Source organism: Williamsia sp. (assembly GCF_036566845.1).
In the GTDB taxonomy this organism is placed as follows: Bacteria; Actinomycetota; Actinomycetes; order Mycobacteriales; family Mycobacteriaceae; genus Williamsia.
Genome location: NZ_DATCVM010000282.1, coordinates 1 through 56,789, shown reverse-complemented (window position 1 = coordinate 56,789; position 56,789 = coordinate 1). Strand labels below are relative to the sequence as shown.

The window sequence follows — 56,789 nt, the reverse complement described above, 5'->3', positions numbered from 1 at the left end:
CGTCACACTCGGTGAACTCGCCGACGAGGATTGGATCAGCGTCCGCGACGGTTTCCCGATCGACGACGTGCTGTTGTCGCTGGCCGCGGTCACCGGAGTGCAACCCCGGGTGACGCACCGGATCAACGACTTTCGGACGATCGAGGCACTGGTGGCACGCGGCCACGGGATTGCCTTGATACCGCGCTATTCCGTCTGCGACCCCGACGTGGTCCGGCTGGTGCTCACCGGAGTCCGGGCGGCCCGGGTGTACGAGGCGCTCAGCCGTCCCGGGGCGCAAGACCGCGGAGCTGTGCGTCAACTGATGAATGCGCTGGTCGCCGAGGCCGGCGCCATCGAAAGCTGAGTCTTCCCAGGGTTATTCAGCGCAGGCTCTGCGCGGTCTCCGCCGGAATCGGCTGGGGTGCACCGGAATCGTCGATCGAGACGTAGGTGGTGTCGACTACGCAGCACGTCCTGTCGGCGACCTTCACCTCGAAACTCATCGTCATGCTCGTCGTCCCGATTCGAGAGCACGACGCGTACACATCGACGGTGTCGCCGTGGCGCACCGGGGAATCCCAGGTCAGGGTGGAACTCTTCAGCCGCACCCGCTCGGCAAAGGAACTGAGCCCGCGGGAGGCGCAGAACGCGCCCATGGCCTCGTCGCAGTACACCAGGTAGTGCGCGTTGAACACGATGCCTTGCTGGTCGGCCTCGGCAAAACGCACCGGGGCCGACCAGATCGGTTGGGTCACTTCGAGTATCGATCTGCCATCAGGGGGCCCAGGTCCGAGGTGCCTGTTCGCCCTCGGGGGCGTCGGCACCACCGGCGGCCTTCGCCGCGCGGTTCACCGCAGATACCACTGCCCGCAGTGACGCGGTGGTGATCGACGGCGCGATGCCGCAGCCCCACACGGTCTCCCCGTTGATCTCGGCCTCGACATATGCGGCGGCGTTCGAATCGTCACCCGAGGTGAGCGCGTGCTCCGAGTAGTCCAGGACCTGGATCGGGAATCCGACGGTCGACAGGGCGTCGACGAAGGCTGCCAGCGGACCGTTACCGGTGCCGGAGATCTCCTTCTCCTTGCCGTCGATCTTGACCGTTGCGGTGATCTGGTCTTCCCCGCCGTCTACCTCGGCTGCATCGACGCGCTGCTTGATGCGCTCGAGCGGACGGATCGGCTGCAGGTATTCCTCGGCGAAGACATCCCACATCTCCTTGGGCGACACCTCGCCACCCTCGCCGTCGGTGATCTTCTGGATCTCGCGGCTGAACTCGATCTGCAGGCGCCGGGGCAGCTGCAGGCCGTGGTCGGCCTTCATGATGTAGGTGACGCCGCCCTTGCCGGACTGGCTGTTGACGCGGATGACGGCCTCGTAGTTGCGGCCCACGTCTTTCGGGTCGATGGGCAGGTACGGAACCGCCCAGAGGATGTCGTCGACGTCGGAATCCGATGCGTCCGCGTCGATCTTCATCTGATCCAGGCCCTTGTTGATGGCGTCCTGGTGGCTTCCGGAGAATGCCGTGTAGACCAGGTCGCCGCCGTAGGGGTGACGCTCGTGCACGCCGAGCTGGTTGCAGTACTCGACGGTGCGGCGGATCTCGTCGATGTCGGAGAAGTTGATCTGCGGATCGATGCCCCGGCTGAAGAGGTTCATGCCCAGCGTCACCAGGCAGACGTTGCCGGTGCGCTCGCCGTTGCCGAACAGGCAGCCCTCGATCCGGTCGGCACCGGCCTGGTAGCCCAGTTCTGCTGCGGCGACGCCGGTTCCGCGATCGTTGTGCGGATGGAGACTCAGGATGACGGAATCGCGGCGGGCCAGGTTGCGGTGCATCCACTCGATCGAGTCGGCGTACACGTTGGGTGTTGCCATCTCGACGGTGGCCGGCAGGTTGAGGATGATCGGCTTCTGCGGTGTGGGATCGATGACTTCGGTGACCGCGTCGCAGACCTCCTTGGCGAACGACAGCTCGGTGCCGGTGTACGACTCCGGTGAGTACTCGTAGCGCCAGTTGGTGTCCGGGTACTTCAGCTCTTCGTCGCGGGCCTTGAGGGCGGCGTCCGTCGCGATCTTCTTGATCGCTTCCTTGTCGGCACGGAAGACCACTCGACGCTGCAGGACAGACGTCGAATTGTAGAAGTGCACAATCACATTCGTGGCACCGCGGCAGGATTCGAAGGTGCGCTCGATGAGCTCGGCCCGGCACTGCGTCAGGACCTGGATCGTGACGTCATCGGGGATGGCACCGTCTTCGATGATCTCGCGGACGAAGTCGTAGTCGGTCTGGCTCGCCGAGGGGAAGCCGACCTCGATCTCCTTGTAGCCCATCCGGACCAGCAGGTCGAACATGCGGCGCTTGCGCGCCGGGCTCATCGGGTCGATCAGGGCCTGGTTGCCGTCACGGAGATCCACGGCGCACCACATCGGAGCGCGGTCGATGACCTTGTCGGGCCACGTGCGGTCGGGGAGCGAAACCTTCTCGACCTCGTCGGCGAACGAGCGATAGCGGTGGGCCGGCATCGCTGAGTTGCGCTGGGGATTCCAGGCGGGCTGATCAGTGGGAATGGGTCCGGCCGGCTCTACGATTCGGCTGGCATTGGAAGTGAAAGCATCTGCGGCAGGCATTGGGTCAATCTCCGGGTTGGTGGGGCAAGACCGGCGCGTCACAAATCCCGCGACGGGAAGCCGGTCTGGATCAGACCCCGCCGCGGCAGAGGAGAAGGAGCACGCGCTGCATGTTTGCGACTCTACTCTCGTCGTTCTCGAACTCCAAAGAGGGGCCCATCACGGCTCTGACGTGTACGAACTGCCCCACGAGTCCCTGAAAGCGACGTCGTGCAGCGGCAACCGCGTGCGGTCACGGCTGTCACGCTCTGCGATCTCGGGTGTCAGCGACGTCGGGTCGGCGAGCTTGCCGACGGCCAGGACGAGCAGTGGCCGACGGTCGGGGGGTATCGAGAATCTCTCTGTCATGGCTTCGGTGCGAAAGCCACCCATCGGGTGCGCATTCCAGCCATCGGCCTGCGCTTGCGTGATCATCTGCGAAGCGGCGAGGCCGACGTCCATCGTCGCGTAGTCCTGCATCTTCGGCTCGTCGGGAACGTCGGCCGTACACAGCAGGATCAATGCGGCCGCGGCCGGCGCCCAGGACTGGTTGCCGCGCTTGAGGCCCTCGGCAAGGCCCTCGAAGGTGTTGTCGCCGCGGACCCCGACCACGAACCGCACCGGTTGATTGCCGCCGCCGGTCGGCGCCCATCGGCCCGCCTCGAGGATGTTGCCGAGATGTTCTTCGGAGATCGTGACGGTGGCATCGTAGCCGCGGGCGCTCCACCGCCCGGCCAGGATCGGGTGTAACGGCACGGTGGCGGCTCCTTCTGGCTAACTCGTTGTGGTGGAGCTCTTTTGGCTCTGGTCGGCGGACTGCGTGGCCGGCGTCCGGGTGCGCAGCAAGATCGCGATGACGACGGCCATCGCACCCAACAGTGCCACGCTGACAGTGGCCGTGACGTGTAGACCGTCGACGAACGCCACCCGCGCGGTGTCGGCCAATGTGCTCTGCGCGGCCGGGTCGAGGCCCTTGGCGTGATCGAGCGTCTCCGACAACGTGTCCTGAGCCCCGGTTCCTTCGGTGTTCCTGCGGAACACCATGGTTGCCACCGAACCGAGGATGGCGAGGCCGAACGCGGTCCCCAACTCGAAACTGGTCTCGGAGATACCCACAGCGGCGCCGCTGCGTTCGGTCGGAACCGACGACACCGCGACGTTCGAGACCAGCGAGAAGATCATGCCGTAACCGATACCGGCGACCGCCGAACTCACCAGGTACACACCGATGCCCTCGGATACGCCGAGAAAGATCATGCCCGCGTTGCCGAGGGCGGCGAACACCATGCCGAGGACAAACGCCCAGCGAACCGAGATGTGCGACGCGATCCGGGAGGCGCTCATCGAGAAGGCGGCCACGGCGATGGCCATCGGGAGGCCGAGGAGCGCGGCCGTCATCACGTCACGCCCGAGCACCGATTGCAGGTAGATGCCGGTGAGGTAACTCAGGGCGCCGAGCGTCATCATGCCGGTCAGTGCACTGCCGATCGCAGCCGAGAACCGCGGGTTCCGGAACAGTTTCAGCTCCAGCAGCGGGTACGGGGTGCGGCGTTCGTGGCGGATGAACAGCCACATCCCGACGATCCCGATCGCGGCAAAGGTCAACGTGGTGGTATCGAGGCCTTCTGCCGCACCGTGTTTGATCGCGTAGACCAGTGGCAAGATGCCGATCATCGACAGCGCGATACCGGGAACATCAAAAGGATCGGTACTGCCGGAACGATATTCGGGGACCAGGCGCGGCGCGAGGATCAGGAGGACCAGCAAAACCGGCACGTTGATGAGGAACACTGATCCCCACCAGAAGTGGTGTAGGAGAACGCCGCCGATGACAGGTCCGAGCGCCGAACCGCCGGCAAACGCCGCCGTCCAGACGCCGATCGCCTTGGCCCGCGTCATGGCGTCGGGGAACATGTTGCCGACCAGCGACAGGCTCGACGGGAGCAGTGTGGCGCCGCCGATGCCCATGATGGCGCGAGCGGCGATCAATGACGAGGCGTCGGGTGCAAAGGCGGCGACCGCGGACGCGACGCCGAAGAGGGTCGCACCGATGAGGAGGAGGCGGCGCCGACCGAAACGATCGCCGAGGTTGCCCATCGTGATGAGCAGACCCGCGATCAGGAAGCCATAGATGTCGACGATCCAGAGTTGCTGGGTCGCCGACGGGGCCAATTCGGCACTGAGGGTCGGGATGGCGAGATACAGGACCGAGAAGTCCATCGAGACCAGGAACACCGGAAGCGTGAGAACGGCCAGTCCGAACCATGCCCGGCGGTCGGTTCGATGGGTTTTCGCCCCGGCTCCGTTGTTGGCTGGACGGTCGATGATGCTCACTGTTCTTCTACTCCTGGTCGATCGCCGCTGTTGGGTACAACGTACGCATACGAGTACGTTGTACGCAAAGCCTTTATTCCAGTGCCCGGGTCGGCCCGGGGAGAATGAGTGAGCAAGGGAGGTCTGCCCGATGACCGATGCCGAACCCGAACGAGGGTCCGAGCCAAATAAGCTGACCCGTTCCGCAGTGGTCGGTGCCGCCATCGAACTCGCCGATGTCGACGGCTTCGGAGCGGTCACGATGCGCAAGATCGCGGACCGGCTCGGTGTCGGGACGATGTCGCTCTACCGGCACGTATCGGACAAGGATGCGCTGCTCATGGCCATGTCGGATGAGATCGGCCTGCGTTTCCCGTACCCGCCGGCCGGCGATGCCACCTGGCGGGAACGAGCCCGGATCGCCGCCGAGGTCGACTGGACGCTGTATCAGCGCCACCCCTGGGTGTTGTTGGCATTCGCCTCTCCGCGCAGCAGCATGGGGCCGCAGAGTCTGAACTGTCTCGACTGGCTCGTGGACGGCTTCATGGAGTTGAAGGTCACCACCGCCGAGGCGACCGAAATGGCGTTGTCGCTGTGGAATCACATCGCCGGCACCGTGCTCGGAGTGGTCGCCGAGCGGCTGTTGCACGACCGCGCCGACGACGACACGGAAGGCCAGAGCGGATTGACACGGCTGCTGGCCGGCAACCCCGACGGTGTGCCCCCGCCGCACTTGGCCGAGCTCGTCGGGACCAGCAATCCGCAGCTGAACGATCCGCGGTACCTACTCGATCAGGGTGTCGAGGCACTCTGCGACGGCTTCGAGGCACGGGCCCACCGCCTCCGCTGATCCCTCGAGCGTGCCCTACCAGCCGTCGAGCGTGCCCTACCAGCCGTCGAGCGTGCCGTTGTAGCCGTCGACCGGGCCCTACCAGCCGTCGACCGGGCCTTACTGGCGGATCGAGCGGGCTGGCGACGTGCATCGGCTCGGGTGCTGACGACGGCTCCGGCACGGTCGATGGCTTTAAGAGCCCGCTCGGCGGAATGTTAGGCACGGTCGATGGCTTTGAGAGCCCGGTCGGCGGGTGGGTTACATGGCGTGCGGATAGACCGTCAGCATGTGAGCGCCGAACCAGGAACTGAAGGTGGCCACGATGACGACGACGATCACCTGGGTCGATGTCCGCCGTTTCGCGAGTCCGATGGCCACCGGAACGAGCAGGACGAATGCGGGCAGAAGAAGGCGGGGCCGACTCATCATCAACCCACTGGATGCCACGATCGAGACCACCACCAGTGCCCCGTACACCGACACCGGCCAGGGCACCCGCTCGATGAAGCTGTAGATCGCCAAGGCGATCGTGATGACGATGATCCATGCGGTCAGCACCGGGGCCACCTCGGGTGAGTTCACCAGCGCGAAATTGACGAAGTCGAAGGCGGCTTTGCCGTAGTCGATGCTGGTATTCCATCCCTCCGTCTGGATGCGGAACCATCCCAGCGGTTCGCCGGTCTTGTGCCAGACGACCGCCAGATACGCCAGATATCCGAGGGGGCTGATCACGATCGCGACCCAGGCCCGCCACCCGTCGCGATAGCGCAGTGCGGCCGCCAGGATGACAACAGCGATCAGGACAACAGCCGTCGGGCGACTGAGCCCAGCGAGCATCGCGGTGGTTCCGGCCAGTAGCCAACGTTCCTGGAGGACTCCGACCAGGGCCCACGCGGCGAGCGCGCAGAACAGGGCTTCGGTGTATGCCATCGACAACACGATGCCCATCGGGGCCGCGGCGAAGAACACGGAGAGCAGCAGCCCGGCCCGGGCCGGATCGGCCTTCGAGTGGCGGGTCGCGCCGGAGTCGTCGCTCTCGTCGGAGAACCAGTTGGTGATGCGGGCCGGAATCCAGCGTGGGGGATTCGGCCGGCTCTGCATCTGCTCGCAACAGATCGCGCCGATCCGCGCGACGCCGACGGCGGCAAACGCACCGAGGAACACATTGACGGTGAGTGCGGCGCCGAGCGGACTGAAGCCGGGAATTTTGTCCACCGCGCCGGCGAGCAACGGGTACCCGGGGAAGAACGCGTAGGGCGTATCGGAGTTGCGCGTTCCCTGGGCGTCGGTCTGTGTGAGAGGAACGCCACCGTAGCCGTGTTCTGCGATGGCCAGCATCCATTTGCCGTCCCAGGCCGACAGCACCGACCCGAGTCCGAAGCCGCCGCGGAGATCATCGAACCGCTGCAATGTGAGCAGTCCGATAAGGCGGATAACCAGGAACGCCGCGATCGGTTCGATCCAGCTTCGGTGCTTGTACAACCGGTCGCTGACGGTTTCGACTGTCGATCGGCTCGGCACTTCACGGATCCTAGTGCCGAGGGTGCGAATCCATCGACAATGAGGTCTGCTCCGATGCGTCGGCACGGGAGAAGTTGCAGGTGGCTATCCTTGCACGAGGCGGTCGACGGTCCGCGGCTCTCGCTGAGCGATTTCTCGGCGGAGGCGCAGCGGAGCGGAGTTCGACCCATTTCAGCAGGTCGATGCAAGCGAGAGAAAGGAAACTGCGTGGCTCTGGTCGTGCAGAAGTACGGTGGCTCGTCAGTGGGCGACGCCGAACGGATTCGCCGGGTAGCGGAGCGCATCGTTGCGACTCGCAAAGCCGGCAATGATGTCGTGGTTGTCGTCTCCGCGATGGGTGACACCACCGATGAACTCCTCGATCTGGCGGAGCAGGTATGCCCCTCACCGCCCCCGCGGGAAATGGACATGCTGCTCACCTCCGGGGAGCGGATCTCCAATGCCCTGGTGGCGATGGCGATCAGCTCCCTGGGCGCCGAGGCGCAGTCGTTCACCGGGTCTCAGGCCGGTGTGATCACCACCAGTAGTCACGGCAAGGCGAAGATCATCGACGTCACGCCCGGGCGCGTTCGCTCGGCGCTCGACGACGGCAAGATCGTGCTGGTCGCCGGTTTCCAGGGTGTCTCGCAGGACACAAAGGACATCACCACCCTCGGTCGCGGCGGTTCTGACACCACCGCGGTCGCCTTGGCCGCGGCCCTCAACGCCGACGTCTGCGAGATCTACACCGACGTCGACGGCATCTACACCGCGGACCCCCGGATCGTTCCGAACGCCAAGCACCTCTCGACCGTCTCCTTCGAGGAGATGCTCGAAATGGCTGCCTGTGGCGCGAAGGTCCTGATGCTGCGGTGCGTCGAATACGCCCGCCGCTACAACGTTCCAGTTCATGTGCGCTCGTCGTACTCAACCAAACCCGGCACCATGGTGTCCGGATCGATGGAGGACATTCCCGTGGAAGAAGCCATCCTCACCGGTGTCGCCCACGACCGCAGCGAAGCGAAGGTCACTGTTGTCGGCCTCGATGACAAGCCCGGTTACGCCGCAAAGGTGTTCCGCGCGGTTGCCGATGCCGAGATCAACATCGACATGGTGCTGCAGAACGTCTCCAAGGTCGAGACCGGCAAGACCGACATCACCTTCACGTGCCCGAAGGAAGTCGGCCCGCTCGCGGTCGAGAAGCTGACGGCACTCAAGGACGAAATCGGTTTCAGCTCCATTCTTTACGACGACCTCATCGGCAAGGTTTCGCTCGTCGGTGCGGGGATGAAGTCGCATCCGGGTGTCACGGCGACGTTCTGTGAGGCGCTGTCGAAGGCCGGGATCAACATCGAACTGATCTCCACGTCGGAGATCCGCATCTCGGTGCTGTGCCGCGACACCGAACTCGACGAGGCCGTCCGCGTGCTGCACGCGGCATTCGATCTCGGTGGCGAAGAAGAGGCCACCGTCTACGCCGGAACGGGGCGATAGCCGTGGGTGTGCGTGTAGGTGTTGTCGGCGCGACCGGTCAGGTCGGCGCCGTCATGCGGAAGCTGTTGGAAGAGCGCAACTTCCCGGCCGATGAGATCCGGTTCTTCGCCTCGTCGCGGTCGGCGGGCAAGAAGCTGCCGTGGCGCGGTGGAGAGATCGTCGTCGAGGATGCCTCGACCGCAGATCCCACCGGCCTCGACATCGCGCTGTTCTCTGCCGGTGCCACCATGTCCCGCGAGCAGGCGCCCCGCTTCGCCGCCGCCGGTGTCACGGTGATCGACAACTCGTCGGCATGGCGCAAGGATCCCGATGTGCCGCTGGTTGTTTCGGAGGTCAACGGTGAAGAGGCGAAGAACCCCAAGAAGGGCATCATCGCCAACCCGAACTGCACCACGATGGCCGCGATGCCGGTTCTCAAGCCGCTCCATGACGCGGCCGGGCTCCAGCGTCTGATCGTCTCGTCGTATCAGGCCGTGTCGGGTAGTGGGCTGGCCGGTGTCGAGGAACTGGTGACGCAGTTGCGCGCCGGAATCGACGACGCCGAGAAACTGGTCCACGACGGTTCGGCGGTCACGCTGCCGGAGCCGGTCAAATACGTTGCACCCATTGCCTTCAACGTGCTCCCGCTGGCCGGGTCACTGGTCGACGACGGGTCGGGCGAGACCGACGAGGATCAGAAGCTGCGCAACGAATCACGCAAGATCCTCGGACTTCCCGAATTGCTCGTCAGCGGAACCTGTGTGCGCGTCCCCGTGTTCACGGGTCACTCGTTGTCGATCAACGCGGAGTTCGAACGGCCGCTGTCCGTCGAGGAGGCCACCAAGCTCCTCGAAGACGCACCGGGTGTCACCGTGACCGAGGTCCCGACCCCGCTCGAGGCCGCCGGCAAGGACAACTCACTGGTCGGACGTATCCGGCAGGATCCGGGTGCTCCGGAAGGCCGGGGTCTGGCCCTGTTCGTCTCCGGCGACAACCTCCGTAAAGGCGCGGCGCTCAACACCATTCAGATCGCTGAGCTGCTCGTCTAGTCACCTGGCCTGATTCGCAGATCCACACGGTTCAGTCATTTCCACCTGTTGTTACAGGTGGAAATGACTGCACCGTGTGGATTTGTGCTCAGTTGATCGAAACGATTTTCGTGTGGGCCGGTTCGTGCTTGTATATCCGGGTGATGCGATCTGGCAGTGCGACGGTGTTGGTGTCAGCGGTACTCCTCTTGTTCGTGACAACGGCTCCGATTGCGCAGGCCGATGTGGGTGTGCCCGATGTCGGCCCGGCCGGGACGTCACTCATCCACGGAGATCTCGCATCCACCGATTCGACACCCCATGCAGGCCCCGGAACCGATGGGGCTCTGGTCGCCTCGTCGCTGCCGGGTGGAGCCTGCGCGGCGACGTTCATCGGCAGTGATTCACTGCCGGTCGCGCTCTGCACGGGTTACGTCGGAATCGATCCGCCGGACTTCGCGGTGCCGACGGTGCAGCTGTTCGACCCCGCGACCGCTCGGCCGATCGCGTCCCTGCAACTCACGAAGGGCGGGCTGCTGGGCGGGGTGTACGGCTATCTCGACAACGAAGACCGGGTGGTGATGGCCGACGGCTCGGGCTCGATCCTCAAGGTCGCTCACCGCAAGAATCCGGACGGACGCTGGCAGCTGTACGTCGATGAGCGGTTGGACGTCGGTGAACAGATCCCTTCCGGTGACAAGATCACCGGTCTCGCGCCGGACTTCGATGGGCGCATCTGGTTCGCGACCACGGGCGGAGTCATCGGTACCGTCGACGCAGGTGGTGGTCATGTCGGTTCCACGCAACTGCCGGCCGGTGAGAAGCTCACCAACGGTCTCACCATCCGTCCCGGTGGTGCCTCGATCCTGACCAGCCGGGCGCTCTATGAGATGAGAGCTGATGAGCAAGGGGTGCCGCAGACCGTCTGGCGGGCCACCTACGACACCTCAGATGTCCGGAAGCCAGGTCAGTTGGCACCTGGATCGGGTTCTACACCAACCTATTTCGGGCCGAACGGCGACGACTGGGTTGCGATTGTCGACGACGCACCCCGGCCCAAACTGCTGGTCTATCGCGCCGACGACGGTTCGCCGGTCTGCAGCACCGAGGCGTTCGGAACGTCGGGGCAGGGCACCGAGAACTCGCCGATGGCGTGGGGCAATTCCATCGTCATCCCGAGCACATACGGATTCGGGTATCCGCCGTTCGCCACCTCCGGACCGAGCGATCCGCCGTCGGCGCCGTTCATCGGAGGCATGACGCGAATCGATGTGTCCGAGAACGGATGCGAGCGGGTGTGGGAAAGCGATGATCGGATGGCCACCCTGCCCAAGCTGTCTCGTGGCGACGGGCTGATCTACGCGCTGACCTACGGCCCACCGGCACCCGGCGGGGGAGTTCAGCAGATCGGTCCGGTCTACTACACCGCGGTCGACTTCCACACCGGGCAGCGGACGGTGCTCACTCAGGTGGGCGTGGCGCCGGTCGACGAACCCCTGCAGCTGACCGGAACGATCAGCGCTGACGGCGCGCTGTGGCAGGCGACGGTCGGCCGGATGCTGAAGATCGGCTGACGCGCGGATGGGGTGTTTCCCGTGAAACCGAATCGGGTTCAGGTCTTGTTCGCGGGCTGCTGGGGTGCGTCGGACCGTGAGTGCGACAATCGACAATGTGACGCAGGACCCAGGGGACCAGACGAACGAACCGAAGCGCGACCGCCCGAACCTCGAGAAACCAGAGGCCGGGCCGGACGACTCGGTGATCGTTCCGCCCGATCTGGAAGGTATGCCGTCGCTGGCGGAACTCGACGCGGCCGACATGGCCACCATCGAGCAGGGGCGGACGTCCAAGGACAAGGACCACGCCTACTTCGATGAGGACACCCCGCCACCTGCATCGCTGTACTACGCCCGGTTGTTGTGGCTGGGCGCTGCGGGTGCGGCGACGATGGGGGTGATCTACGGGTTCCTGAATCTGGGGATGATCACCGACCTGCTGAAGGGGCGACTGCAGGAGGGCGTCCGGGACGACCCCACCAATGCCGCACCAACCGATCAGATCGATTCCATCGCCGGATTCTTCCCGCCGGCCATGCTGATCACCACGCTTCTCCTGCTCGCGGTCCAGTACCCGCTGCTGGTCGCCATCGGTCGCCGACGCAGTCGCGGAGCTCGCAACATCTATGTGACGATGGCGCTGGTGATGCTCCTGTGCATCCCGATGGGCATCGATCTGCTCTTCGACTACTCCGACGTGCCCGGCACGATCAGGTTCATCGGCTGGCTGCAGTTCGCGCTGTTGCTGTTGTCGGCGTTGTTCACGCTGCGCCGCGGCGTCAACCAGTGGCTGCCGCCGTCGAACCGGATGAAGCCGACGCAGATCTTCCGGCCGGGTAGCCGCTACTCCTGATCGTCTGCGGGCTCGGAGACCGCGGCCGCGGCCTCGACGATGATCTCGCGCATGGCGCGCTCCGCGGCGGCCGGATCCCGGAGCCGGATGGCCCGCGCGACTTGATCGTGGAGGTCGATGGCCGCGGGGTTGGGGCGCGCCGGCATCATGCCGTGATGGGTACGTCCGGCGAGGACCTCACCGACCACATCGCTCAGGGCCCGGAACATCTCGTTGCCGCTCGCCTCGAGCAGTGTGCGATGAAAGACCTTGTCGGCGAGTAGATATTGATCGAGGTCGCCGGAGCGGCCGTGCATCACCATGTCCGACACGGCGGCTGCGAGGATGCGGCACTGGTGTTCGTCGGCACGGTCCGCGGCGAGTGCGGCGGCGACCGGTTCGAAGCCCCGGCGCAACTCGGACAGCGTCAGCAGGAAGTCCGTGCGTTCACCGGCGTCGAGGCGCCAGCGGATCAGTCGTGGGTCGAAAACGTTCCACAGCGACTTGGGCTGGACCGTGATCCCGACCCGGCGGCGGGATGCCACCATGCCCATGGATTCCAGGACCCGGATTGCCTCGCGCGCCACCGTCCGCGACACCCCGTAGTGAAGGCCGACGGAGTCGAGTGTCAGCACATCGCCGGGCCGATGGTCGCCGGACACGATCCGGGTTCCGAGATCGGTCAGCACGCTGCCGTGCAATTCGCCCACTGCTGTGTCAGATGCCACGCAATTATCTTCTCATTCACTCGGCCGTGTATCAAAGAACTGGTTTTATCTCGCACGGTCTTGCAAAAGTATGACTATTGAAGCAAGATGTGTGACGGCCAACACAAAGCGGCGAGGAGAAGGTATGCGAACAGCTCTGGTTGTGATGGGGGTGTCGGGTTCAGGTAAGTCGACGGTCGGGGCCGCGCTGGCGCAACGGCTCCGCGTTCCGTTCGCCGACGCCGACGACTTCCACCCGCCCGCCAACATCTCAAAGATGTCGGCCGGTCATCCACTCGACGACACGGACCGATACCCCTGGCTCGAGACGATCGGTCAGTGGCTCGACGAGCACAGCGATGGTGGCGTGATGAGCTGCTCGGCACTCAAGCACATCTACCGCGATCAACTCCGGGCACACTGCCCGACGGTGCGGTTTGTGTATCTCTCCGGAACTCCCGAGGTGATCGGCCGCCGCCAGGCGAGCCGGCCCGGGCATTTCATGCCGCCCTCCCTGCTGGCGTCCCAGTTCGAGACGCTCGAGCCTCTCGGGCCGGATGAGCAGGGCTACGAGATCAATATCGACCAATCCATCGACAAGATCGTCGAGGCCTACATCGTCGCCGCCGGCGCCGATCCGAGCATCACGGAGGAGAAATGATGAACGCAGCATCTGGAGCTGTGCTGGCCGCGACCGCGGAGTTGCCTGAACCGGTCGCCTCCGGATGGCAGCTGATCGTTGCCGCCCTCGCGGGCATCGCGGTGATCGTTGTCCTCATCACCATCGCGAAGGTCCATCCGTTCCTGGCGCTTGTCGGCGGTGGCCTGACGGTCGGTGTGGTTGCGGGTGAGGCGATTCCGGATGTGCTGGAGTCGTTCACCGGTGGATTCGGAACCACGGCAGCCGGGGTCGGCATCCTGATCGCACTCGGTGCGATGTTCGCCAAACTCCTCGCCGATTCCGGCGGCGCGGACGAGATCGTCGACACGATCGTCGGCCATGCCTCGCCGCGCATGTTGCCGTGGGCGATGGCGCTTGTCGGCGCCATCATCGGTCTGCCGATGTTCTTCGAGATCGGCCTGGTGCTGTTGATGCCGGTCATCTACCTGGTCGCACGACGGTCCGGTCTGTCTCTGATCACCGTGGGAATCCCGGCTTTGGCCGGTCTGTCCGCGATGCACGGGTTCGTCCCGCCGCACCCGGGCCCGCTGGTGGCCATCGACGCGCTCGGTGCCGACCTGGGAACCACGCTTGCGTTGGGCGTTGCTGTTGCGGTCCCGACGATCGTTGTTGCCGGACCGCTCTTCGGAAAACTGGCCGGACGCTGGGTGGTGCCGCCGATCCCGCACACGTTCGACGCCGATCCCGCCGACGGCGACACCAGCAAGCGGCCGTCGTTCGGTATCACGATGTTCAGCGTCCTCCTCCCGGTTGTCCTGATGCTGGGCAAGGCGCTTGCCGAGATCTTCATCGACAACGACGATCAGATCGTCCGGCAGGTCCTGGATGTGCTCGGCACGCCCATCATCGCCTTGCTGATCGCAGTTGTTGTCGCGATGTTCACGCTCGGCCGCGGCTCCGGCATGGACCGCGACACCATTTCCAAGTCCACGGGCGCAGCGCTCCCGGCGATCGCCGGAATCTTGCTGATCGTCGCGGCCGGTGGCGGCTTCAAACAGGTCTTGGTCGACACCGGTATCGGTACGCTCCTTGCGGATTGGGCCAAGGACGCCAACATCTCGGTCATCCTGATGGGCTGGGTCCTGGCTGCACTGATCAGGCTCGCAACGGGTTCGGCGACCATCGCGACCATCACGGCGTCGTCGCTGATGCTCGGGCTGATCGATGGATTGAGCAGCGGCGAACTGTCATTGGTGGTGTTGGCGATCGGTGCGGGATCGGTGTTCTTCTCACACGTCAACGACGCCGGCTTCTGGCTGGTCAAGGAATACTTCGGTATGACCGTCGGCCAGACGATCAAGACGTGGTCGGTCATGGAGACCATCCTCTCGGTGGTCGGTCTGATCGTCGTCCTGTTGCTCGGCCTGGTGATATAGCCGCCGGATCGACGCCGGGCGGTGGGTGAGCACCACGTACCGCACGTACCAGAAGAGCATCAGGGCAGTGGTCACGGTGTGGAACAGGTGCAACACCAGCACCGGCCCGACCGGCAGGTGCAGGACGTACACGAGATAGATCAGATTGCCGATGTTGGCCAGGGCGATGTTGCCGGGACTGTAGGAATCCACATTCTTGGTACGCCACGCCTTGGCCAACATCGGCAGCGCGCTGAGCGCGAACACCGCGGTGGCGACGCCGCCGGCGACAACCGGGATGTCCATGTCGGCCTCTCTGTTCTGGTGATCAGGTTGGAATGTGCTCAGCGATGAAGATGCTTGCTCAGGGACGGATTTCGTAGACGTTGTTGAACGCGGTCTGTGCGGCCAACCGGAATCTGGTGAATCCGGCCTCGCTCACGATCTGACGCAACGCCGACTCGGGTGCCTGGGCGCCGAGCGCGTACCCACCCTCCTGGGACAGTGCGTTGGGGACACACAGGAACGTCGACCCGCTGTAGTAAAGGCGCCCAACCGGATTGAACGTGTCCTCGACCTTGTCCGCGGTGGCCGGTTCGACCAGGAGCCAGGTGCCGTCGGCAGCGATGGTCTGACGAACCCGGCGGGCCGCACCGAGGGGATCGCCCATGTCGTGCAGGCAGTCGAACATGGTGATCAGCTCGTAGTCGTGACCCGAGAAGTCCTGTGCCGTATCGACTTCGAAGGTGACCCTGTCGGCCACGCCGGAATCGGCGGCGTGCTTGCGTGCCAGGTCGATGGATTCGCTGTGGTAGTCCACACCGACAACCGTGCTGGCCGGAAATGACTGCGCCATCAACACCGCTGACGACCCGAGGCCGCAGCCGATGTCGGCGATCGACGCCCCCTCGGTGAGTTTCGCCATGACCCCGTCGAGGGCCGGGATCCAACGGGGGATCAATTCGGCGACATACCCGGGCCGATAGAACGCGTCGATGCCGGTGAACACGCTGTGATCGTGTTCGTGCCAGCCGACGCCGGCCCCGGTGCGGAACGCTTCGGTGATCGCCGGCTCGGCGCGCAGGTAGCCGAGTACACCCACAAAGGCCGCCGAGACGTTGGGGCCGTTCGGATCGGCGAGACAGAACGCCTGTTCGTCGGTCATCGAGAATTCGCCGGTGGACGGCTCGTACTCGACGTACCCCCCGGCGGCCTGGCCGCGCAACCATTCGGTGAGGTATCGCTCGTCGAGGTCGGTCCGCTCCGCGAATACCGCGGCGGTGGCCGGACCCTGCGCGAGGGCGCGGTAGAGGCCGAGGCGATTGCCCACGGTGATCGACCCGGCGGCACCGGCGGCACCCATGTCGGTGACGACCCGGCCGAGAAACTCCATGACCTTGTTTTCATCCATCTGACTGCTCCTTCGAGTGAGTAACTGTGCGGTGACCCGGTCCAACCGGTCACACTGAACAGCGTCGAGGCCGTGGCCGACACGGCGCTGACACCGGCATGCACGGTGCTGACAGGAGGTGGGCGGTGGTCGACGACGCAGTGCCGCCTCCGGTGCGGGTGGAACTTCTGGGACCACTTGGGCTCGTCGTCGATGGCTCGGCTGTTGATGTGCGGGGTCCGAAACGCCGTGCGGTGCTCGCGATACTCGCGTTTGCAGCCGGCCGGACGGTGCCCGTGGGGCATCTGGTCGATGCACTGTGGCCGGCCGAGGCGCCGTCCTCGGGGCGGTCAGCGCTGCAGGCACACATCTCGCGAATCCGCCGGCACCTGGGCCTCGCGTCGGAGCGACTGCAGGCGGTTGCCGACGGGTACCGACTGGACCTCTCAGCGCATGAACTGGATGTCGTAGAGGCGCGAAACCTGTTGGCGGAAGCCAGAGGACGGATGGGCGACGATCCCGCCGGAGCGCTCGATCTCCTCCGGAAGTCACACGGACTGTGGCGCGGGCCCCTGCTCGCCGACCTCACTGACATCACGGACATCGCGACCTCCGTCGAAGAATGCCGCCAGTTGCACCGCGATGTGACCGACACGTTGATCCACTGCGCGATCGACGCCGGGCAGTCCGCTGGCGTCGTCGGCTTGGCGACGTCGTGGCGCAGCGTCGACCCGCTGCGCGAACCGTCGGTACTGCTGGCGATGCGTGTGCTGGCCGCGACCGGTCAGTCATCGGAAGCGCTCGCCATCGGCCGTCGCTTCCGAACACAACTCGCCGACGAGATGGGCCTTGATCCGTCACCGGCGCTGGCGGAACTCGAACGTGGGATCGCCGGCGGCGGAGCGGGTCCCCCCGCCGGGAGGTCGGGAAGCCCCCGGGTACCCCGGAGTCGGCTCATCGGCCGCGACCGGCAGGTTGCCGAACTCGAGTTGCTGCTCGGTCGGGAACGGCTTGTCACCCTCGTCGGGCCCGGTGGCGTGGGAAAGACCAGTGTGGCGATGGAGATCGCCGCCAACGGATCGGAGGTGACGGTTCTGCTGCTCGCGCCGTTGTCGGATCCGGCGGCGATCCCGCATGCGCTGGCGGAGGCCCTGAACGTCAACGTGATTCGGGGAGATGTCGTGAATGCGTGTGCGGCGGTGATCGGGGACCGCGAACAGTTGGTGATCGTGGACAATTGCGAGCACCTGCTCGATGCGGCCCGCGACGTGATCGTCACCCTCCTCGATGCCTGCCCCCGGCTGACGATATTTGCGACGTCGCGGGAATCACTGGGTCTCGCCGAGGAGTTCGTGTCGAGACTGACGCCCCTGCCGCTGCCTTCCGGTAGCAGTGGTGGTCTGGCTGTTCCGTCGGTGGAGTTGTTCGTCGATCGTGGTCGCCGGGTTCGCCCGGATTTCGAACCGACTGCATCGCAACTCGAGACGGTCAGCGAGATCGTGAGCCGGCTCGATGGGATGCCACTGGCCATCGAACTGGCCGCCGGACGATTGTCGACGTTCACGCTCACAGATCTGCGTGATCGGCTGGACCGTTCGCTGGATCTTCTCGGAGGTGGACGCCGCACCGGTGACGTCCGGCATCGGACCCTGCGGTCGACCATCGAATGGTCTTACGACCTGTTGGAGCCCGACGAGCAACTGATGTTTCGGCGCCTGACGGTATTCGCTGATGGTATCGATCTGGCTGCGGCAGAACAGCTCTCGCAGAACCTGGGACTGCACGCTGATCCGGGCGCGATACTGGCCAGGCTGGTTGATGCGTCCGTCGTCAACGTCGACTTCACCGGCGGCACCGCCCGATACCGGATCCTGGAGACCATCCGTGCCTTCGGCATCGATCGGCTGACTGCCGAGAACGAAAAGGCGGCCGCCGAGGATCTGTTGCTGGACTGGGCGATCGAATGCTCCCGGGACATCGGCGCCGGCTTGATGACCGATCGTGAACCCGAAGCGGATGCCGCATTGCGCCGCGAGTTGGGGAACCTGAGGGTGGCGTGGCGGCTCGCGCGTCGTCGAGGATCGATGGATGCCGCCGTCTGGATCGTCAACGCACTCTTCGACGCGATCTCGTACCGAGATCTCATCGAGCTGCGTGGGTGGGCGCAGGAGTTGGCGGATGACCCGGGCCTTTTGGCACATCCGGGGGCGCCGATAGCATTCGGGGTGGCCGCGGAGGCGACATACCACGGCGGGGATCACCAACGTGCTGTTGAACTCTCCCAGATCGGGCTGGGCTGTGCCACAAACCCTTCCCAGACGTGGACATGCCTGGCGGCGTTGGCGGTGACGGCGCTGGCCCGCGGAGATCACCCACAGGTCATCGAGTATTGCCTTGCCGCAGAGAAAGTGACGCCGAGGCCGGCTGAACCGTTGGGGGTGGCGGCACTGGCCGCGACCTATTCGGGGGACATCGAGCAGGCCCAGATCTTCAACACCAGAGGCCGTGCGGGAGCGAACTTTCCATCGATGGTTGCGTGGAACGAGTACGTGACCGGGGAAATCGAGAACTTCGCAGGCAACGGATTGACGGCTGAAGAGCACTATCTCCGCGCGATCGACCTCGCTCGTTCTACGGGCGCCACGTTCCTGATCGGCATCTCCACCGTGGGGTTGCTGACCGTGCGGTCGCGGTCGGGACGTATTCGGGAGGCACTCGGTGGCTACCTCGAGGTCGTCGACTACTTTGCCCGCACCGGCAATTGGACTCATCTCTGGGCGGCGCTACGCAATCTCGCGGATCTGCTCGACGACCTCGGCGATCGGCGGATTGCCGCGATGTTGCACGCTGCCGCGGACCAGGCTCCCGACGCTCCGGCCCACGATCGTTCACCGACTCCCGGTGTTGTTGTCCCCGGCCGGACCACGTTGCTCGACGTGGCCCGCACTGCCATCGAACAACAACTCCGTTGACCGTGCCGTTACGGCCGTCGATCGTGCCATTGCCACCGTCGATCGTGCTGAAATCGGTTGCATGCCCTCTGTTGTGCCGGGCTGGGCACGCTCGATGGGAACTATGGCACGTTCGGCGATTGATAGGGCCCGGTGGGAGGTCAGGGTGTGGCGGCGGTGGCGTTCGGGTCGAACCCGCCCGGGATCTCGTAGATGTTGCCGTCGAAGCCGGCGCGGAACAGCCGTCCTGCCGAGAAGCCGGCATCGCCCCGGCCGTAGGACACCACGCTGGACGCCGGCAACCCGGACGCCAGGGCGCAGAACCGGTTGGGGCCGTCGACTCGCAGGATCTCGCCACTGATGTCGGTGGGGACGATCGGCCGCTCCCGGGAGTCAAGTGTGAGTCCGTCCGCTGCCGCGATCACGTCGGTGCCGCCGAACGTCACCAAAGACTGTGGGGCGCCGGGATTGTTGGTCGGGATCCGGCTCACGCCCGGATTGACGAACGTGCGAGAGACGTACAGGTAGCCGTCGTTGTTGCCGAGCACCGCACCGTTGGCGCTGGGAAGCTGCGCCCAATCCGGTTGCACTGACCCGTTCGGGAACACCCGCCCCACCAGCGATCCGAAATCGTTGGTGGCGTAGATGGTTCCGTTGCCCGCCACCGCCATCCCGTTGGCACCACTCAAGCCGGTGGCAAACGGGGTCAGCCGTCCGGTCGACGGTTGGTACTTCGCGATCGCAGCAGCCCTCACGATGTCGCCGACGAAGACCCGCGCGTCAGCGCCGTAGCCGACGAGGAGTGTCCCGTCCGGGGTCCAGGCCAGAGCTCCGGCGCCCCCGCTGGGCACCGTCGCCACCGGAACCGCACCCGCGCCGGGGCGGTCGATGCGGAACAGGCGACCGCTGACGAGATCGGTGGTGTAGAGACGACCACCGGCATCGACGGTGAGCCCCTGGAGCGCGGCACCGGGGACTCTGGCGACGAGGACCGGGGCTTGTCCGGCGCCCGGGCACATGGTGGCGGCGCCCGCGCCGGGAGCGGTGAACGTGGTGATCGCTGCCGTGACCAGTGCGGCCGCAGCAGCAATCCGGACAAATCGGTTCCGTAAGAATTTCGGCATGCCGAACCTCCCGAGGTGAGGGTTCCAGGGTAGGTGACCGCAATCACAATTGCACCCCTTCTGGCCGGATCGAGAAGGCGCGAACTGGGGTTTTCCGCCATTAACTGGAACAGTTCCAGATTAAGGTGTATGGTCGTCATCATGACACCGACGCACTCCGGCAACCCGCGGCAGCAGCTGCGTGACGCCGGTCTGCGTGTGACGGCGCCGCGGCTCGCGGTGCTCGAACTGCTCGAGCGGTACCCGCACTCCACAGCAGACTTCGTGGCGTCGCAGGTCCGTGAAGGGCTCGGTGGCGTCTCGACGCAGACCGTGTACGACGTGTTGCGGGTATGCGCCGAGCGCGGACTGTTGCGCCGTATCGAACCGGCCGGGTCTCCGGTCCGGTACGAGAGCCGGACCGGAGACAACCATCATCATCTGGTGTGTCGAGATTGCGGCGCGGTGCACGACGTCGACTGCGTGGTCGGGATGGCGCCCTGCCTGCAGCCGGACACCGACCACGGCTTCCTGATCGACGAAGCCGAAGTGACGTTCTGGGGTCTGTGCCCGCCATGCCAGGCCTCCGCTGAGCAGAAGTAGTCCACCCGGACTCTGTCGCTCCTCGATTCTCGGACGCCGCAGAAGCGTGTCATCTTGCAATCCAACACCTTTCGATGCGAACCGAACAGCCCTCGGTTCGAACTCAACAGGAGGTAGACGAAATGACCCCACGGACCACCACCAATGCCGGAATCCCGGTGTCGAGTGACAACGAGTCGCTCACCGCAGGAACGCAGGGGCCGATCCTGCTCCATGACCACTACCTGATCGAGAAGCTTGCCCAGTTCAACCGCGAGCGTGTGCCCGAGCGGGTTGTGCATGCCAAGGGCGGCGGCGCATTCGGCGAGCTGACCATCACCGGTGACGTGTCGCGATATACGAAGGCGAAGTTCCTGCAGCCGGGCAAGACGACGGAATCGCTGGTCCGGTTCTCGACCGTCGCCGGCGAGCAGGGCAGCCCGGACACCTGGCGCGATCCGCGTGGATTCGCGATGAAGTTCTACACCGAGGACGGCAATTACGACCTCGTCGGCAACAACACGCCCATCTTCTTCATCAAGGACCCGATCAAGTTCCCTGACTTCATTCGGAGTCAAAAACGTTTGCCCGGTTCGGGTTTGCGCGACCACAACATGCAATGGGACTTCTGGACGTTGCGTCCGGAAACCGCACACCAGGTGACCTGGCTGCTGGGTGACCGGGGCATCCCGAAGAGCTGGCGGCACATGGACGGGTTCGGTTCGCACACCTACCAGTGGGTCAACGCGGACGGTGAGCGCTTTTGGGTGAAGTACCACTTCAAGACCGACCAGGGCATCGAGTTCCTGACCCAGGCGGAAGCGGACAAGCTTGCCGGCAGCGACCCCGACTACCACCGTCAGGATCTGTACGAGGCCATCGAACGCGGAGACTTCCCGTCGTGGACCATGAACGTGCAGATCATGCCGGTCGACGAGGCCGAGGGTTACCGCTTCAATCCGTTTGACCTGACCAAGGTCTGGTCGCAGCAGGACTACCCGCTGATGGAGGTGGGCAAGTGGACGCTGAACCGGAATCCGGAGAACTTCTTCTCGGAGATCGAGTTGGCGTCGTTCGGGCCCTCGAATGTTGTTCCGGGAATCGGCTTCTCGCCCGACAAGATGCTCCTCGGCCGGGTGTTCAGCTATGCCGACGCCCATCGTCACCGGATCGGGACCAACTTCGCGCAGCTGCCGGTGAACTCGGCCAAGGCCGCGACGGTGAACACCTACTCGAAGGAAGGTGCGATGGCCTACACCTTCAGTGACCCGAATACTCCTGTGTATGCGCCCAATTCATTCGGCGGGCCGCATGCCGAACCGGAGACGGCCGGAGACGAAGGACTGTGGCAGTTCGACGGGCGGTCCGTACGTGCGGGGTACGTCGAACACGCCGAAGACGGTGACTTCACGCAGGCGGGGACTCTGTACCGTGAGGTTCTCGACGACGGTGCGCGGGAACGTCTGGTGGACAACATTGTTGGGCACGTCCTCGGTGGCGTTCGGGAGCCGGTGCTGTCGAGGGTCTTCGACTACTGGAGGAACGTCGACGCCGATCTGGGCAAGCGGGTCGAAGAGGGCGTCCGCAACGGGGAATAGTTACCACCTCGCGCATGTTGAACCAATCAGAGTGCCGAACTCCATGACTCGAATCCCCAAGCACCGCAATACCGGGATCGTCAGCGTTCTGCACAGTGGATACGAAACTCTCGAGCAGGAGGAAATGGAATGAACAACCCGATCACCAGCACTTTGAGCAAGGACGAGCAGGCTGTTGCCGGTAAGGCGTTGCAGGAGACGGTTGTCGACCTGATCGACCTGTCGCTCATCGCCAAGCAGGCGCACTGGAACGTCGTCGGTCAGCAGTTCCGGTCGGTTCACCTCGAACTGGATGAACTCGTGACTGCTGCGCGCGACTTCACAGATGCCGCGGCCGAGCGGGCCACCGCCATCGGCGTCAGCCCCGACGGGCGATCCGAGACGGTCGCAAAGACCGCCGGTACCAAGGGTTTCGGCGAAGGCTGGACCAAGGACGTCGACGTCGTCACGGCGATCGTCGCCAACATCAAGACGGTTGTCGACGGACTGCGGTCTCGCATCGAGGCAACCGAGAAGGCTGATCCGGTCACCCAGGATCTGCTGATCGGCTTTGCCGCTCGGTTGGAGCAGCTGCACTGGATGTGGCAGGCGCAGGTCGCCTGACCCGAAGACCAAGGCGGCGCGCAGCCCGCGCCGCCTTCCTCGAAGCCCCTCACGGCCAACACCCCCTCGGCCGTGGGGGGCTTTGGTGTGTGAGGGGCCGCGCGCGCGAGGTGCGGGCAGTACATTCTTGGGATGGCCGCCCGACCTCTGCATCTGCGCCCGAGTGTGTTGATCCCGATCTTCCTGGGCGGCGTGCTGGGTACCGGCGCCAGGTACCTGCTCGAGAAGGCGTACCCGTTCGAGCCGCCGGAATGGCCGTGGGCCACGTTCTTCATCAATCTGGCGGGGGCATTTGTACTGGGTGTGCTCTTGGAAGCGCTGGTGCGCATGGGCGACGACACCGGCCGGCGTCAGCGAGTGCGCCTGTTCGCGGGTACCGGCTTCTGCGGCACCTTCACCACCTACAGCGCGTTTGCACTGGAGTCCTCGTTGCTCTTCCGACACGGCGATGTTGCCACCGGCCTCGGATATATGGCAGCAACGGTGGTCGTGGGAGGGTTCCTGGCCTGGGCGGGGATCTCACTCGCGGCAGCAGTCCACAGCGGACGAGGGCGCCGCCGGTGATCGTCTGGGTGGCCTTGGCGGGCGCGATCGGTGCCCTCATCCGGTTTGGTGTTGACTCTGAGTTCAAACGCCGAATTCCCGCAACATTCCCCTGGGGCACCGGCTTCATCAACATGACCGGGTCTCTGGTCATCGGCGTGGTGGCCGGGTCGGTGATCTACCACTCCGGCGCTGTCGAACTGCAGGCCATCATCGGTACCGGATTCTGCGGCGGCTACACCACATTCAGCACCGCCAGTGTCGAGACCGCTGCGCTGTTGCGGCAAGAACGGCGCGGTGCGGCGATCGCCTATGCCGGTGGTTCCCTGGTCATCTCGGTGGTCGCGTGCGCGGCCGGGCTCGCGATGGCCTACCTGCTCTGAGCCCGGACCGAAAGCCCCTCCCAGGTCAGTAGGTCTGTTGCTGTTGTGCCAACTGCGCCTGGATCTTCTGATTGAGTCGCGACAGGCCCACCGACGACAGGCCCGGGATCTGACTCTCCAAACTGCGTACCAGGTTGTGGTCGTTGATGACCTTCTCGCTGGACTGGATCAGGACAGTTCCGGATCCGGTGAAGTCGAACTGCTGCTCCTCGCCGCTGGCCGCACCCATCGCGGCCGCACCGGCGGCCATGAAACTCGTGACCCACGTCTGGTCATAGTGATGGCTGGGTGAGGGGCAGTCCGCCCATCCGACAAGGGCTTCGGGGTCGACGCGCAGCGGGGGCTCGGCGAACATCACCGGTCCGTTGGACGACGCGAGGAACTTGCCGGTGCCGATGAGCGTCAGGTATCCGGGGACGATCGACTGGTTGAGCTGAAGTCCTGGCTCGAAGGCCAGCAGATTGGCGGCTCGAACCGTGAGGTTGCCGTCCTCGAGGTCGTAGGAGTTGATGTCGTAGCCGCGGTCACCGATGATCAGCGTGCCCTGACCCTGGGCGATGATGTAGTCGCCCATGTAGAGCGGGGCGCTGATGGTTCCGGCGAGGTTCTGCATCATCGCAGACTGCATGCCCTGGATGAGTGCCTGGAACTGCATCTGCCCGTAGTAGGCGATCATCGCACCCTTGGACATGATCCAGGGTTTGGTCATCTGCATGTAGTACGCGTAGGTGTTGCCGGGGATGTTGTCGTCGCCCTGCAACATCGACGGATTGAGTATGTCGCTCATGGCTTTCCCCTACAGCTTTTCTTCGGAAGCTTGCACGTACACGATCCCCTGACCCTCACACTGCATCTGCATCGCTTCGCCGGCGCCTTTGCCGACGGCATCGCGCCAGCCCATCGTCGACTTGAGCTGGGTCTGCACATTTCCGAACGTGCCGACAAACGCCTGGGGATCGACGATCACCGGATACTGGCCGCCGACCTGGATCTCCATCAGCTCACCGTGGGCGAGCAACACCACAGAGCCCATCCCTTGCAGCTGCGTGGTGAACATGCCGTCGCCCGTCAATGCGCCGGTTGCCGCTCCCCTCAGCGCGCCCATGAACCCGCCGCCTCGTCCGCCGCCGCTGCTCTGTGCGGTCATCGAGATGATGGAGGCCTGGATTCCGGCGGTGTAGCCGAGTGTTCGGGAGGCGTCCGCGGTGACGGTGCCGCCCTGGGGCATGTCGATGACATGTACTGCGAGCCCGCCGAACCCGTAGTGGACCTGGCCGTTGCCCTGCGCGAGCATCGTGGCTTCGTGTTCGCCGCGCATCATCCGGCCGGCCATACCGGCGATCGCGCCCATCCCGCCCATACCGGGCATGCCGCCGGCTCCGGGAATCTGGTGCGGGGAGAAGTGCACCTGACCGGTGTAGAAGAGCATGGCGCCCTTCCGGGCGACCACACCACCGGCCTGGCCCACGTCGACCTTGACAACCTTCGAGTTGATCTTCTCAAAAACCATGTCGCTCACCGTTCTGCCGGCTGGATGGACACAACACCCTGGCCTTGCCACCGCAGTGAAAAGGCCTCACCACCGTCTTGGCCCATCATCGACCGCCAGCTGACGTCGGTCACAAAAGATTGCTGTAGTTGACCTTTGGCGGAGACAAACGCGTCTGGATCAACCACCAGGGGAAGGTTCGGATTCACTTCGAGGTGGATCAACGGCCCTCCGGCGGACAGCAGGGCCACCTGGCCGCTGCCGGTCACGGTGGTGGTGAAAAGTCCCTGGCCGCTGGACATCCCGCCGACTCCGGCAAATTGGACATTGGTCTGCAGGTTGCCGGCCATGGCCAGCAGTTGCCGTGACTCGACCTGGATCGTCTCGTTGTTGAGTTGCAGGACGGTTGTGTACTGCGCGTTGAGCGCCAGGTGCACGATGCCGTTTCCGGTGCACTCCATCAGCTTCAGCGATTCGCCGGTGGCCTTCTGCTTGAGTCCGGCGAGAACGCCTGCTCCGCCACCGAATCCGGCCGATTTGAACTCGACCTGCCCCTGGTAGGAGACCATCGATCCGCTGACTGCCTTGATTGACGTGTTGTTGAGCCGCGCTTCGACGACGCGCTTGGTCAATCCGATCAACTCGGCCATCTGACCCATTCCCCTATGAGTTCGAACGTGGACATGGTGGCTTATCGTATGCGCCCCGGACCCGTGGTGAACAGGGGAATAGTCAGTTCAAATGATCCCGTGTTCCGGCAGCGGCTTCCGGAGCTCTGGCGTGGTAGCACCATTTCTGTAACGTGTGTCAGGTGAATGACTCTTCGTGGGCGGCAGTTGGTGTTGGGATCCTCGTACTCGCGGTGGTCCTCGGGGTGGGTCTGTACGTCTGGTACCGGCAGGCCGAGTCGGGCCGCCTCGACAAAGACGTCGACCTGGCACTGAAGCTGCGGTCGGTGGCCGGCGACGATCCCGTGCGGGGCGCCGCCATCGACGAGTTCGAGACGGCCATCTACGAGCGCCTGTTCTACGTCTCGACGGTGGGCCCGCGTGCCAGGGGAGCGGCGTGGGCTCTGTTGGGAACCGTCTTGTCGGCGTTCGCCGCGCTGTGGGTGACCGGCGACGGCATCGTCGAACGAGCCGTGCACTACGGATTTGCCGCTGTGGCAGTTGGTTTCGCGCTGACCTTCGTGATCTTTCTGGCCTTGACGGTGTATGCGGCGACAACCATGCCCCGGATTTCGTTCGCCGATTCGTACGAAACGGAGCCCTCGGATCGCTGACGGAGTCGTGGCGCCCGAGGATCAATGACCGGGATAGGCGCCGTATCCGGGAGCCAGGGCAGGGGCGGGGTAGGTCTTTTTGCGGCCCAGGATGATTCCGGTGATGCTCGTCCCGACCACGATCAGCAGCGTCATGGTGGCCAGGATTGCGCCCGGACCGGTGGAGAAGTCGTTCAGACCTTCGAACAATACCGAGTCTTCGTCATCGTCGAAGATGATGCACGTGCTGGGCACGGCAAGGTACGACAGCGCCAGGATCAGGTGCAGGACAGCCAGGACGAGGATCGCGATCGCGTTGCCGAACCGTCCGATGTTGCAGATGATCAGCACCGCCAAGATGGCTACCGGCAATGCGAAGAATGGGATGAACGTTGTTGCGAAGGGCGTCCCGGCAGTCCCGGCGTCCAAGGTGATCTGCGAACCATTCTGGAACACCTGGCCCCAGCCGTTGACCGAAACCGTTGGCGCCTCGGTATATCTCGGATCGAATGACGCCCAGGTCAACCAGCCGTACGCGATGAACAGCAACGCGCCCACCAGGGTAACCGCGCCGAGGATCCGTGTCGCTCCGACCGCGGCGGGCTGTAGTCGCACCGCCGAAACCTCGAAGCCCGGCACCGGATACGGGGCCGCCGGGTACTGGGCCGGCGCGTAGTGGTGCGTCGGATACCGGGGGACCTCGGGTTGCTGGGGCACCGCGGATTCTGGGTATCGCTCGGCCGGGTACTGGGTCTGGAGTGGATCCCCGTACTGCGGTGGTGTGTACGGCACGAACTGATCGGCCGACGGTGACGCGTATGTCGGATGCTCCGGGTAGGGATTGACAGGCGGCGTATATACCGGAGGCGTATCAGAGTTGTCCGGTTGCTTGGTCAGATCCGGGCGGTGGTCGCCTGGGTCACCTGAGTTGCTGGTCATCGCTCCGCTGCTTCCGGTCGGGGTTCGGAACCATCGTAGGGGGCAGTACGTGTCAGCCGACGCAGCCGAAGCGGGACCGGAACGCGGTGGGTGTGATGCCGACTGCGGTCGAGAAGTGGTGACGCAGCAGCGTTGACGATCCGAATCCCACCCGCCGCGCGATCTCTTCGATGCCGTGGCTGCTGGATTCCAGCAATCCCTGCGCTGCCAGCACGCGCTGTTCGGTGAGCCAGCGAAGCGGGCTGGTGCCCACCTCGTCGCGGAATCGGCGGGCAAATGTTCGCGGCGACATGTTTGCCTTGGCCGCCATGTCCGAGATGGCGATGTCGGCATCCAGGTTGCTGAGCATCCAGCCGAGAACCTGCCCGAATCCGTCGTTGTCACAGTCGGGCACAGGCTCTTTCACGAATTGGCGTTGGCCCCCTTCGCGATGCGGAGGCACCACCATCCGACGCGCGATCTTGTTCGCGACGGTCGGTCCGAGTTCGGTCCGCACCAGATGCAGGCTCGCATCGATCCCGGCCGCGGTGCCGGCGCTGGTGATGATGTTGCCCTCCTGCACATAGAGGACGTCGGTGTTGACCTCGACGTCGGGAAACAGCTCCGACATCGCCGCGCCGTACCGCCAGTGAGTGGTGGCGGACCTGCCGGAGAGAAGGCCGGCGGCGGCAACCACAAATGCGCCGGTGCAGACGGACAGGATGTAGGCGCCTCGTTTGTCGGCCGCACGGAGGACATCGAGGACAACTTCGGGGTAATCGGCGCTGACCCGCCCGGCCGGAATCGCCACGAGATCGGCATCGGCACAGGCCTCGAGTCCGTATTGGGGAACGATCTGGGCGCCGGTGGTGAAGTTCAGGGGTGTGCCCGGTTCGATCCCGCACACCCGCAGATCGATTCGGGGCACGCCTTCATCGGTGCGGTCGACACCGAAGACCTCACACACAACGCCGTACTCGAACGCTGCGACAGGTTCTTGAAGGATGACTGCGACTGACTGCAACACAACTCGAGTATGGCAGAAAATTTGCGCAGATGGTCAAATCTGCCACTGTTGGCTCGATCTTTTCGAGCGCATAGTTTCGGACATGAATATCGAAGCAGTCATCATCGCTGGACTACTGGCCGTGGCGCTGGGCGCTGCCGTTGTCGTGGTGTACCAGAACGCAAAAAAGACCGCCCACCTTCCGCGTGCTCCGTTCGGCGCCGATGTGGAGGTCGGGCTCGCGGAGCAGCAGAGGTGGGCGGAATCAGATGTTGTCGCGCGGAGCGGTCAGATGACCCGGAAGTCGGTGACGCCGCGCTGACGCAGGTCATCGAGAATCGGTTTGATGTTGGTGCCGGTCTCCGGGCCGATGCATCCGAAGAAGTAGTACGCGTTGACCATGCCGACCAAGCGGTCGCCGACCACCACGGGGCTACCGGAATCGCCTTCGACAACGCAGATCTGACTGAAGTGGGCGAAACCGTCCGAGAACCAGGTCACGCCGCAGGTGTTGCCGGTGGTGCGGCCTTCCTTGCATCCGATCTCGGGGAATCCCGGCGCCTGCGTGCGGATGCCTCGGATCGTCACACCGCCGACCCGTTCGATGGGATTGACCTTGGCGGCGTCGAATCGGATGAGCGCGTAGTCGAGGACTTCGTTCGAGTACACGATCTCGCCGAGTTGTCCGGCGGCCTTGGATGATTCGGCGAGAACCGGTGTCCCGGCGTCACCACAATGTCCGGCGGTCAGACCGATCAGGGCGTTGTTCTGATCGTGGCCGATGGCGGTCAGGGTGCAGGCACTGAATCCACCTCCGCCCGCGGGGAGAAGGAGTCCGGAACCTCCGCCGAGGTTGACCTTCACCGGCGCTGCCGTGGCTGTCGACACCCCGAGCGTGGTGAGTGCGAGCAGTGCGCACAGCGCTGCGATGACCGTGCCGAGCTTATTGAACATCAATTCCTCACGTGAACCCATGACGATGGCACGAGAACCTGACATCAGGTCCTCGTGCCATCGTCTTTGGAGCAGAGAGTAGCCGCAGATCGCGGATACGTCGATTTGCCCGGCGTACCTACCTGCGACCGGCCTCGATCACTTCGGTGGGCGCGCCACGCACTGTGCGAGATAGAGCTGTTCGCCCAACGTTTCCATCAATTCCAACTGCGTGTCGAGATAGTCGAGATGGGATTCCTCGTCGGCCAGGATCCCCTCGAGCAGGACGGCGCTGGTGGTGTCCTGCTTCTCGCGGCACATGACGATGCCCGGTTTCAGTCGGTTGATGACGTCGACCTCGATGGACCGGTCACTGAGAAACTGCTCCTTCAGTGTCTGGCCGACCTTCAGCGAGAACAGTCGCTGATAGTTGGGCAAGCCGTCGAGCAGAAGGATCCGGTTGGTGATCGCCTCGGCATGGTTCATCTCGTCGAAGGATTCCGCGCGGGTGGTTGCAGCTATTTCGGTGAAGCCCCAGTTCTCCTGCATCTTGGAGTGCAGGAAGTACTGGTTGATTGCCGTCAGTTCGCTGGTCAACTGCTCGTTGAGCAGCTTGAGAACCTCGGGATCTCCTTGCATGGTTTCTCCTCACGTCAAAAGAAGCGCGTGATTTCATCACCGGGAGGGCTGGTCCTGGTGGGGCTGTATGAACCCGCGCGCTGGAATCAATTTACCCGGTAGCATGGCGATTCGACCGACAATGAACGACCTTGACAGCAGGGATGGACCGGATGACCCAGCATTCTCGAATCCTGGCCTCGGATTTCTCCGTGTCCAACGAGGCCGGAATCATGGAACGCCTTGCGGAGAACAATGATTCGTTGGCCCGCCTAGGTGCTCACCATCTTGTCGTCTACCGGGCGCTTGATGACGAAAAACGCGTCTTCGCCACGCTGGGCCTGAGGGACCGGGGCTCGATCGACAAGCTTTTGCGTAGTCCGACTGTGATGGAGTGGTACGACGCCGCAGGGGTGGAAGAAATTCCGCCGATGTTTGCCGGTGATGTTGTCGAAAAGATCGAACTCGAATCGCCGGCGTCGGAGGACTCAGGGATCATCGTCGCCGCGATCGCCCCGGTCGAAGACGTGACCGCGTTGCTGGAGAAGGTGCGTCAGAGCTTGCGGCGCTTCATCGCCGCGGGGGTGCGCAGGGTCTGGATCTACCGGGCGTTCGATGATCGCCAGGAGGTGATGATCTTGCAGGAACTCGACACCGAAGAGCACGCCATCGCGTGGGTCGAGCACCCCGACGCCTCGGCCGAATGGATGTCGGGTGCCGGTGTGGGCGTCTACCCGCCGCTGTTCGTCGGAAAACTGGCGCGGGTCATGGAACTTCAGTTCACCGGTTAGTCGCAGGTATCCGTCATGTATGTCTGTCTGTGCCAAGGAGTTACGAGCCACATCGTCGAGCAGGTCGTGGCCGATGGGGCACGTACGTCCAAAGAGGTTGCGAACGCATGTGGCGCCGGGTTGGACTGCGGTCGTTGCCGTCGCACCGTCCGCGCCATCATCGAGGCGCATTTCGCCGAGGCGCCCGTCACGCCCCGGTAGTACGGGCTTCGGCTGCGCCCACCTGGTGCACGCTCACCGAACCGCACGTCATCGGCCGCTGATCTATTGGGCGTAGGTCCATTTCGCGATCTCGGTCTGATCCGCTCCGGGTCCCAGATCCTTGTCGGCGTGGGCCCAGACCTCGACCGCTCGTTCGCCGAGCGGCGACGGCACACCGATCGCGGATGCGAGGCCGGTTGCGATGCGCATGTCCTTCAGCATCAGTTCGAGCCGGAAACCCGAGTTGTAGGTCTCCGGGATGACAAATCGGGGGAACTTCACATCGGTCGCCGCGTTCTGGCCACTCGAGGAGTTGAGCATCGACACCATCAGTTCTTGATCGAGTCCGAAGCGGCGGCCGATCGCCACGCCTTCGGAGGTCACCAGGAGCCCGACCGCTGCCATCAGGTTGTTGATCGATTTGAGGGCGTGGCCGGCGCCGGTGTCGCCGACCCGGGTCAGGACGCCCATCGGAGCCATCAGGTCGGCGATCGCGGCGACGGATTCTTCGCCTCCTCCGGCCATGATCGTCAGTTTTCCGGCCTGTGCACCGGCAACACCACCGGATACCGGCGCGTCGACCAGGACCGCTCCGGCCTTCTCGACCGCCTTGGCGAGTTCGACCGTCGACAGCGGTTCGGACGAACTCATGTCGACGACGATCGCGCCGGGGGTCAGTGCGGTGAGTACCGCGTCGTCGCCGAGGACCGCCTCGACAACCCGCGAGCTGGGCAGCATCAGGATGACGTGGTCGGCACCACGCACGGCCTCGGGCGCGCTCGCGGCGGACGTGCCGCCGGCGGCGACCAGCGCCGCTCGTGCGGTGTCGGCGGGGTCGAATCCGACAACGTCATAGCCGGCGTCGAGGAGTCTGATCGACATCTGTGCACCCATGTTGCCCAGGCCGACAAAGGCCACGCGCTTCTGCGATGTGCTCATGCGAGGTGCTCCGCAACGATGTCGTTCGCCACCCGGAAGGATTCGAGTGCGGCGGGTACACCGACATAGATCGCGGTCTGCAACAGGACCTCCTGGATTTCTTCCGGGGTGACCCCGTTGGTGAGGGCGCCACGGACATGGGCGCCGAGTTCGGTGGGCTTTCCGAGCGCGGTGAGCATCGCCAGGTTGATCATCGAGCGCTCGCGGCGGCCGAGTCCCTCGCGGGTCCATACCGCACCCCAGCAGTACTCGGTCACCAGCTCCTGCATCGGGCGGGTGAAGTCCGTGGTGGCTTGGGCAGCACGCTCCACGTATTCGGCTCCGACCACTTCCTGGCGGACTTTCATACCGGCGTCGTAGGTCTCGCGGCGGGTGGCTTCGGTGGTCATCTGATCCCGGTCCTCTCTCCGATTGGCCACTCGCCACCGCGTTGAGCAGCAGTTCAAGGACCATTCACGCTAAATGGTATTGGCATTCTCCTTTTTTGCAAGTACGGTATTCAACAATGAACGAGAACGTGGAAACCTCCTCTGGCATCCCCCTTGATTCGGTGTATGGACCGAGTCCTGACGGGGCGGCCCCGCCCGCGCCGGGCGAGTTCCCCTTCACCCGCGGGAACTTTCCGTCCGGGTATCGGGGGCGGCTCTGGACCTTCCGTCAGTACTCCGGGTTCGGAACCGCCGAAGAGTCCAACGAGCGATACAAGTACCTGCTCGGACAGGGTGGTACCGGACTTTCGGTGGCACTCGACCTGCCGACTCAGTGCGGGTACGACTCCGACGACCCCGAGTTCACCGACGAGGTCGGCCGCGTCGGTTGTGCTGTCGACACGCTCGCCGACGCCGAGATCCTGTTCGACGAGATCCCGTTGGACAAGATCAGCACCAGTTTCACCATCAACGGCACCGCCGCGATCCTCTTGGCGCTGTATGTCGCTGCCGCGGAGAAGAAGGGTGTGTCTCGCGAAAAGCTCACCGGCACAATCCAAAACGACGTACTCAAGGAGTACGCGTCGCGTGGAACCTGGATCTGGCCGCCGGAGCCGTCGCTGCGATTGATCGCCGACACCATCGAGTTCTGTGCCGCCGAGGTCCCGCGCTTCAATGCGATCTCGGTCGCCGGAGCGCACTTCCGCGATGCCGGCGCAAACGCAGTGCAGGAGATGGCATTCACGCTCGCCGATGGTGTCACCTACTGCGACACGGTTGTCGAGCGCGGACGGATGACCATCGATCAGTTCGCGCCGCAGATCTCGTTCTTCTTCTACACCCACGGTGACTTCTTCGAGGAGATCGCCAAGTACCGGGCCGGCCGCCGCCGTTGGGCGACGATCGTGCGGGAGCGGTACGGCGCCAAGACCGAGAAGGCTGCGATGTTCCGGTTCGGCTGTGTTGCCGGTGGCGCCTCGCTCTATGCGCCGCAGGCCCAGAACAACCTGGTTCGCGTCGCCTACGAGGCAATGGCCTCGGTTCTGGGTGGCGTGCAGTCGATGTTCACCGCGGCCTGGGATGAGCCGTTTGCCCTCCCCAGTGAGGAATCGGCGACGATGGCGCTGCGCACTCAGCAGATCCTGGCTCTCGAGACCGGTGTCACCAAGGTCGCCGACCCGCTTGGTGGTTCGTACTTCGTGGAGGCTCTCACCGATGCCACCGAGAAGAAGATCATCGAGATCATGAGCGACCTCGAGAATCACGGCGGCATGGTCGCCGCGATCGAAGACGGTTACCTGCAGGGTCTCATCGCCGATGAGGCGTACAAGATCCACCAGGACATCGAGCAGGGCGTGCGTCCCGTGGTGGGAGTCAACCGTTTCGCCTCCGAAGAGGCCGCACCGGACATCGCCACCTACGAACTCGACGCCCAAGGCCGGGAGTTGCAGCTCCAGCGCCTGGCGAAGGTCAAGGCCGAGCGTGACGACGACGCCGTCAAGAACACGCTGGCGGCTCTGTCGCGAGCTGCGGAAGGAACAGAGAATCTCATGCAACCCCTGATCGATTGTGCCAACGCCTACTGCACTGTCGGCGAGATGACGACTGCACTCAAAGACGTGTGGGGCGAGTTCACTCAGCCGGTGGTCTTCTGATGACCGCCCGTATTCTCGTCGCGAAGCCCGGGCTGGACGGCCACGACAAAGGCGCCAAGATCGTTGCCCGCACCCTGCGTGACGCGGGATTCGAGGTCATCTACACCGGCATCCGGCAGCGGATCGAAGACATCGTCTCGATCGCATTGCAGGAAGACTGCACCGTGGTGGGACTGAGCATTCTCTCGGGTGCCCACGTCGGACTCACCAAGCGTGTTGTCGAGGCGCTGCGTGAGGCCGATGCCGGCGACATCAAAGTGATTGTCGGCGGCACGATTCCGCAGTCGGATGTTCAGAAGTTGATCGATGTCGGTGCGTCGGCCGTGTTCCCCACCGGGACCCCGCTCGACAAGCTTGTGACCGACATGCGGGCGTTGACGGGTACCGAAGCACCGGCGTAGGCCGGCGCCGTCACAACCAGAAGCAACCTTCCGCGTGAAATCAGAACTCGTGCGGTAGTACCAATTTCGTAAACTTGGAGGAATCGTGCGCGTCGGTGTAATGATCGGTCCGGAGCGGGGTGACGCGGCCAAGAAGGTCGATCGGATGATGGCCGACATCGTCTGGGCCGAAGAGGCCGGACTGGACACGGCCTGGGTACCGCAGATTCCCACCGACTTCGACGCGTTGATCACCGTGGCGCTGATGGGTACCAAGACCTCCCGTATCGAGATCGGCACCGCAGTGGTGCCGCTGCAGGCGCAGCATCCCATTGCCCTTGCCCGGCAGGCACTGTCGGCACACGCAGCCACCGGCGGCAGGCTGGCGCTGGGCGTCGGCCCGTCACATCACTGGATCATCGAGGACATGCTCGGGCTGCCGTATGAGAAGCCCGCGAAGCTCACCCGTGACTATCTCGAAGTGCTCAATGCCGCGCAACAGGCTCCGGGCGAGGTGAATGTCGTGAACTCGACCTACAACGTTCACAACCCCCTCGACCTCGGACCGGTTGCCCCACTGCCGATCCTGGTCGCCGCACTCGGGCCGGTCATGCTCGACATCGCCGGCACGCACACCGACGGCACCATCCTGTGGATGGCCGACGAGCGTGCTGTTGGTGATCACGTGGTGCCGAAGATCACTGCCGCGGCAGAGAAGGCCGGACGCGGCGCCCCTCGCATCGTGGCCGGAATCCCGGTGTGCCTGTGTGCACCGTCGCAGGTGGAGGTCGCCAAGGAGCGGGCCAACCGCATCCTGGCAGAAGCCGAGGTCTCGCCGAACTATCAGCGCCTGCTCGATCAGGGCAATGCGAAGGATGTCGGTGACCTGTGTGCGGTCGGCGACGAAGAGGCGATCATGAAGCGGTTCAAGCAGTTCGAAGATGCGGGCGTGACGGACCTGTCCATGCGGCTGTTGCCCATCGGGGATACGCGCGACGAGTTGATCAAGTCGAAGTACCACACCCGGGAAGTGGTCGCCGGGCTCGTCGCGGACATCCGATGAGTGCGGGGCCGCTCGCCGGCATCCGGATTCTCGAGGTCGGCCATATCCTGGCCGGTCCGTACGCGACCATGATGCTCGCGGATCTCGGTGCCGAGGTGACCAAGATCGAACCGGCCACCGGCGATCTGTCGCGACAGGTGAGCGACGCGTATTTCGCCAGCCTCAACCGGGGCAAACGGAGCATCTGCCTCGACCTCACCACCGTCGAAGGCCAGTCCCGTCTCGGGGAGCTGGCCGCCGAATCACAGGCGCTGGTGGTCAATCTGAAGCCGTCGGCGGTCCGGAAGTTCGGATTGACCTATGAGTCGCTGCAGAAGTGGAACGACAAGATCGTCTGCGTAGCCCTCACCGGCTACGGCCTCGATCAGGGCGACGACCCGGCGTTCGACTACGTCATCCAGGCGGTCACCGGAGTGGCATCGCTGACCGGCGATCCCGATGGCCCGCCGACCTTGCCGGGCTACTCTGCCGCCGACAACTCGACAGGCCTGACCGCAGCGCTCGGGCTGCTGGCGCAGATCATCTCCGGCAAGGGCGGACAAGTCGACGTATCGCTGCGTGACGTGATGCTCTCGCAACTCAACTACCGGGCCTCGGCATATCTCAACGAGGGTACCGAACCTCGGCGGATGCCCAATGGCGCCCATTCGTACTATGTTCCGGCGCAGCTCTTTCCGACCGCGGACGGATACCTGGCGTTGTTCATCACCCACGACGGATTCTGGCGGACGTTCTCGGCCGAAGCCGGTATCACGGGCTTTGCCACGATGGCCGAACGGGCCGGGAACCGGGACGAGGTTCTTGCCACCGTGTCCGCAGCACTGGCCACCGACACCGCGAAGTCCTGGGAGGCGCGGCTTCGCCCGTTGCAGGTCCCGGCAGCTGCCATTCGGACCCTGCCCGAGGCGCTGGCGGAAAACCCCGGAATGGTGGTCAAAGCGGGCACATTCAGTCTGGTCGGGAGTCCGATTCGCATTTCCGGGTACGAGCCGGAATACGGTGCCGCTCCGGCACTCGGCGAACACGGCTCTGATCTGCCCTGACGAGAGGGCTTCGCCGGAGTTTCCCCGAAAACGAGGACATCGCCGGGTGATCAGTATTACATTCTACCTATGCGGAAATCACGTTCTACCTCTTACTGGACATATTCGGGTCGCGTGACACTCGGTGGCCTCGATATGGCGCTGGTCATCGACGCCCGAGGGGGTGTCCGAGCATGACTGCTCTCGTCCCGGACACGCTGGATCAAGCCCTTTCGCCACAATGGCTGACCTCCGCGCTGCAGCCGAGGTTCCCGGGAATTGAAGTCAGCGCAGTGATTCCGGGACCCGTTGTGGATCGGGTCTCCACCAACGCGTGTTTCACGATCGAATGCGAGAGTGGGGTCCCGGATGGACTGTCCGCCGATCTCTGTGTCAAGGGCTACTTCAACGAAGAAGCGCGCAACATCCGGTTCGTCGGTGAACCCGAGGCCTGCTTCTATCGGGATCTCGCGGACGAGACCGGGGTGCGTACCTTGCGAAGCGTGTATGCCGACTTCGATCCGACGACCCGGCACGGAGTGGTGATCACCGAGAACGCAATCGCGGCCGGTGGTGTATTCCTGGATGCAGCAAGCGATTTCACTCCCGACCAGGCGGCAAACAGCCTGGCCGAGTTCGCCCGGTTGCACGCCGCGACATGGGGCAAGGAACGGTGGGCACACCAGCCGTGGCTCGCGCCGCGTCTGGAAGGAGCTCTCAAGGCGTTCGGTGTGGAGGAGATCACCGCGAGGATCGCCCGCAACCTGAACGGGCCGAACGGACTTCGGGTTCCGGCGACGGTCCGTGACGCCGACGGCCTGGTCAAAGCCTATCTTGAACTGGTCAAAGTGCTCACAGCCGAGCATGATTCGTCAGACTGGTGTGTCATACACGGCGATGCACATGTCGGAAATCTTGCGCTGGAGGCCGATGGATCGCCGGCTCTCGTCGACTGGCAGCTGGTGCAACGCGGGATGTGGTACATGGATGTCGGCACCCACCTCGGCACGGCGCTGAGTGTGGAGGATCGCCGGCGAAGCGAACGAGAACTGTTGGCGCACTACCTTGACTGCCTGCGATCTCACGGTGTGGAAAGCCCGTCGTTCGAGATGGCATGGCGTGCGATCAAGCGGGGGATCGTGCGAGGACTCTACCTCTGGGGCATCACGGCCAAGGTCGAGTCGGACCTGATCGAGATCCTCTTGCATCGACTGGGTACGGCCGTGGCCGATCATGATGCGCTCAATGCTGAGCGGTCCGGTCTTGCGGTCTCTTGAATCGTTGTACTGCAACTGTTTTCACCAAAACCATCGGAGGTTGATCCATGCCGCACGCAAAGCCCACTGATCTTCCGAATGCCGGAGGTGGCAGGTGGCCTTCGGCGAAGGATCATTTCTATTCGGCACAGTGGGGAGATCTCGAGGTCGGCTACACCGCCACCGAGAGTTCGCGCGACTGTACCGACCTGTACCGCGTGGCCGGTCTGCCCGGAGGGGTGTGCACATGTCCCCACTACGGATATGTGCTCGAGGGTTCGATCACGGCCGTGTATCCGAACACCGACTGGTCCGAGGAGACGGTGGGCCCAGGTGAGGTCTACTTCTTTCCCGCCGGCCATGTCCTGAAGTACTCCGAGGCCACCAAGCATCTCGAGTTCAACCCGGCGTATGCGCTGCAGCAGCTGATGGACGCGATCCAGCGGGTGTCGGAGTCGTTGCCCCGATCCGGCTGATGCCGGACCGGGAGCTGACCGGTGGAAGCCATGTGCCGGTCGACACCCATGGGTGACGCGCACCATACCGATTCGGCTTGGTGATCTGAATTGCAGCCATCGCAATTATATGTCACTCTATGGGAGAACTACATTCTACCGGTACCTGTGCCGATGGCAGTCATTCGGCCGACGGCATCACCACGGCTCGCACGGCACCCTCCACGCGACAGATCTCCGGAAAGGAATTTCACACGTGGTTTCGAAGAACAAGATCGCCGCACTGCGGCCGATGTCGGCCGAGCTGAGAAGTCACTACGAGGCCATGGGCTGGTGGACCGACGAATCTCTTGGGGAACTCCTGTCCCGTGGGCTCGCCGAGCGGCCGGACCTCGGATTCCATGTGCATTCGAAGGTTCGGCCGTACGCCGGACAGTTCTCGGACGTCGAGTCCGTCGCGCGGCGCCTCGCCGCCGGCCTGCGGGCGCGTGGTGTCGGTCAGGGTGACGTGATCGCATTTCAGCTGCCGAACTGGATGGAAGCGGCCGCCACCTTCTGGGCGTCGTCGCTCCTGGGCGCAGTGGTGGTGCCGATCGTGCACTTCTACGGCCCGAAGGAGGTGGGTTTCATCCTGGCCAGTGCCGAGCCGAAGGTGTTCATCGCCGCGGCACAGTTCGGCCGGATGACCTACGACCCGGCCGTGAGTGCCGACGTGCCCATCGTCGGGATCGTTGATGTGGACTTCGACGATCTGCTCGATCCAGAGCCCCTGTCGGGTGTCCTCGACGCCGATCCGCGGACGGGGGCCCTGATCGCGTATACCTCGGGAACCACCAGTGATCCGAAGGGTGTGATCCACACCCACCAGACACTCGCTTTCGAGACCCGCCAACTGCTTTCGAACTATCAGGCCGACCGGGGGCGTCAACTCACCGCTCTGCCGGTCGGTCACTTCATCGGTATGCTCGGCGCGTTTCTCGTCCCGCTGCTCGACGGCACGCCGGTTGACTTGTCCGATGCCTGGGATCCGAAGCAGGTACTCGACCTGATGGACTCTGACAGTGTCGGCTTCGGCGGTGGCCCACCCTACTTTGTCACCAGCCTGCTCGATCACCCCGACTTCACCTGCGACCATCTGCGTCATATGAAGCACATCGGCCTTGGCGGATCGACGGTGCCGGCGGCGGTGACAAACCGCCTGGCGGAGGTGGGCATCGTCGTCACCCGGTCCTACGGGAGTACCGAACACCCGTCGATCACCGGGTCGAGCACCACTGCTCCGGAGGGCAAGCGGCTGCTGACCGACGGCAATGCGCGTCTGGGTGTGGAGATCCGGCTCGGTGACGATGGTGAGATCCTCAGTCGTGGACCGGATCTGTGCATGGGTTATACGGACGAGAGCCTCACCGCTCAAGCCTTCGACGAGGAAGGGTGGTATCACACCGGTGACATCGGATTCATCGACGGGGATGGCTATCTGTCCATCACGGACCGCAAGTCCGACATCATCATCCGCGGCGGCGAGAACGTCAGCGCAGCGGCGGTGGAAGAAGTCCTGCTGACGTTGCCCGCGGTCGCCGAAGCAGTGGTGGTGGCCGCGCCTGACCCGCGATTCGGGGAGCACGCGGCCGGAGTTCTGCGGATCAGGGACGGTCACACGATGCCGGCTCTCCAAGAGGTGTGGGATCACTTCGCGAAAAGTGGTGTGGCAAGGCAGAAGTGGCCGGAGGAGCTCCACGAGGTGCAGGACTTTCCGCGGACAGCGTCCGGGAAGATCCAGAAACATCATGTGCGCAGGCTCGTCAACGTCGAGACGGTGGGCGTCCGATGACCGCCGGCGAGACCACCGGACACGGTGCATTCGACGGGGTCCGGGTTGTCGAACTCGCCCAATGGGTGTTTGTCCCCGTCGCCGGTGCATTGCTGGCCGACGGTGGTGCCGAGGTCATCCGGGTGGAGCGTCTGGACGGCGACCCCTACCGCGGACTTGCCACCCAGGGCATCGGGAGCGAACGCGGCGGGGTGAATCTGTCGATGGCGCTGGCCAATCGAGGTAAACGATCGATCGCGCTCGACCTGCACCGGGAGGAGGGTCTGAAAGTCCTCCATGAGCTCCTGGCTACGGCGGATGTCTTTCTCACCAGCCTTCGGCCGGGCGCTCTGGCGCGCCTCGGGCTCGATGCGGACACCCTCCGCAGCCGCTATCCGACCTTGATCTATGCCCGTGGACACGGTTTCGGTGTCCGCGGTCCGGATGCGGACCAGCCCGGATACGACAGCTCGGCCTTCTGGGCAAGGGGTGGTGTCGGGCACACACTCACCCCCACCGAGCGCGACTATCCCATCAGTCAGCGTGGTGCGATGGGCGACCGGAACGGCGCCATGGCACTGGCATTCGGCATCGCATCCGCTGTTGTGGAGCGAGACCGGACAGGCGCCGGCACCGTGGTCGACGTCTCGTTGCTCGCGACCGCCATGTGGATGCTCTCGTCAGATCTGCTCGCCGCCCTCAACGGCGGTGACGTACAAGCGGTGACCGGCCGTGGGCCGCAGGTGAATCCGTTGACCGGTACGTACCGCACCAAGGACATGCGCCATATCCAGCTGATGTTCCTTCAGGGCGACCGCTACTGGCCGGACTTCGCGCGGCTCATCGGGCGGGACGACCTGATCGACGACCCCCGGTTTGTGGACATGGCGGCCCGGCGCACCAACAGTGCCGCCTGCATCACGGAACTGGATGATGTGTTCTCTGTGCACACACTGGAGGAATGGAAGGCCATCCTGGCGGATCTGGACGCCCCGTGGGCACCCGTGCAATCAGTGCACGACGTCATCGATGACCCACAGGTGATCGCCAACAACTATGTCGGCGAGGTGAAACTCGATGACGGACAGGTCTACCGGTTGCCTGCGGTGCCCATCCAGTTCGATGAGCAACCCCCACCGCTCCGGCGGGCCCCCGAACACGGTGAACACACCGAGGCGGTACTCCTCGAGCTCGGTTACGACTGGCCTGCCATCGGGGGGCTCAGTGGCGCCGGTGTCATCCCGTGAATGCTGTTCGGCCGCTTCCGGTTCCGGATGATTCTTCGGCCGGCTTCTGGGCGGCAGCGGCGGAGCGCAGGCTCGTCCTGGCGCGCTGCCGGGCCTGCCGGATGTTCGCCTTGCCGCCGGACAGCGTCTGTCCACATTGCGGGTCGAGTGAACCCCGATTCGAGTTCGTCGATGTCAGTGGTGCCGGAGTTGTCCGTTCGTGGACCGTAGTCCGGCAATCGTTCCTGGCAGGCTTTGCCGATCTGCTCCCGATGGTGCTGGTCGACGTGGAACTGGCCGAACAGACCGAACTGCGGATGATCGGCCGTCTGCTCGACGATACGACGGAGGGTCTCCGCATCGGTGCGCCGGTGACGGCTGTATTCGAAGACGTGGCGCCCGGCATCGCGGTCCCGGCGTTCGAGCTGGCGAAATGAGTGAAGAAGCTTTGGCGCGCAACAAGATCGCGATAGCAGGTTACGCGCACAGCACGATCGTCCGGCATGCCGACCGGCCCCTGGGTGCGCTGGCTGTCGACACCGCGCGGGCCGCCATCGCCGATGCTGGTCTGCGAGTCGAGCAGGTCGACGGCTACGTCAGTTCGAGTCTGCTCCCCAGTTCGGGAGGGCGGGGGCCCGAGGACGGGGTCAACATCGTGTCGTCGGCATGGCTGGCCCAGCGGCTCGGCGCCGAACCGCGCTACGTCGCAGGTTTCGACGGGATCGGTCAGCTGACGGGGTCGATGGCCATCGCGGTCAATGCACTCATCAGCGGGGCTGCGGACCACGTGCTCGTCCACCGGGCGCTACACAATCCGGCCGGTGTCTATCACGGGAACTCGATGCAGGAGATCCGCGGACCGCAGCAGTGGACCGCACCGCAGGGATTCTTCGGTCCACTGGCGATGATCGCGTTGCCGTACAACGAATATCTCCAGCGATACGGCGCCAGTTCGGATTCGATGGCGGCAGTGGTGACCGAGGCACGCAAGAACGGCGCCAGGATCCCGTGGTCGCACTGGCGCGGAAAGCCGCTGAGTACAGCTGACTACCTCTCGGCGCCACAGCTTTTCGATCCGGTGCGACGTTTCGACTGCGATATTCCCGTCGACGGGGTGGCGGCATTTGTGCTCACCACTGCCGATCGCGCCGCGGATCTGCCCAACCGGCCGGTGTACATCAGCGGTTATGCCGGTGCCGCTCCCACCCGCCGGCGTCTGCCGCTGCACTGGCCCCTCGACGACATCCTCGACGGGGGTGCCGCGCTGGTCGAGCGTTTGCGGCGCGCGGTCGGCATCGGTGCAGACGAGATCGATCTGCCGCAGGTCTACGACGGATTCTCGCCCTTTGTGTGGTTCTGGCTCGAGGTGCTCGGTGTGTGCCCGCCGGGGGAGGCCCATCGATTTGTCGATTCCGGCGGCATCAACAGCGACAGTCCCACCGCGATACCGGCATTGTCCGGCGGTGGCGCATTGGGAAACGGTCGGATGCACGGTATTCCGCAGATGCTGGAGTGCTACCTGCAACTCGCCGGCAGGGCGGGTGACCGGCAGCGCGAAGGTCTCACAACCGCACTCGCGTGCCATTCCTCACCGCACTTCGGCGGGGCAGTTGCCTATTCGAATCATCAATACTGAGAATTGTGCTCTCAGTTTAGCGAGAACTATGTTCTACTTGGAACAGCAGTTAAGGAGTCGCATTGAGTATCATTGCTGAACGAAGGACATATATCGCCGGCCGCTGGGTCTCAGGCGATCAGACATTCGCAGTGGAGAACCCGGCGACGGAGAGTCACGTCGCGGACGTCACCATCACCCCGATCGACCAGGTGGAGCGGGCGATCACCGAGGCGCGGCGCAGTTTCGACGAAGGTGTGTGGGCGCACCGCACACCCGAGGCGCGGGCCGAGGTGTTGCACTCGTTCCTCGACCACATCGAGGCGAATCGAGGTGACCTCGTGGACACGATCGTCGCCGAAGCCGGTCAGCCCACCCGATTCGCGGACGAAACCCAGTGCCGGGCGGGGTTGTCACTGGGCCGCCAGACCATCGACCTCTATCTCTCGATGTCGCATGAAGAGGCGAGTCCGGTTCCGGTGGACGATCTTGTCCGTGGCCGGGTCGCTCTCAGCGTCCGGCGGCACGAACCGGTGGGGGTGGTGGCTGCCATCACGCCGTACAACGCCGCAATCATCATGGGCCTGCAGAAGCTGATTCCCGCACTGATGGCGGGCAATTCGGTGATCGTGCGTCCGAGTCCGTTGACGCCGATCTCCTCACTCGTCTTCGGGATGGCCGCCGAGGCGGCGGAGTTGCCCGCAGGGGTGTTGAGTGTTGTGGTCGAGGAGGGAACGGCCGGGGCCCAGCTGATGACAAGTCATCCGGCGGTGGACATGGTCTCGTTCACCGGTTCGACCGTGGCCGGCCGCAACATCATCGCGCAGGCGGCCCCGACGGTGAAGCGTCTGTCACTCGAACTCGGCGGCAAATCAGCTCAGATCTACTTGCCCGACGCGATACCCCGGGTGGCGATGGGGGCGATGGCCGTGGTCGCCCGGACCGCGGGTCAGGCCTGCGTGGCCGCGACGCGGATGCTGGTGCCTTCGGAGAACAAGGACGAGGTCGTCGATATGGTCTGCGCCGCATATGAATCCATAGCAGTCGGAGATCCGACGGACCCGCGCATGTTGATGGGGCCGGTGATCAGTGCGCCGCAGCGGGACAAGTGTGAACGGTTTGTGGCCCTGGCCGAGGAGCACGGGGCAAAGGTCCGGTCGGGTGGACGCCGTCCCGCCGGACTGGACGCCGGCTACTACTTCGAACCGACCGTCCTCGATCTTCCGAGCAACGCCAATCCGGCTGCGCAGGAGGAGATCTTCGGTCCGGTGATCGGGATCCTCGGCTACCGCGACCTCGACGAGGCGGTGCAGATCGCCAACGACAGCGTCTACGGGTTGTCGGCGCAGGTATACGGCGGCGACACCGCGGCGGCCGTCGGCATCGCGCGACGACTACGTGCCGGTGCGGTGAACGTGAACACCACCGTCTTCAGTGCCTACGCACCCAGTGGTGGCTACAAGCAGAGCGGTCTGGGCCGAGAACGCGGCCCCGACGGGATCAGAGAGTTTCAGGAAGTCAAACACATGTCGATCGGAGAACTGACCAGATGAGCACAACAAACGGATCGAATGGCAACTACAACCTGGATTGGCTTGTCTCGGTGGATGATCACATCCTCGAACCTCCCAACCTGTGGCTCGACCGGGTTCCGAAGAAGGACCAGGACCGGGCGCCGCGCTTGGTGAAGGACGACAACGGCACCGATGTCTGGCTGTACGACGGCAAGCGGATGCCGAGCAGTGGCCTGAGCGCGGTCGCGGGCAAGACGAAGGAAGAGTTCAGTCCAGAACCCCTGAACTACGACGAGATGCGTCCGGGCTGCTACGATCCGCTCGCCCGTGTCGAGGACATGAACCGCGCCGGAATCCTTGCCTCACTGTCGTTCCCGACCGTCACCCGGTTCTGTGGCCAGCTCTTCTACGAGGCGAGTGACCGCGACTTCGGATTCACCTGTCTGCAGGCTTACAACGACTGGCACCTCGAGGAGTGGGCCGGCGCGGCCCCGGGCCGGTTCATCCCGCTGATCCTCATCCCGCTGTGGGATCCGAAGCTGGCCGCCAAGGAGATGGAGCGCTGCGCCGCCAAGGGCGCCACCACATTTGCCTTCTCCGAGAACCCGGAGCCGCTGGGCCTGCCGACCATTCATGACAAGGACGGCTACTGGGACCCGGTGATGGCCGCCGCCAACGATCTGCAGATGGTTGTCTCGATGCACGTCGGATCGTCGTCGACCGTGCCGCAGATCTCCAAGGATGCGCCGTTCATGGCGAACCTGGCCTGGGGTGCCACCCGGACCTCCGGTGCCATGCTCACCTGGCTCTTCAGCAACTACCTGCAGCGTTACCCGAACCTCAAGATCTCGTTGTCCGAGGGTGAGATCGGCTGGATGCCATACTTCCTCGAACGTGCGGAGCAGGTGCTGGACAAACAGCGCTACTGGGTGCAGCGCGGGGCCAAGTGGGGCAACCACGCCGGGACCGACGTCGACCTCGACAAGCTCGACATCCGGGAAACGTTCCGCAACCACATCTTCGGCTGCTTCATCGATGACGTCCACGGTCTGGCGAGCATCGACGAAATCGGTGAAGACAACATCATGTGTGAGACCGACTACCCGCACTCCGACTCGACCTGGCCTGACTGCATCACGGTGGTGAAGAACAGGATTTCGCACTTCTCGCCGGAACTGCAGTTCAAACTGCTCCGCGGCAATGCACAGAACCTGTACCGGTTCACCCCGGCCGAGCCGCCGGTGCTGACCAATGCCTGAGTTCGGCGGTAAATCCGCGATCGTCACCGGCGCCGGTTCGGGTGTCGGGCGGGCCACCGCACTTCGCTTCGCCGCCGAAGGCGCGCGGGTGGTGTGCGCCGACATCAGTCTCGAGCACGCCAAGGACGCGGTGCGGGCGATCGAGTCCACCGGTGGCACCGCGGTGGCCGCCAGTGTCGACGTCTCTGTCGAAGCAGAGGTGGAGGCGATCATCGATGTGGCCGTGGAACATTATGGCCGCCTCGACATCGTGGTCAACAACGTCGGCATCCCGACGCCCCGGCTCGGGGCGCTGCTCGAGGACCACACCCTCGAAGACTTCAACCGGCTCGTGTCGGTCAATCTCGGCGGCGTGTTCTTCGGGTGCAAGCATGCGGTACTGCGGTTCAAGGAGCAGGGTGGTGGTGGGGTCATCGTGAACACCGGTTCCGTGGCCGGCCTGGTCGCCTGCGGCGGATCTGTGTACGGCGCCACCAAGGCCGGGGTTCTGGCGCTGACGCGCTCGGTGGCGATCGAGGGTGCGCCGCACGGGATCCGGGCCAACGCGATCTGCCCGTCGGCGATGCCGCTGACCGGCTTCATGGCCGCCGGTGGCATGGACCCGGCGCTCACGGCACAACCGGAGATGGCCGAACGCTTCGGCGCGCAGCATCCACTGGGGCGTTTCATCACAGCGGAGGACTGCGCAGAGGCGACCGTGTACCTGGCGTCGGACCGTGCCGGGAACATCACCGGCGTGTCACTGCCCATCGACGGAGGATTGGTGGCCCGATGACCACTGCCATCCCAGACCGGGAGCAATTGCGTGAACTCTTCGATCTGCGCAGCTCTTATAACGCGCTGACCGGCGGGCTGTACGACGGCGATCCCTACCCCGCCTGGCACCGCCTGCGTGAAACAGGTCCGGTTCATGCCGGCACCGTGCATGAGCTGACCGGGATTTCGGAGAACCTGTACTTCCAGGGGCTGCCGTTCCCGGATCGCCCACATTTTTCTGCGTTCAGCTACGAATCATGTTTCGAAGCCTTCAGGGATCCGCATGTGTTCGCCTCGTCGCCCGAGCCGGTCGACCCGCACGCCGGAGGCTTCGGGACGAGCACCAGCTTGATCGTGATGGGCGGCGCCCAGCACAAGCGCTATCGGGGCCTGGTTCAGCCGTCATTCCTTCCGAACAACGTGCGGTGGTGGATCGAGAACTGGATCGAAGAATGTGTCAAGGATCTGATCCACGGGTTCATCGATCAGGGGCATGCCGAACTGAATGTCGACTTCTGCGCGGCGATACCGGTGCTGACGATAACGGGCAGCTTCGGAGTTCCGGTGGAGCAGGCCCTGGAGATCCGGGCATGCCTCAGTTCCGATCAGCAGCGCGTGGTGGACATCCTCGAACCCATCGTTGCGGCGCGGCGAGAGAATCCGACCGATGATCTGATCAGCGTGCTGGTTCAAGCCGAACTCGCCGACGAAAACGGTGTCACCCAGCGCCTTTCCGACAACGAGATCTACTCGTTCTCGTTGCTCCTGCTGACCGCCGGATCGGGTACGACATGGAAGCAGATGGGACTGACGCTGACCGCGTTGCTGGAGCGGCCCGACGTTCTCGAGCAGGTACGAGACGATCGGAAGCTGCTACGTGCGGCGATCGACGAGACGCTGCGGTGGACGCCGACCGATCCGATGTTCTCTCGTTTTGTCACAGAGGACGTCGAGTTCTTCGGCGTCGACCTCCCGAAAGGTGCTGTCTTGCATCTGTGTGTCGGGTCGGCAAACCGGGATCCGGAACGCTGGGATGACCCGGACGTCTTCGACATCACCCGGCAGGCACGCCCCACACTTGCATTCGGGCAGGGATCACATATGTGCCTGGGGATGCATGTGGCCCGGGCGGAAATGACGGTGGGTATCAACGCGCTACTCGATCGACTCCCGAACCTGAGGCTCGACGGTGATGCCGAGCAACCGAGGTACATCGGGATGTACGAGCGCGGCGCGACGGCGATACCAGTCCTGTTCGACCCCAAGTGAGGTGGTAGTGATGAGCGAATCCCAGTACGCTGCGCCGGATCTGAGCCTCCGGGGCGCTGAGCATGTCAAAAGGTACCGAGAGACCGGAGGCGAAACCGGCTACCTGTGGAATGGTGTCCCGACCCTGCTGCTGACCGTCACCGGCAGGCAATCGGGACGCGAGCTGACCTCGGCGCTCATCTTCGCCCGCGACGGTGACGACCTACTGGTGGTCGCCTCGAAGGGCGGGGCGCCGGAGGATCCCCAGTGGTACCGGAATCTGCAGGCCGATCCGAGGGTTCGCGTGCAGGTCAAGGAGGCGACGATGACGGCGGTTGCACGCACCGCGACCGAGGCGGAGAAGCCCCGGTTGTGGAAGATCTTGACGGATGTGTGGCCCAACTACGACGTCTACCAGTCCCGTACCGACCGGAGTATTCCGGTCGTGGTGCTGACGCCCGACTAGCGAGCACTAGTATCGCGCATATGTCATGGGCTGAGGAGCGCGCCGTCGAACGATCCGCTGCGGTTCAACGTTCGCGGACGCGAATCGCGGAACAGGTGCGCCTGATGCTCGATGCCGCGGGTCGGCTCATCGAGGCCAAGGGCGACGCTTTCACCACACAGGAGCTGGTCAAGGAAGCCGGCGTGGCTCTCCAGACCTTCTACCGCTACTTCTCCAGCAAAGACGAGCTGCTTCTGGCAGTGATCAGCGATGCCATGACGGAGGCGTGTGCGCGGTGGGAACGGGGCGCACAGGGGATTCCCGACCCGCTCGATCGGGTGCGTTACTTCATCACGTCCATACTCGGTGGAGCCGGACGGGAGCCGCGCCGCGACGCGCTGGCGCAGTTCATGGTCACCACGCACTGGAGACTGCACCGGGTCTTCCCGGACGAGTTGGCCGCGGCGGAGAAGCCACTGGTCGACCTGCTGTGCCGGGAGATCCAAACGGCTGTCGACACCGGGCAGCTCACCTCGACCACACCAGAGGTCGACGCATGGTTTGTGGCCGAACTGGTGCGGTCCGTTTATCACCACTACGCGTTTGCGTCAGATCCCGGGGGCGATGTGCAGGAACAACTATGGTTGTTCTGCCTTCGGGCACTCGGCGGAGTCCGGGCCTGACGGTTTCGGGCGTACGCCGGACCGCGGAGCCGATTTCTCAGATATCTCGATTTCGGCCCCTCATGCCTGCGAACGAACTATGTTCTAGCTAAACCAAGAATATAGTTCTACCAAAACTGGATCGTCATTCCAGGTCGGTAGCCCAATTGCTGGACCTGCCATGACTCCTGTGCCGCAACGTTATTCGGCGCAGCACCCCGAGTATGTACTCCCACAGACTCTTGTACTCACCTGAGAGGTCGACGATGTTTCGACAAAAGCACTCCCTCGCCGCGGCGATCGCCGCGCTGAGTTCGGTTCTCCTCCTCCTGCTGCTGACTGCGTGCGGTTCTGCTTCGAACTCGGCCGGGACGTCCACGGATTTCGGTGATCCGGTGGCCGGCGGCCAAGGGCAGTTCATCCAGTTGAGTGAGCCGAGGACTCTGGACCCGGCCGGCTTGGGCAATGTGTGGGCCACCCAGCCGACGCTGGGCAACGCCCTGTACGGCACGTTGATGATAAACACGCCGGGCACTCTCGACATCGAATACAAGATGGCAGAAGACTTCTCGTCCACCGACAATGGAAGTACCTTCACACTCAAACTTCGTCCCGGACTGCAGTTCTCGGACGGCACGCCACTTGATGCCGAGGCGGTGAGGTACAACTGGGATCGTCTGCGTGATCCGACGTTGGGCTCGGGTGCAAGCAAGTTCGCGCCGCAGATCTCCTCCCTCGAGGTGATCGATCCGACCACGTTGCAGGTCACGATGGTGGCCCCGAACCTGCACTTCGACCAGGCCGTCATCACGTCGGCCCTGAACTGGATCGCCTCGCCCGCCGCGCTGGAGAAGGGGCGTGCCTCCTTCGATGCCGCACCGGTCGGAGCCGGCCCATTCACCCTGGTCAGCTGGAGCCGGCAGGACGAGATCCGTTTGCAGAAGAACCCGACCTACTGGGATGCGCCGAAACCTTACCTGGACACGTTGATCATCAAATCCGTCCCGGACGGCGCCCAGCGGTTCAATGCGGTTACCACCGGTGCCACGAACTTCTCCTCCGAGTCCGACTCGGAGAACCTGGAGAAGGCTGCGGCGGCCGGCTCCCAAACCGATCTCGTGGAGACCGGCGGTGGGCAGTACATGGCGATGAACGTCCGTCGTGCACCATTCGACGACGTGCGGGCGCGTCAGGCGGTATCCCTCGCGCTGGACACCGAAGCACTCAACATGATCGTCTACAACGGTGCCGGCGACGTTCCCACCACTCTCTTCACCGAGTCCTCGCCCTTCTATGTCGACGTGCCACTGAGGGAGACGAACCAGCAAGAAGCACAAGCACTTTTCAACGAACTGGCCGCCGAGGGCAAGCCGGTCTCCTTCGACTTCACCGCCTACTCGACCACAGAGAACAGGCAGGCGGCCGAAGGTGTGCAGGCTCAGCTGAGCGCGTATGACAACGTTGAAGTCAACATCAAGCAGGTCGATTCGTCGGAGATCCAGAAGGTTGTCGGCAGCCGTGATTTCCAGATGGTGATCTCGTCGGCCAATGTGCTCGACCCTGACACCGAACTCTGGACGTCCTTCCATTCCCAGTCCAAGGGCAACATGACGGGGATCAGTGATCCCCAGCTCGACGCGGCCCTCGACGCCGGACGAGTCGAGTCCGACGTCGCCGCGCGCACCGAGGCTTACAAGGTGGTCCAGGAGCGGCTTGCCGAGGTGGTACCGGGCGTTTTCTACATCCGGTCGACCCCGGGCGCGATGTTCGGTAAGAACATCGCCGGAGTGCAGATGTACGGGCTCGGATCGCCGCTGCCAGAAGAGATCTGGCTGGCGAACTGAGTTCGCCGCCTGCTGGTCGAGCTCCGCTCCGCTGCGTCTGCGGTGGGATGGTCGAGCTCCGCTCCGCTGCGTCTGCGATGGGATGTCGGTCACCTGACCGACATCCCATCGCCCGGGTTGTCAGGCCCGAGCCGACAGCTTGTTCTTCTCGTTGTAGAGCGCTGCCCAGTCCTTGCGGGAGCGGATCGACACATCGACGTCGGTGGCAGTTGCGCGCAGCGCCCCGACCGTGGCGTCCTCACGGGCGATGTTGCGCAACGGATTCCAGTCGAAGAAGCGGCAGGAGTTCTCCCAAGTGATCTTGTTGATGTCGGAATCACTCGCCCCGGCGGCGTCGAGTTCACCGAGAACGCGCTCGGCGGCGTCGGGCCAGAAGCAGTCCGAATGGGGGTAGTCGCATTCCCAGGCGATGTTGTCGATGCCGATCTCGTGCCGGAGCTTGAGGGCGGTCGGATCGGTGACATAACACGCCAGGGAATGCTCCTTGAAGACCTCACTCGGCAGCTTGCCGCCGAAATCCCTTCGGAGCCAACGCTGATTTGTGTAGTGCCGGTCGCAGCGGTCCAGATAGAACGGGATCCAGCCGATACCGCCCTCGGAGAAGGCGAACTTGAGGTCGGGATACAAACGCATCGCCGGGCCCCAGAGCAGATCCTGTGCGGCGATCGCCGAAACCTGTGTGGCCAGCACGATCAGATTGTCGATCGGTGCATCGTCCGCCATCGAGATCGCGCCGAAGCCGGATCCGATGTGAAGACACATGACCACGTTGTGATCCGACAGGGTCTGGAACACCGGTCCCCAGTAGGTGATGTCGTGGTAACTCGGGAGGCCTTCGAGGTGCGGGATCTCCGGCATGGTGACAGCCCGGCAACCCTTGGCGGCGACGCGCCGGATCTCGGCGCACATCGCCTCCGGACTCCAGGTCGGGAGCAGTGCCAGCGGCAGGAACCGGTCCGGATAGGCGCCACACCATTCGTCGATGTGCCAGTCGTTGTAGGCCTGGACCATCACGATGGTCACCTCGGCCTGATGCTGGTTCAGGTGACGCGCGGAGAACCCGGTGAAGGTGGGAAAGCACATCGACCCGATGATCCCGTTGCGGCTCATGTCCCGGACCCGCTCGTGGACGTCATAGACACCCGGGCGCATCTCGGCGAACCGGGCGGGATCGCGGCCCCATTCCTCGGCCGGCCATGAGACCACCGCGTTGAGGCCGCTGACGCCGGTGGGCTTTCCCTGGTAGACCCACTGGTCGACGCCCTGCTCGGTGACGATGACCTTGGGCGCCTGGTCGGCGTACTTTGCCGGGACGTGCCGGGCGAACATATCTGGTGGTTCCACGACGTGGTCGTCGATGCTGACGAGGATCATGTCATCGATGTTCATCGATCACTCCTTGAGAATTGCAGGGAAATCGCGGGCTGAAAACCGCTGTCTCTTAGAGTTGTACCCTTGGAAATCATGTCCATTCCCACACATTCGGCCATACCTGATGCAGGATCGGCCAAAGTCAAGTTTCTGCGTCGAAGCCCGGTGGTGACGGCGGGAAGCTACCTCTATGAGGGCGGTGGGCTGGTCACCGGCTGGCACAGCCACGATCTGCACCAGATCGAATACGCGGTGGGTGGGGTGGTGGAAGTCGAGACAGCCGACACCCATTACCTCCTGCCACCCCAGCAGGCGGTGTGGATACCGGCAGGTCTACGACACCAGGCGACGATGAGTCCCAGGGTTCGTTCGATTGCGGTGATGTTCGACCCGCAGATCATGGAGTTCACCGGCGACCGCGCGGCCATCCTCGACGTGTCACCGCTGATCCGGGAGATGATCGTCTATGCGCAGCGGTGGCCGATCGGCCGGCTCCACACCGATGCCGCTGCAGATCGATTCCTGGCAACACTGGGCGATCTCGTGGTCGAGGCGATCAACGGCGGCGAGGCAACCCTGAGCTTGCCGACGTCCGCCGATCCGGTGGTCGCCGCGGCCATGGCCTACACCAAAGAGCACTTGCAGGCGGTGAACGTCGAAGACGTCAGCCGGGCGGTCAGTGTGTCTGAACGTACGCTGCGCAGACTGTTTGTCCAGTCCACCGGATCGTCCTGGCGGACATATCTCTCGCATGCCCGCATGCTGCGCGCCATGGCGCTTCTGGCCTCGCCCGAACAGACGGTGCAAGAGACCTCCCGGGCAGTCGGCTTCGACAACGTCAGCTCGTTCAGCCGGGCATTCGCGGAGTTCTGCGGTCACACCCCATCGGCGTACCGGCAGCGCAGCGCCGAAGAACTCTAGAGCTGTTTGCTCAGGACCGGAGTACTGGTCTTACGGATCGATTCGATCGGGAAGTGGCAGGCGGCAAATTGGCCCGGTCTGACCTCGCGCATCTCCGGTTCCTCTGTGACGCAACGATCCTGGACGTTGGGGCAGCGGGTTCTGAATCTGCATCCGGTGGGGGGCGACAGAGGGGAGGGGACATCACCTTCGAGGGCCGGGCCGGCAAATCCCTTCTCGGGGTCGGTCAGTGGCACCGAGTCGAGGAGAGCCCGGGTGTACGGATGTGCGGGATCCTCGTAGATCTCCACGGAGTCGCCGAACTCGCACACCTTGCCGAGATACATGACCATCACATTGTCGCTGACCGTACGGACGACACCGAGATCATGGGCGATGAAGACCACGGTCAGGTTGAACTCGGCCTTGAGGTCTTCGATCAGGTTGAGGATCTGTGCCTGGACCGACACGTCGAGTGCCGACACGGGTTCGTCGCAGATGAGCAGCCGCGGGTTCAGCGCCAGCGCCCTCGCGATCGCCACCCTCTGGGCCTGACCACCCGACAGCGCCTTGGGCAATACATCGGAGTACCGGTCGGGCGGCAGGCCCACGGAGTCGAGGACCTCGGACGACTTCTTGGCCCGGTCGGCCTTGGGGGCGCCGGCGACCGTCATACCCTCCACAACGATCTCTTTCACGGCGCGGCGTGGATTGAGGGAGCTGATGGGATCCTGGAAGATCATCTGCATGTCGCGCCGCAATTGCCGCATGTGCTTTTCGTCGATCTGCTCGATCCAGTCCGTACCGAACCTGATCCGTCCTGCTGTGACGCGGTCCAGACGTAGCACGGCGCGACCGGTAGTCGACTTGCCACAGCCGGATTCGCCGACGATGCCGAGTGTTTCACCGGGCAGGACGTCGAAGCTGATCTTCGACACCGCCTGAACGGTGCCCGCTTTGGTCGGGTATTCGACAACGAGGTCCTGCACGCTGAGCAGGGCCTCGTCGCCGCGTAGATGGGCGCTTCCGCTGCCGGCCATGATTACCTTCCGGAGGGGGTCAGGGTCTTGATGGGCTGAGGTACAACTGGGTGCAGGCACGCGACATCGTGGTCGGTGCCGACGGCCGCCAGGACGGGGCCAGGGCTGCGGCAATCGTCCTGGACATGTGTGCACCGCGGCGCGAAACGGCAACCGGCCGGGGGTGCGGTCGGGTCGGGCAGGGACCCGGCGATGACTCGCAGTGGAGCATGGCGGGCATGGTCGATCGTGGGAGTGGCACCGAGCAGGGCATGGGTGTACCGGTGCTGCGGGGCTTCGAAAACCTCACGAGTGGAGCCGACTTCGGCGAGACGTCCGGAGTACATCACCGACACCCGATCGGTGCGGCCGGCCACGACCGCGAGGTCGTGGCTGATCAGCATCATCGCCATATCTCGTTCTCGCTGGACTCTGCGCAACAGATCGAGGATCTGCCGCTGGATCGTCACGTCGAGCGCGGTTGTCGGCTCATCGGCGATCAACAGGTCCGGTTCACACGCGAGGGCGATCGCGATCATCACCCGCTGGCGCATGCCACCGGACATCTCATGCGGATAGTTCTTCAACCGGCGCTCCGGATCTGGCACCCCCACCTCCTGCAGGAGGCGGAGGGCCCGATCATCGGCTTCCGAACGGCTGACCCCGAGGTGCTTGCGCATCCCCTCGGTCAGTTGACGTTCCACCCGCACAACCGGATTGAGGGAGCGACCGGGATCCTGGAACACCATCGCGATCTGGTTTCCCCAGATTTCGAGCTTGTCCTTCTTGCTCAATGCAAGGAGATCCCGGCCACCGAATGTCACCGCGCCCGATCGTGCGGAGCGGGGTGGCATCAGGCCCATGATGGCTCGCGCCATCACAGACTTGCCCGAGCCGGATTCACCGACGATCCCGAGAGCCTGCCCCTTGTCGAGAGTCAGCGAGACATCGTCGACTGCGCGGACGGTGCCGCGGGCGGTGCCGATGTATGCACGCAGGTTCTGTACTTCGAGCAGTGGCCCAGCGTTCATGGTGATCCGGCCCTTTCTGTTGCTGGTCGGTCAGTTCATCCAGATGTTCTCGGGCAACGGCGACCCGAGGGTGTAAAGGTCTACACCGCTGACGTTCTGGGCGTAGACGACCGCGGGAACCGCCCGTATGTACCAGACGCCCGGGACTATCTCTGCGAGGCGTTCCTGGACGGTGTTGTACGAGTCCTTGCGAGCTTCCATGTCCTGTTCAATGCGCCCGGCGTCGAGTGCTGCGTCGAGCTCAGGATCATTGGTCCCCACGAAGTTTCCCGGAGACTTGGAGTGAAATGCGGTCCACAACGGGAAGTCGGGGTCCTGGATCACGGCCGACGAGATGATCATGTCGAAGTCACGTGCGCCGGCCCGAGCGGTTGCTGCGCCGTAGTCGACGACCTCGATGTTGACATCGACATTGTCGTACGCCCGCAGCTGCGTCTGCAGACCTTCGGCGAGCGTGCGGCTCTCGGTGGTCGGGTACGACAGGAACGTGAAGGACACGGGCTTGCCCTCGGCGGCGAGCTCGTTGAAGAGCTTTTGTGCCTCTTCCTTGTTCGGCTGCTGGAACGGCACATCGGTGAAGAACGGTGACTGTTCGTCGAACAGGGTCTCCGGGATGTTGCCCTCGCCGTTGTAGACGATGGTGTTCAGTCCTTGGAGGTCGACGGCCATGGCGACGGCCTGGCGTGCGCGCTGGTCGTTGAACGGTGCACGACGCTCGTTCATGCCCATGTACTGGCCACCGCCGGTGGGGACCACCTCGGTCTTGAGTCCGGTCGCCTGTGCCTTGTTGACGCTGGCCTGATTGGTCTCCGAGGACAGGTCGGCCGCACCGGTGGTCATGGCGTTCATCCGGGTGTTGCTGTCGGGGACCGTCTGGACGGTGATCTTGTCGAGGTACGGCTTGGGTGCGTCGTAGTACCCGGGGTTCTTCTCCATGTCGATCGACGCCTGACGCGTCCAGTTGGTCAACTTGAACGGACCTGCGCCAACCGGGTTCTGATCAAACGATTCCCGGCCCTTCTCCAAGGCTGCGGGCGAAGCGATCCAGTTGAGTGCGCCGGCGACAAGCGATTCCGCGAAGTGCGGGTTGGGAGCGACCAGGGTCACCGTGAGGTTCGTCGGATCGATCACCTCGGTGCTCGCGACCTGGATGGCCTGGCGGATCGACGTCGAACCGAGTGCGGGGTCCTTCAGACGATCCCAGTTGAACTTGACCGCAGCGGCATCCAGCGGGGTGCCGTCGGTGAAGGTCAGTCCGGGCCGCAGCGCGAGATTGAAGGTCTGACCGTTGTCGGCGGTGGAGAAATCGGTCGCCATCTTGTATTCGATGGTGAAGTTCTCGATGTTGTTGATCATCAGGGTGCCGTAGAGGCCATTGCCCACGACCGGCTGGTGTGCCCAGGTGTTCGACAGGGCGGCGGGGTCGAGTGACCGCGGCTCACCGGTCTGGATGACCCGGAGCGTGCCACCGGCGACGGGGTCGCCTTCGTCTTCCGCGGATGTTCCGGTGTTTGTCGTCCCGCCACCGCATGCGGTGAGGAATACAAGTAGGGCAGCGGAGAAGATGATGGCCAGAAATTGCGGTATTCGTCTGTGGCGGAACATGGTCGACCTCTCGAAGTGTGTCTCGGGGTGAAGCTGTGGGGGCACGATT

The 56,789-nt window shown here is 64.1% G+C and carries 57 protein-coding genes (1 of these 57 running past the window's edge); 36 read left to right on the top strand and 21 right to left on the bottom strand.

The features are described 5' to 3' along the window. Positions 1-346, top strand: partial view of a LysR family transcriptional regulator gene (locus tag VIQ49_RS27680; protein ID WP_331890188.1) — the end only. The gene continues 548 nt to the left of window position 1, outside the view; 346 of the gene's 894 nt are visible here — the last part of the coding sequence; its start codon lies off the left edge, out of view; the stop codon is at positions 344-346. A 16-nt stretch (positions 347-362) separates the two neighbouring features. Here the strand turns inward: VIQ49_RS27680 and VIQ49_RS27675 are convergent, their stop codons facing one another. From VIQ49_RS27675 to VIQ49_RS27660, 4 genes are all read right to left on the bottom strand, one after another. Then, the gene (locus tag VIQ49_RS27675) at positions 363-737 is read right to left on the bottom strand and encodes a thioesterase family protein (RefSeq protein WP_331890186.1); all 375 of its coding nucleotides are present in this window, start codon (positions 735-737) and stop codon (positions 363-365) included. A 19-nt stretch (positions 738-756) separates the two neighbouring features. Further along, on the bottom strand, positions 757-2,610 hold the full coding sequence (gene leuA / locus VIQ49_RS27670; RefSeq protein WP_331890184.1) for a 2-isopropylmalate synthase: 1,854 nt from the start codon (positions 2,608-2,610) through the stop codon (positions 757-759). Between the two features lie 159 nt (positions 2,611-2,769). Next, complete coding sequence (locus tag VIQ49_RS27665; protein ID WP_331890182.1) at positions 2,770-3,345, bottom strand: nitroreductase family protein; 576 nt, start codon at positions 3,343-3,345, stop codon at positions 2,770-2,772. 18 nt (positions 3,346-3,363) lie between these two features. Further along, positions 3,364-4,923 (bottom strand): MFS transporter, encoded by a 1,560-nt coding sequence (locus VIQ49_RS27660; RefSeq protein WP_331890180.1) that lies wholly within the window; start codon positions 4,921-4,923, stop codon positions 3,364-3,366. A 130-nt stretch (positions 4,924-5,053) separates the two neighbouring features. Between VIQ49_RS27660 and VIQ49_RS27655 the strand changes: the two genes are divergently transcribed. Beyond that, positions 5,054-5,752, top strand: coding sequence for a TetR/AcrR family transcriptional regulator (locus tag VIQ49_RS27655; protein ID WP_331890178.1), 699 nt, complete (start codon positions 5,054-5,056; stop codon positions 5,750-5,752). A 240-nt stretch (positions 5,753-5,992) separates the two neighbouring features. On the opposite strand, the gene VIQ49_RS27650 is transcribed toward VIQ49_RS27655, so the two are convergent. Continuing rightward, positions 5,993-7,255, bottom strand: coding sequence for a hypothetical protein (locus tag VIQ49_RS27650; protein ID WP_331890176.1), 1,263 nt, complete (start codon positions 7,253-7,255; stop codon positions 5,993-5,995). Between the two features lie 207 nt (positions 7,256-7,462). Here VIQ49_RS27650 and VIQ49_RS27645 point away from each other — a divergent pair, with 207 nt between their 5' ends. The 4 genes from VIQ49_RS27645 to VIQ49_RS27630 all read left to right on the top strand — a co-directional run bounded on the left by VIQ49_RS27645 (position 7,463) and on the right by VIQ49_RS27630 (position 12,144). Beyond that, positions 7,463-8,728 (top strand): aspartate kinase, encoded by a 1,266-nt coding sequence (locus tag VIQ49_RS27645; protein WP_331890174.1) that lies wholly within the window; start codon positions 7,463-7,465, stop codon positions 8,726-8,728. Between the two features lie 2 nt (positions 8,729-8,730). After that, positions 8,731-9,756 (top strand): aspartate-semialdehyde dehydrogenase, encoded by a 1,026-nt coding sequence (locus tag VIQ49_RS27640; RefSeq protein ID WP_331890172.1) that lies wholly within the window; start codon positions 8,731-8,733, stop codon positions 9,754-9,756. A 143-nt stretch (positions 9,757-9,899) separates the two neighbouring features. Next, positions 9,900-11,309: a hypothetical protein gene (locus VIQ49_RS27635; protein ID WP_331890170.1), complete on the top strand. Its 1,410-nt coding sequence runs from the start codon at positions 9,900-9,902 to the stop codon at positions 11,307-11,309. Positions 11,310-11,385: 76 nt separating this feature from the next. Further along, on the top strand, positions 11,386-12,144 hold the full coding sequence (locus VIQ49_RS27630) for a hypothetical protein (RefSeq protein ID WP_331890168.1): 759 nt from the start codon (positions 11,386-11,388) through the stop codon (positions 12,142-12,144). Here VIQ49_RS27630 and VIQ49_RS27625 read toward each other — a convergent pair. Further along, a complete protein-coding gene (locus VIQ49_RS27625; RefSeq protein ID WP_331890166.1) occupies positions 12,135-12,851 on the bottom strand; it encodes a FadR/GntR family transcriptional regulator in 717 nt (238 codons plus the stop codon). The genes VIQ49_RS27630 and VIQ49_RS27625 overlap by 10 nt on opposite strands. Before the next feature lie 124 nt (positions 12,852-12,975). On the opposite strand from VIQ49_RS27625, the gene VIQ49_RS27620 reads away from it, so the two are divergent. After that, positions 12,976-13,491: a gluconokinase gene (locus VIQ49_RS27620; RefSeq protein ID WP_331890164.1), complete on the top strand. Its 516-nt coding sequence runs from the start codon at positions 12,976-12,978 to the stop codon at positions 13,489-13,491. Beyond that, a complete protein-coding gene (locus tag VIQ49_RS27615) occupies positions 13,491-14,888 on the top strand; it encodes a gluconate:H+ symporter (RefSeq protein ID WP_331890162.1) in 1,398 nt (465 codons plus the stop codon). Before VIQ49_RS27620 ends, VIQ49_RS27615 begins: the two co-directional genes overlap by 1 nt. Before the next feature lie 343 nt (positions 14,889-15,231). On the opposite strand, the gene VIQ49_RS27610 is transcribed toward VIQ49_RS27615, so the two are convergent. Then, positions 15,232-16,278, bottom strand: coding sequence for a class I SAM-dependent methyltransferase (locus VIQ49_RS27610; protein ID WP_331890160.1), 1,047 nt, complete (start codon positions 16,276-16,278; stop codon positions 15,232-15,234). A 125-nt stretch (positions 16,279-16,403) separates the two neighbouring features. Between VIQ49_RS27610 and VIQ49_RS27605 the strand changes: the two genes are divergently transcribed. Then, positions 16,404-19,229 (top strand): BTAD domain-containing putative transcriptional regulator, encoded by a 2,826-nt coding sequence (locus tag VIQ49_RS27605; RefSeq protein ID WP_331890158.1) that lies wholly within the window; start codon positions 16,404-16,406, stop codon positions 19,227-19,229. Positions 19,230-19,369: 140 nt separating this feature from the next. Here VIQ49_RS27605 and VIQ49_RS27600 read toward each other — a convergent pair whose 3' ends face one another. Next, a complete protein-coding gene (locus VIQ49_RS27600) occupies positions 19,370-20,332 on the bottom strand; it encodes a hypothetical protein (RefSeq protein ID WP_331890156.1) in 963 nt (320 codons plus the stop codon). A gap of 141 nt (positions 20,333-20,473) precedes the next feature. Here VIQ49_RS27600 and VIQ49_RS27595 point away from each other — a divergent pair, with 141 nt between their 5' ends. The 5 genes from VIQ49_RS27595 (at position 20,474) to crcB (ending at position 24,020) form a co-directional block, all read left to right on the top strand. Next, on the top strand, positions 20,474-20,914 hold the full coding sequence (locus tag VIQ49_RS27595) for a Fur family transcriptional regulator (protein ID WP_331890154.1): 441 nt from the start codon (positions 20,474-20,476) through the stop codon (positions 20,912-20,914). Between the two features lie 122 nt (positions 20,915-21,036). After that, positions 21,037-22,491, top strand: coding sequence for a catalase (locus VIQ49_RS27590; protein ID WP_331890152.1), 1,455 nt, complete (start codon positions 21,037-21,039; stop codon positions 22,489-22,491). Positions 22,492-22,620: 129 nt separating this feature from the next. Further along, positions 22,621-23,094: a DNA starvation/stationary phase protection protein gene (locus VIQ49_RS27585; protein ID WP_331890150.1), complete on the top strand. Its 474-nt coding sequence runs from the start codon at positions 22,621-22,623 to the stop codon at positions 23,092-23,094. A 132-nt stretch (positions 23,095-23,226) separates the two neighbouring features. Then, positions 23,227-23,658, top strand: a complete 432-nt coding sequence (locus VIQ49_RS27580) for a CrcB family protein (protein ID WP_331890148.1) — start codon at positions 23,227-23,229, stop codon at positions 23,656-23,658. Further along, positions 23,655-24,020: a fluoride efflux transporter CrcB gene (crcB, locus tag VIQ49_RS27575; RefSeq protein ID WP_331890146.1), complete on the top strand. Its 366-nt coding sequence runs from the start codon at positions 23,655-23,657 to the stop codon at positions 24,018-24,020. Before VIQ49_RS27580 ends, crcB begins: the two co-directional genes overlap by 4 nt. Positions 24,021-24,045: 25 nt before the next feature. Here the strand turns inward: crcB and VIQ49_RS27570 are convergent, their stop codons facing one another. From VIQ49_RS27570 to VIQ49_RS27560, 3 genes are read right to left on the bottom strand one after another with little or no spacing between them, the layout of a single operon-like run. Next, on the bottom strand, positions 24,046-24,807 hold the full coding sequence (locus VIQ49_RS27570; RefSeq protein ID WP_331890144.1) for an AIM24 family protein: 762 nt from the start codon (positions 24,805-24,807) through the stop codon (positions 24,046-24,048). A 9-nt stretch (positions 24,808-24,816) separates the two neighbouring features. Next, a complete protein-coding gene (locus VIQ49_RS27565; protein WP_331890142.1) occupies positions 24,817-25,530 on the bottom strand; it encodes an AIM24 family protein in 714 nt (237 codons plus the stop codon). Between the two features lie 5 nt (positions 25,531-25,535). Next, complete coding sequence (locus tag VIQ49_RS27560; protein WP_331890140.1) at positions 25,536-26,159, bottom strand: AIM24 family protein; 624 nt, start codon at positions 26,157-26,159, stop codon at positions 25,536-25,538. Positions 26,160-26,320: 161 nt separating this feature from the next. Between VIQ49_RS27560 and VIQ49_RS27555 the strand changes: the two genes are divergently transcribed. Beyond that, positions 26,321-26,791 carry a hypothetical protein gene (locus tag VIQ49_RS27555; RefSeq protein ID WP_331890138.1) on the top strand — a complete coding sequence of 157 codons (471 nt, stop codon included), beginning with the start codon at positions 26,321-26,323 and terminating at the stop codon, positions 26,789-26,791. Between the two features lie 21 nt (positions 26,792-26,812). Here VIQ49_RS27555 and VIQ49_RS27550 read toward each other — a convergent pair whose 3' ends face one another. Both VIQ49_RS27550 and VIQ49_RS27545 read right to left on the bottom strand, forming a co-directional pair. Continuing rightward, complete coding sequence (locus VIQ49_RS27550; RefSeq protein ID WP_331890136.1) at positions 26,813-27,709, bottom strand: hypothetical protein; 897 nt, start codon at positions 27,707-27,709, stop codon at positions 26,813-26,815. Positions 27,710-27,761: 52 nt separating this feature from the next. Continuing rightward, positions 27,762-28,715, bottom strand: a complete 954-nt coding sequence (locus VIQ49_RS27545; RefSeq protein WP_331890134.1) for a helix-turn-helix domain-containing protein — start codon at positions 28,713-28,715, stop codon at positions 27,762-27,764. Between the two features lie 82 nt (positions 28,716-28,797). Here VIQ49_RS27545 and VIQ49_RS27540 point away from each other — a divergent pair, with 82 nt between their 5' ends. After that, positions 28,798-29,016 carry a hypothetical protein gene (locus tag VIQ49_RS27540; protein WP_331890132.1) on the top strand — a complete coding sequence of 73 codons (219 nt, stop codon included), beginning with the start codon at positions 28,798-28,800 and terminating at the stop codon, positions 29,014-29,016. On the opposite strand, the gene VIQ49_RS27535 is transcribed toward VIQ49_RS27540, so the two are convergent. Further along, positions 28,983-29,669, bottom strand: a complete 687-nt coding sequence (locus VIQ49_RS27535) for a serine protease (protein WP_414731730.1) — start codon at positions 29,667-29,669, stop codon at positions 28,983-28,985. The genes VIQ49_RS27540 and VIQ49_RS27535 overlap by 34 nt on opposite strands. Positions 29,670-29,786: 117 nt before the next feature. Further along, positions 29,787-30,266, bottom strand: a complete 480-nt coding sequence (bfr, locus tag VIQ49_RS27530; RefSeq protein WP_331890130.1) for a bacterioferritin — start codon at positions 30,264-30,266, stop codon at positions 29,787-29,789. Between the two features lie 152 nt (positions 30,267-30,418). On the opposite strand from bfr, the gene VIQ49_RS27525 reads away from it, so the two are divergent. After that, positions 30,419-31,036, top strand: coding sequence for a fatty-acid--CoA ligase (locus VIQ49_RS27525; RefSeq protein ID WP_331890128.1), 618 nt, complete (start codon positions 30,419-30,421; stop codon positions 31,034-31,036). Positions 31,037-31,051: 15 nt separating this feature from the next. Continuing rightward, positions 31,052-31,237, top strand: a complete 186-nt coding sequence (locus VIQ49_RS27520; RefSeq protein ID WP_331890126.1) for a (2Fe-2S)-binding protein — start codon at positions 31,052-31,054, stop codon at positions 31,235-31,237. A gap of 63 nt (positions 31,238-31,300) precedes the next feature. Here the strand turns inward: VIQ49_RS27520 and VIQ49_RS27515 are convergent, their stop codons facing one another. Together VIQ49_RS27515 and pcaC are read right to left on the bottom strand one after the other, a co-directional pair. Next, positions 31,301-32,176, bottom strand: a complete 876-nt coding sequence (locus VIQ49_RS27515; RefSeq protein WP_331890124.1) for an NAD(P)-dependent oxidoreductase — start codon at positions 32,174-32,176, stop codon at positions 31,301-31,303. After that, the gene (gene pcaC, locus VIQ49_RS27510; protein WP_331890122.1) at positions 32,173-32,565 is read right to left on the bottom strand and encodes a 4-carboxymuconolactone decarboxylase; all 393 of its coding nucleotides are present in this window, start codon (positions 32,563-32,565) and stop codon (positions 32,173-32,175) included. The genes VIQ49_RS27515 and pcaC overlap by 4 nt, the downstream gene beginning before the upstream one ends. Positions 32,566-32,681: 116 nt before the next feature. Here pcaC and VIQ49_RS27505 point away from each other — a divergent pair, with 116 nt between their 5' ends. The 17 genes from VIQ49_RS27505 (at position 32,682) to VIQ49_RS27425 (ending at position 50,814) form a co-directional block, all read left to right on the top strand. Beyond that, positions 32,682-34,259: a methylmalonyl-CoA mutase family protein gene (locus VIQ49_RS27505; protein WP_331890120.1), complete on the top strand. Its 1,578-nt coding sequence runs from the start codon at positions 32,682-32,684 to the stop codon at positions 34,257-34,259. Continuing rightward, a complete protein-coding gene (locus VIQ49_RS27500; protein WP_331890118.1) occupies positions 34,259-34,660 on the top strand; it encodes a cobalamin B12-binding domain-containing protein in 402 nt (133 codons plus the stop codon). The genes VIQ49_RS27505 and VIQ49_RS27500 overlap by 1 nt, the downstream gene beginning before the upstream one ends. Positions 34,661-34,745: 85 nt before the next feature. Next, positions 34,746-35,702 carry a TIGR03564 family F420-dependent LLM class oxidoreductase gene (locus VIQ49_RS27495; RefSeq protein WP_331890116.1) on the top strand — a complete coding sequence of 319 codons (957 nt, stop codon included), beginning with the start codon at positions 34,746-34,748 and terminating at the stop codon, positions 35,700-35,702. Then, positions 35,699-36,745: a CoA transferase gene (locus tag VIQ49_RS27490; protein WP_331890114.1), complete on the top strand. Its 1,047-nt coding sequence runs from the start codon at positions 35,699-35,701 to the stop codon at positions 36,743-36,745. The genes VIQ49_RS27495 and VIQ49_RS27490 overlap by 4 nt, the downstream gene beginning before the upstream one ends. Before the next feature lie 173 nt (positions 36,746-36,918). Continuing rightward, positions 36,919-38,001, top strand: a complete 1,083-nt coding sequence (locus tag VIQ49_RS27485) for a phosphotransferase (protein WP_331890112.1) — start codon at positions 36,919-36,921, stop codon at positions 37,999-38,001. 47 nt (positions 38,002-38,048) lie between these two features. Next, positions 38,049-38,456, top strand: a complete 408-nt coding sequence (locus tag VIQ49_RS27480; RefSeq protein ID WP_331890110.1) for a hypothetical protein — start codon at positions 38,049-38,051, stop codon at positions 38,454-38,456. A gap of 253 nt (positions 38,457-38,709) precedes the next feature. Further along, the gene (locus tag VIQ49_RS27475) at positions 38,710-40,266 is read left to right on the top strand and encodes an AMP-binding protein (RefSeq protein ID WP_331890334.1); all 1,557 of its coding nucleotides are present in this window, start codon (positions 38,710-38,712) and stop codon (positions 40,264-40,266) included. Further along, entirely contained in the window at positions 40,263-41,492 is a 1,230-nt protein-coding gene (locus VIQ49_RS27470) for a CoA transferase (protein WP_331890108.1), read from the top strand. The genes VIQ49_RS27475 and VIQ49_RS27470 overlap by 4 nt, the downstream gene beginning before the upstream one ends. Continuing rightward, a complete protein-coding gene (locus VIQ49_RS27465) occupies positions 41,489-41,908 on the top strand; it encodes a Zn-ribbon domain-containing OB-fold protein (protein ID WP_331890106.1) in 420 nt (139 codons plus the stop codon). The genes VIQ49_RS27470 and VIQ49_RS27465 overlap by 4 nt, the downstream gene beginning before the upstream one ends. Continuing rightward, positions 41,905-43,107: a thiolase family protein gene (locus VIQ49_RS27460; protein ID WP_331890104.1), complete on the top strand. Its 1,203-nt coding sequence runs from the start codon at positions 41,905-41,907 to the stop codon at positions 43,105-43,107. Before VIQ49_RS27465 ends, VIQ49_RS27460 begins: the two co-directional genes overlap by 4 nt. Positions 43,108-43,169: 62 nt before the next feature. Then, positions 43,170-44,639 (top strand): aldehyde dehydrogenase family protein, encoded by a 1,470-nt coding sequence (locus VIQ49_RS27455; protein ID WP_331890102.1) that lies wholly within the window; start codon positions 43,170-43,172, stop codon positions 44,637-44,639. Continuing rightward, the gene (locus tag VIQ49_RS27450; RefSeq protein ID WP_331890100.1) at positions 44,636-45,859 is read left to right on the top strand and encodes an amidohydrolase family protein; all 1,224 of its coding nucleotides are present in this window, start codon (positions 44,636-44,638) and stop codon (positions 45,857-45,859) included. Before VIQ49_RS27455 ends, VIQ49_RS27450 begins: the two co-directional genes overlap by 4 nt. Then, positions 45,852-46,634: an SDR family oxidoreductase gene (locus VIQ49_RS27445; RefSeq protein ID WP_331890098.1), complete on the top strand. Its 783-nt coding sequence runs from the start codon at positions 45,852-45,854 to the stop codon at positions 46,632-46,634. The genes VIQ49_RS27450 and VIQ49_RS27445 overlap by 8 nt, the downstream gene beginning before the upstream one ends. After that, positions 46,631-47,884 carry a cytochrome P450 gene (locus VIQ49_RS27440; protein ID WP_331890096.1) on the top strand — a complete coding sequence of 418 codons (1,254 nt, stop codon included), beginning with the start codon at positions 46,631-46,633 and terminating at the stop codon, positions 47,882-47,884. The genes VIQ49_RS27445 and VIQ49_RS27440 overlap by 4 nt, the downstream gene beginning before the upstream one ends. A 10-nt stretch (positions 47,885-47,894) precedes the next feature. Next, on the top strand, positions 47,895-48,329 hold the full coding sequence (locus VIQ49_RS27435; RefSeq protein WP_331890094.1) for a nitroreductase family deazaflavin-dependent oxidoreductase: 435 nt from the start codon (positions 47,895-47,897) through the stop codon (positions 48,327-48,329). Between the two features lie 20 nt (positions 48,330-48,349). Next, positions 48,350-48,991 carry a helix-turn-helix domain-containing protein gene (locus VIQ49_RS27430; protein ID WP_331890092.1) on the top strand — a complete coding sequence of 214 codons (642 nt, stop codon included), beginning with the start codon at positions 48,350-48,352 and terminating at the stop codon, positions 48,989-48,991. A 245-nt stretch (positions 48,992-49,236) separates the two neighbouring features. After that, complete coding sequence (locus tag VIQ49_RS27425) at positions 49,237-50,814, top strand: ABC transporter substrate-binding protein (RefSeq protein WP_331890090.1); 1,578 nt, start codon at positions 49,237-49,239, stop codon at positions 50,812-50,814. A 120-nt stretch (positions 50,815-50,934) separates the two neighbouring features. Here the strand turns inward: VIQ49_RS27425 and VIQ49_RS27420 are convergent, their stop codons facing one another. Further along, positions 50,935-52,203: an amidohydrolase family protein gene (locus tag VIQ49_RS27420; protein WP_331890088.1), complete on the bottom strand. Its 1,269-nt coding sequence runs from the start codon at positions 52,201-52,203 to the stop codon at positions 50,935-50,937. A 75-nt stretch (positions 52,204-52,278) separates the two neighbouring features. On the opposite strand from VIQ49_RS27420, the gene VIQ49_RS27415 reads away from it, so the two are divergent. Then, positions 52,279-53,106, top strand: a complete 828-nt coding sequence (locus VIQ49_RS27415) for a helix-turn-helix transcriptional regulator (protein ID WP_331890086.1) — start codon at positions 52,279-52,281, stop codon at positions 53,104-53,106. On the opposite strand, the gene VIQ49_RS27410 is transcribed toward VIQ49_RS27415, so the two are convergent. From VIQ49_RS27410 to VIQ49_RS27400, 3 genes are all read right to left on the bottom strand, one after another. Then, the gene (locus VIQ49_RS27410) at positions 53,103-54,125 is read right to left on the bottom strand and encodes an ABC transporter ATP-binding protein (RefSeq protein ID WP_331890084.1); all 1,023 of its coding nucleotides are present in this window, start codon (positions 54,123-54,125) and stop codon (positions 53,103-53,105) included. The genes VIQ49_RS27415 and VIQ49_RS27410 overlap by 4 nt on opposite strands. A 2-nt stretch (positions 54,126-54,127) precedes the next feature. Next, positions 54,128-55,135 carry an ABC transporter ATP-binding protein gene (locus tag VIQ49_RS27405; RefSeq protein WP_331890082.1) on the bottom strand — a complete coding sequence of 336 codons (1,008 nt, stop codon included), beginning with the start codon at positions 55,133-55,135 and terminating at the stop codon, positions 54,128-54,130. Positions 55,136-55,165: 30 nt separating this feature from the next. After that, on the bottom strand, positions 55,166-56,789 hold a 1,624-nt coding region (locus tag VIQ49_RS27400), incomplete at its 5' end, for an ABC transporter substrate-binding protein (RefSeq protein ID WP_331890080.1).

Bases quoted from the DNA above. Each gene is read 5' to 3' on its own strand.
- leuA (WP_331890184.1), bottom strand. From the start codon at position 2,610: ATGCCTGCCGCAGATGCTTTCACTTCCAATGCCAGCCGAATCGTAGAG.
- VIQ49_RS27415 (WP_331890086.1), top strand. From the start codon at position 52,279: ATGTCCATTCCCACACATTCGGCCATACCTGATGCAGGATCGGCCAAA.
- VIQ49_RS27445 (WP_331890098.1), top strand. From the start codon at position 45,852: ATGCCTGAGTTCGGCGGTAAATCCGCGATCGTCACCGGCGCCGGTTCG.
- VIQ49_RS27585 (WP_331890150.1), top strand. From the start codon at position 22,621: ATGAACAACCCGATCACCAGCACTTTGAGCAAGGACGAGCAGGCTGTT.
- VIQ49_RS27500 (WP_331890118.1), top strand. From the start codon at position 34,259: ATGACCGCCCGTATTCTCGTCGCGAAGCCCGGGCTGGACGGCCACGAC.
- VIQ49_RS27570 (WP_331890144.1), bottom strand. From the start codon at position 24,807: ATGAGCGACATACTCAATCCGTCGATGTTGCAGGGCGACGACAACATC.
- VIQ49_RS27635 (WP_331890170.1), top strand. From the start codon at position 9,900: ATGCGATCTGGCAGTGCGACGGTGTTGGTGTCAGCGGTACTCCTCTTG.
- VIQ49_RS27525 (WP_331890128.1), top strand. From the start codon at position 30,419: ATGACCCAGCATTCTCGAATCCTGGCCTCGGATTTCTCCGTGTCCAAC.
- VIQ49_RS27540 (WP_331890132.1), top strand. From the start codon at position 28,798: ATGAATATCGAAGCAGTCATCATCGCTGGACTACTGGCCGTGGCGCTG.
- VIQ49_RS27655 (WP_331890178.1), top strand. From the start codon at position 5,054: ATGACCGATGCCGAACCCGAACGAGGGTCCGAGCCAAATAAGCTGACC.
- VIQ49_RS27440 (WP_331890096.1), top strand. From the start codon at position 46,631: ATGACCACTGCCATCCCAGACCGGGAGCAATTGCGTGAACTCTTCGAT.
- VIQ49_RS27425 (WP_331890090.1), top strand. From the start codon at position 49,237: ATGTTTCGACAAAAGCACTCCCTCGCCGCGGCGATCGCCGCGCTGAGT.
- VIQ49_RS27590 (WP_331890152.1), top strand. From the start codon at position 21,037: ATGACCCCACGGACCACCACCAATGCCGGAATCCCGGTGTCGAGTGAC.
- VIQ49_RS27490 (WP_331890114.1), top strand. From the start codon at position 35,699: ATGAGTGCGGGGCCGCTCGCCGGCATCCGGATTCTCGAGGTCGGCCAT.
- VIQ49_RS27460 (WP_331890104.1), top strand. From the start codon at position 41,905: ATGAGTGAAGAAGCTTTGGCGCGCAACAAGATCGCGATAGCAGGTTAC.
- VIQ49_RS27435 (WP_331890094.1), top strand. From the start codon at position 47,895: ATGAGCGAATCCCAGTACGCTGCGCCGGATCTGAGCCTCCGGGGCGCT.
- VIQ49_RS27600 (WP_331890156.1), bottom strand. From the start codon at position 20,332: ATGCCGAAATTCTTACGGAACCGATTTGTCCGGATTGCTGCTGCGGCC.
- VIQ49_RS27505 (WP_331890120.1), top strand. From the start codon at position 32,682: ATGAACGAGAACGTGGAAACCTCCTCTGGCATCCCCCTTGATTCGGTG.
- VIQ49_RS27615 (WP_331890162.1), top strand. From the start codon at position 13,491: ATGAACGCAGCATCTGGAGCTGTGCTGGCCGCGACCGCGGAGTTGCCT.
- VIQ49_RS27560 (WP_331890140.1), bottom strand. From the start codon at position 26,159: ATGGCCGAGTTGATCGGATTGACCAAGCGCGTCGTCGAAGCGCGGCTC.
- VIQ49_RS27430 (WP_331890092.1), top strand. From the start codon at position 48,350: ATGTCATGGGCTGAGGAGCGCGCCGTCGAACGATCCGCTGCGGTTCAA.
- VIQ49_RS27470 (WP_331890108.1), top strand. From the start codon at position 40,263: ATGACCGCCGGCGAGACCACCGGACACGGTGCATTCGACGGGGTCCGG.
- VIQ49_RS27410 (WP_331890084.1), bottom strand. From the start codon at position 54,125: ATGGCCGGCAGCGGAAGCGCCCATCTACGCGGCGACGAGGCCCTGCTC.
- VIQ49_RS27550 (WP_331890136.1), bottom strand. From the start codon at position 27,709: ATGACCAGCAACTCAGGTGACCCAGGCGACCACCGCCCGGATCTGACC.
- pcaC (WP_331890122.1), bottom strand. From the start codon at position 32,565: ATGACCACCGAAGCCACCCGCCGCGAGACCTACGACGCCGGTATGAAA.
- VIQ49_RS27515 (WP_331890124.1), bottom strand. From the start codon at position 32,176: ATGAGCACATCGCAGAAGCGCGTGGCCTTTGTCGGCCTGGGCAACATG.
- VIQ49_RS27610 (WP_331890160.1), bottom strand. From the start codon at position 16,278: ATGGATGAAAACAAGGTCATGGAGTTTCTCGGCCGGGTCGTCACCGAC.
- VIQ49_RS27485 (WP_331890112.1), top strand. From the start codon at position 36,919: ATGACTGCTCTCGTCCCGGACACGCTGGATCAAGCCCTTTCGCCACAA.
- VIQ49_RS27520 (WP_331890126.1), top strand. From the start codon at position 31,052: ATGTATGTCTGTCTGTGCCAAGGAGTTACGAGCCACATCGTCGAGCAG.
- VIQ49_RS27580 (WP_331890148.1), top strand. From the start codon at position 23,227: ATGGCCGCCCGACCTCTGCATCTGCGCCCGAGTGTGTTGATCCCGATC.
- VIQ49_RS27565 (WP_331890142.1), bottom strand. From the start codon at position 25,530: ATGGTTTTTGAGAAGATCAACTCGAAGGTTGTCAAGGTCGACGTGGGC.
- VIQ49_RS27595 (WP_331890154.1), top strand. From the start codon at position 20,474: ATGACACCGACGCACTCCGGCAACCCGCGGCAGCAGCTGCGTGACGCC.
- VIQ49_RS27535 (WP_414731730.1), bottom strand. From the start codon at position 29,669: ATGGGTTCACGTGAGGAATTGATGTTCAATAAGCTCGGCACGGTCATC.
- VIQ49_RS27480 (WP_331890110.1), top strand. From the start codon at position 38,049: ATGCCGCACGCAAAGCCCACTGATCTTCCGAATGCCGGAGGTGGCAGG.
- VIQ49_RS27450 (WP_331890100.1), top strand. From the start codon at position 44,636: ATGAGCACAACAAACGGATCGAATGGCAACTACAACCTGGATTGGCTT.
- VIQ49_RS27420 (WP_331890088.1), bottom strand. From the start codon at position 52,203: ATGAACATCGATGACATGATCCTCGTCAGCATCGACGACCACGTCGTG.
- VIQ49_RS27620 (WP_331890164.1), top strand. From the start codon at position 12,976: ATGCGAACAGCTCTGGTTGTGATGGGGGTGTCGGGTTCAGGTAAGTCG.
- VIQ49_RS27405 (WP_331890082.1), bottom strand. From the start codon at position 55,135: ATGAACGCTGGGCCACTGCTCGAAGTACAGAACCTGCGTGCATACATC.
- bfr (WP_331890130.1), bottom strand. From the start codon at position 30,266: ATGCAAGGAGATCCCGAGGTTCTCAAGCTGCTCAACGAGCAGTTGACC.